We start from the raw sequence: 56,506 nt of genomic DNA, 5'->3' as shown, positions 1-56,506 counted from the left end.
GTAGAACCACATCCAGTCATACGGCACATCGTCCGGCGAGCCATCCGGCACCGGCAGCGGGCCGCCGGCGTCGGACACCGGAATCAGGTCGCGCAGCTGCAGCGTATCGCTGTCACCGCTGCCGGCCTTGACCCGGTAGGTCGAATAACGGCCATCCGGGAAGCGGATGCCGACCCAACCGCTGGCGCCCAGCGGCACGGCGCGGTCCAGCAACAGCTGGCCGCGGCTGCCGCCGAGCAGCCGGCCGGAGTAGGACCAACTGGCAAGGTCGTGGCTGAGCAGAACCACGTCGCCGCGGGTGGCCACCAGACCCTCGAAATCGGTCTCCCAGGACACCCGCCGGCGGTGGAACAGCTGCGAGGCGGCGATCAGGTTCGCCTCGCGGCCGGCCATGCCGGCGTCGCAGCAGCCGACAAAGTCCAGCGTCACCGGATTGGTCGGCGCAATGGTGCCCGGCACGGCCACCCGCACCTGGTCGAGTTCGAAGCCCTTGGCCGGGTTGCTGAAATTGACCACCACCTCGTCGGCGGTCTGTTCGTTGGTGTACTCGATCCGGAACGAACCGGCGCGGATATTGGCCGGGCCGAACACCGCCACCGTCGGCAGCTCTGCCGCGTCCCAGATCACGCCCAGGCGACCGGTCTGCCAGGTGTAGCGCGCGCGGCCGGTGCGGGCGATCATCGTCAGCACGTCGGCGATGCTGTAGGCGCGGTCCAGCACCAGGCCGATGCTCAACTTTTTGGCGTCGCACCACGCCGCCCACACCTTGATGGCGTCGATGTCGATGCGCGCGTCCGGCAGGCCGGCGCCGTACCGCCGCCGGCCCTGGCCATCGAAGCCGCCGCGGGCGAACCACAGATACCACCAGGCGGGGTTGGTCGTCGGCTGCGTCGCCCAGCCGTTGCCGGTCCACACCGGGCAGCTGGCCACCGCCATCGCCGACAGCTCGTCGACCGCGCCGTTCAGCTGGCTGGACGCTTTGATCTTGAGCCCGACGCGGCGCTGGCCGGCGTAGTTGGTGCTGTCCTGGCGGTAGGCGCGCAGGCCGGCCAGCGCGAAATCGTTGCGCTCGCGCGAGCTGCTGACGTCGCCGCTGGTCTTGCGGACGCGGATCTCGTACTGCGCCGCCGGCAGATCCTGCCGCAGCGTCTGGCGGACCGGCGTGATGCTGTTGCCGGCCAAGCGGTATTTGCCGTACTGGTCGCCGCCATAGGGCTGCCAGGCGCCATCCGGCAGGCGCCGGAACTGGATTTCGGTATCGACGTTGCGCCAGTCCATGCCGCCCTTGTCGTTGGCGTAGTAGGCGACGCCCTGCAGGTCCAGGCCGATGCCGACCGTATCGCGCGCCACCTGGCGCACCACCCAGCCGTCCGAGTTTTTGACCTCGCGGCCGGCGTCGGTGTCGACGTTGGCAAACACGCCCGGCAGTCGCCCGGCGCCATCGGCGGCGATCAACTCGACGCCCTGGTAGGCGCCGATCGGCGTATTGCCGATGCGGTAGTCGGACAGCTGCAGGTCAGGCTGCAGGCCGAAATGGTAGACCTGATACAGGTACTGGTCCTGGCCGACAAACTCGGTGAACGGGTTGCCGCCGGCATCCGGCACGAAACGGCGCTGGCCGATCACCAGCGGCATCGGCGCATAGGTTCGGGCGCGGTTGCGCGCGCCGGACAGCGCGTAGTTCTGGCTGATGTTGGCATCGCCGCGGCCACCGACGCCGGCGATGTCCGGCATCGGCGGCGGCAGCAGCGCATTGACCAGCATCGAGCCGCCTATCATCACGGCCGCGCCGGCGGCGGTGGCCATGCCGGACGAGCCGAAAAGCGCCGCCCCGGCGGGGCCGGCCACGTAGGCCGCCGCCACCATCACTGCCACCATGGCCACGGTCCGCAGCACTTTGCCGGCGCCGCCGCCGGCCACTACCGCGCGCACCTCGATGAAATCGCCACGGCGCAGCCGGTAGCGGCGCCAGTCCGGCAGCGGGCGGCCGTTGACGCATACCGCCAGCGGTCCGCGGTCCACTTCAATCTGCAGCCGGCGCAGGTAACCGCCCAGCGTTTCGTTGCGGCGGTGCGGCTCGTAGATCACCTGGCGGCCGGCGGCGGTCAGCGGGTGCGGCGAATGCACCAGATTCGGTTGCGTCACAGCCATTCGTAAAATCCCTCCACGGTGTAACCCTGGCGCGGCAGCTCGCGCAGCCGTTGCCGCAGCACGAATCCGGCGGCCTCGTCGGCGTGCAGCACCCACCACTCGCCAGCCAGGCGGCACATCACGCCGATGTGCTGGGCGCGGCCGCGCGCGAGCAGCAGCACCGGCTGGGCGTCCAGCGGCGCATCGACGCGGCGGGCGAATGCATCCTGGTATTGCCGGATTTGCGCGTTGCGGCCAAATGGCCCCGGCCGGCGCTCGCCGGGCAGCTGGATGTCGCTGCCCAGCACCTCGCGCGCGACATCGCAGGCCAGGACGGCGCAGTCGGCCGTGTCGGCGATGTAGTCCTGGCCGACATAGCGATCGGACCAATGCATGGGGAAACCTCGAAAATCAGAACAGCGCCGGCGCGGTGCTTGGCGTGTAGTAGACGGTAACGGCGGGCTGATTGAGCAGGTCGGCGTAGCCGAGCGTGGCGGCAACCTTTTGCCGGTCCATCGCCAGCCCGCTCATGTCCAGCGTGATGTCGAACTCGACCAGATCCGGCGTCGAACGCATCACTTGCAAGATGCGGCAGGTGGCGCCCACGCCGCCGCCCGACTGCTCCAGCCATTGCGTCAGCTCGCGGCCGATGTTGTCGATTTCCAGCCGCGCCTGCGGCAGTTGGTTGTCGGAGTCATCGGGCAAGGTGATGTCGAAGGCGCAGGCCAGGAACTCGTCACCGGCGGCGACGATGTTCTGCGTGTCGCCGACGATCCGGACCGGCACCGCCAGCAACGGGTGGCGGATTTCAAGCAGCGTCAGCAGGATGTCGGCGGCGCTGGTGGCGTTGAGCTGTTCGCGGGCGTGCTGGGAATAACTGCGGGGCATTGTATCCTCCAGAAATGCAAAAACCCCGCCGGAGCGGGGTTTTTCAATCTATTTATTCATTTTTTGACACACCCGGTGTCGCTTTTGCTTCCCGAGCCTGACCAATCAATTAAAGTTGGGAACTTAATTAGCTGGGTCTGCGCAGCACTCATAAATAATGCCAAAAATGCAATTACCACAAGCAATTCTTGAATTATTAAATTTGACCTGTGCTTTCTCTCCTGCTCTTCATAATCCTCAATAATGCCGATGCCTTTTCCAGTTATCGCATAATGCGCCCCACTGGCTTTTAAATCACCATTCTCGCAAAGTGCAGACATGGACAATCCAATTCTATCCAATATCATCCCTTTATCCGACTGAACATCCCACCATTGTCCATACATGGCTTCTGCAACCAACTCAACAGTAATGCAATACCCTCTCCTCATTGAAAGTGAAAATATAGTATCAAGGATTTTAATTTGCCTTTCAGAAACAATCTTTTTCTTATTAAACATAACACTGCCAACTCTCACACAGCACTTGCTAAAAGCATTTGTCCAGCACGGATAATTAGTGATATCGGCAAGAAAATATCTCCACCAAACGTAAATCGAATTATAGCCATTGAAATTTCTTGAAAATACAACCTTACTTAGCCTAACGCATGACAAATCAACATAATCCTCCTCAGTGAAAGCCGTATCTTTTAACTTTGCAACAAGAAGTCGCATTCCAGAAACGCCTTTAACCACACAGGGCTTATCATAAACACCACGCAAAAACACCCCCAAATTTGGCCTTGCAACTTCAGCCCCACAGGTCAAAATATATGGCTTTTTATTATGTTCCCGAAGAACAAATCTGAAAAATAACATTTTCAACAAGTCGCTTAATAGCTCCATACAGCCTCCTTGGCAACATGCTTATATAGGATATAACTGTATTTCTTTTCTGTTCAGATAGGTAGAATAGCACTTCACCCAATACTCTCAATCTGCAACTGAGCACTCCACCTTTGCCGCCCATCCCACTGCCAGCGATACGGTGGCGCGCCGCTGATACGGCCGGTCTTTTGCGTACCAGCCATCGGGTCAAGGAATATGAACCAGCCGACGCCACCGTCAATGTCGTAGCGGAACCAGTTGTCGAACTTCGCCCGTTCCAGATCGCTGCGCACCTTGATGGTGATGGTGCGAGTAATGATCGGCTGTGAAAAACGGCGGCGCTGCTTGGGCAGGCCGCCGTCCATCTCAGTACGCAGCAGGCCGTAGTTGGCCTCCTCGGTATATCCATCGGCCAGCATCAGCGCATAGGCCGGAAATTCAGGCATCGCCATCGTCAAATCCTCTTGATTGCGTCGCGGATCGGCCCGCCGCGCTTGATGTCCTCCAGCACCACGCTCACCACCAGTTCGCGGCCATCGAAACGCGGCTGCGCGCTGGTGGCCTGCAGCTGCTGGCCTGATTTGTTGATCAACTCCACCCGGATAGACTCCGGCGCAGACGGCTGTTGCTGGCGGGCGGCCTCCGGCACGCGGTAGCTGGCGGCGGTGCTCGATGCCCGCCCCACTCCACCGCCAGCGGCCAGCTTCTTGGCATTGAGCGCGTGCAGCGTGCCGAGGCCGTAGTGATCCACCGCTGCCGCGCGCACCACAAACTCGCCGTTCGACAGCATTGCCGGGATGCTGTCGCTGGTCGGCGTGCCTGGACCGGTCACCGCCCCGCCCGTCGAAAACCCAGCCGTCCCGTTCACAATGGGCGCCGCCGGTCCGCTGCTCTTGAACATGCCGGACATCAGGCTGTTCATCCCCCCGCCAAACATGCTGACCATGCTCTGGCGGATCTGGATGCGGATCAGATCCTCGATGATACTGTTCGCCAGGTCGCCGAACGACAATTTCCCGGTCATCACGAACTTGGTCAGCGAATCCTCCATCCCACCGAACGCCCTGGCAAACATCTCCTCGGTCTGCCCGGCGACATCGCGGGCGTGATCGATGTAGTTCTCCAGTGCCCGGCTGGCGCCCAGCGACCAATCGCCAGCCGCCTGCTGCATGGCGGCGAAATGCATCTGCTGATTTGCCACCATCTGGCCGGTGCTGGCGTCGATCGCATCCAGCGCCCGCTGGTAGGCGACCGGATCAATCAGGTTCAGGTCCAGATCCTCGGCCAGCCGGCGCTTGGCTTCCACGGCCCGCTTGCCGAGCTGGTCCAACGCCGCGCTTTCCTGCCGGTATCGGTCACCTCGCCCCAGGCCGGTACTCTCCCGCGCATTGGCCTCGGCCTGCTCCTGCGCCTGTGCGCTCATGCCGGACAGCACCTCGCGCTGGCGTTTGACCAGCTTGTCGGCCTCTTTGCCGAGGTCGGTCGCGGTGGCGATCAACTTTTCCACCGCGGCGCGGTACTGGTCCAGCGAGATATTGCCCTGGCCGAACACCTTCTGCAGCACGGCCAATTTGTTGTTGTAGGTGGGGCTGATGCCGGCGCTTTTGTTGATCAGGTCGCTGACCTGCTCCATATCCTTGGCGGCCTCACGCGCGGCCTTCTTCGCGGCGGCGTCGGAGCTCTTGTTATGCTCCTCCCGCATTTCCGCCACGCGCGCGTTGTGGGCGGCCAGCGCTTTCTGGTACTCGGCGCTGCCCTGCTCCAGCCCGTCCACCGCTCCGCGGAAGGCGGCGTTTTCCTGGCGGTACTTCTCGTCCTTGGTCTGGTGCTTGCCCTCTTCCAGGTAGTTCTGCAGGGCGTTGTTGAATTTGGGCTTGACTACCTGCTGGCCGGCGGCTGAATCCCGGCGCTCGCCTGAATACTTCTCAACAGACTTCAGCGCCTCATCCGCCTGCTTTTCCTTAGCCTGATCCAGCGCCTTCTTCGCCTCGTCTCGCAGCTTGGTCGCCTCGCTGATGCGCTTCAGATGCTCTGCCGTAGCCTGAGGATTCACCTTCCCTTTGTGGATATAGGCGTCGTATTTCTTGCCGTATTCATCCACCAATTTCTGAGCAGCAACGATCTCATCCTTGATCGCCGGGATGCTGGCCTTGATTGCCGCGTTTTGAATTCGCTGGGCAGCTAATTCGTGCTTGGCTGCGGCATTACCGGCAGCTGCCGCCACATCGTTCCAGTAAATGATCAAGCCGCCGATAGCCAGAGTTGCAATACCGATCGGCCCGCCCAGCATCGCCATTGCGCCGCGGGCCACATTCAAGCCCACTGCCGCAGCCTGCGACGCCACGCTGGCTTCCTGACTAGCCACCGCCAGCTGACGCTGAGCCATCCCGGCAGCTTCCGCCGCGACAGCCGCCCGCCCCGTCGCCGCGGTCTGCACCGTAGCAGCCTCCGCGGCCGCCGCTTCTGCTGCCGTCAGGCGCGCATCCGCCTCCGTCAATGCATTGCTCATGGCCAGCGCCCGGCTCTGCGCCTGGGCTAACCTCTCCTGCTCGGCGGCCTCGATGGCGGTAGCCGCCGCCAGATCCGCCGCCGCGCTGACGTTGGCCACCTTGGCCGCCGCCAACCTTTCATAGCTGGCGACGCTACGCACCGTCTCGGCATTGCGCGCCTGCTCGGCGGCGGCCAGTTCAGCGGCAGCAGCGCGCGCCGCCACGTCGGCCTCGGCCACCATCGCCTTGGCGGTAGCCAGGCTGGCGGACTGCTCGATCTGCCGCACTGCGCCCTGTGCCAGCGCGGCGTCCAGCGCCAACTTCTCGCGGTCGGCCTGTATCGCCAGCGCCGTCTGCGCCGTCCTCGTTGCCGTGGCGCGCGCCACATCCAGCTCGGCCAGCGCCATGGTTCTATCGGCCTGCGCGCGGCGAGCAGCAGCCTCGCTGGCGCTCTTATCCGATTCCGATGTCGTCCACCAGTCAGTTGCCTTCTGTACCGGCTTCCACACTTGCTTGCCTACAACGCCGCCAAGCTGCGCCACCTTCAGCGCCGCATACGCGCCCACCACGCCCTCAATCACGCCGCGGTACTCATACAGCGCCTGGCCGGCACTGCCGGCAAACCGAGCCACGCTCACCAGCCCGTCGCTGATTTCTCGCATGCCGCCGACAAATTGCTGACGGCTGGCATCGTCGCTCAGCGAGTTGTTGAACTCGGTCAACCACTGCTTGGTGGCATCCCGCAGCGGCTGCACGCCATCGGCAGCGGCCTTGGACACCAACTCCTTCGACGAGTCGATCAATCCAGACATGGTCTTGGAGTAGTAGTCGCTACTTTCGGCGAAACCGGACAGCCGCTGCATCAGGTAGTCAAACAAGCTGCCGCCGTCCTGCTTGATCTTGGCGACGTCCTTGTTGGTGATACCCAGCGCCACCGCCAGCTGCGAGTCGGCAGAAATGTTGCCGGTCAGAATGGACCGCATCTCCTGCACCACCTGCGTGCCTTCCAGCCCCAGGCTCTTGACCGCATTGATACCCACCGTCGACAGCTGGCGGATCTGGTCGATAGTCATTTTGGCCTGCAGGCCTGGGCCGAGCATGGCGTTGAAACCACCGACCAACTCCTGCGTGCTGGCGGCGGTCTTCGCTGCATCGTCGGCCAGCTTGGCGGTCAACTGGCTGGATAGCGCCAGTGCGTCCTTCATTGACAGCGCTTTGCCGTCCAACGTCGCCATGCTGGCCAGCGTACCGGCCATGCCGACTTGCATGGTTTCCATCTGGTTGGCGAATTCGAAGCCCATCGCTGGGATCTTGCCCAACGACTCGGCCACCACGCTGATGGCGCGTTCGGCCAGCAGGAAACCGCCAACGGCGCCGAGTACGCTGTTCAGGCGGGAAAACGACTTGCCCACCTGCTCGATGCTTTCCACGCCGGCGCGCGCCCGGCTCTCGATCCGCGAAAACCCGCTGTCCACCGTGGACTGCAGCTGGCTCATGTCCCGGCGGACGCTAGCGGTGTCCGCCCGGATATCGATCACGATCGAGCTGATTGGCTGCCCCATTGCCTACCTCTTCCCCATGGCCTCGACCATGGCCATCTCGATTATCTGCAGATCCTGCAGCAGCTCGGCGCGCTGTTCCTGCGGCACGCCGCGCATGTTCATCACGGCCTCGACGCCCTCATAGCGCAGGCCCAGCATGCCGCCCATCGGCGCCACCAGCAGCTGACTGCGGCAGGCCTGAGCCAGCTCCAGCGCCGGCACGCAGTCCGGCCACACCTCGACATCGGATGCGGCGCCGGCCAGGGCGCGCCCGATGGCGATCAGTTTTTTTCGCGGGCGCCGTAGGTCAGCTCGTTGATGGCCTCCCAGATGCCGCGGCTGAACGCGGCGCCGTCCGGACCGGTCACCAGTTGACGCAACAGGTCCAGGCTGAACGGCAACGGTTTATCGTCGGCATCCGTCACGCCCTCCCAGCCCACCAGCAGCCGGGAGAATTTGCCCACATTGGCCTGCAGCATGTCCGGGAACGCCGCCTGCTCATCTATCCCCTCCTGTGCCAGCGCGATGATGTCCGCCGGCGGCAGACGGTTGAATACGCCCAGGAACTCATGCGACGCGGTCAGTCCGCCATCGGCCGGCAGCAGAACCTTGATTGGCCAGCGGATGGTGGTTTTCGTTTTTACCGTGAATGCCATTTCGTCTTCCCTTTATTGAACCTGCTGTACCGTAAAAAACTGGCTGACACCGACTCCCACGCGGCTCGGGTCCATCAGCAGCTTGCCGGAGAGCTCCGACTTGCTGAAGTCATCGCCGATCAGGTCCAAGCCGCCGGCGCCGAGGCGCACGCGGAAAGCGCGGACGATCACCGGGCTGCCACCGTCGGCAGCGTTAAGGCCCTCGAACTGCAGCTCCAGCTCGACGTTGGGTGCCGTCAGCGCGTCCACCTGAGTGATGGCCAACGAGGTGTAGTTGATGTCCACCGGGTCGCCATCAATCAGCGCCGCCACGTCCAGCACACGAATGCCGGCGCCGCTGCGCATCCAGTGCGTGGCCTCGGTCAGCTCTTTGACCGTGCCCTTGGCGTTGGCGCTGGCCTTGACCGTCACCGGCTTGGTCCAGTCGATCGGCTTGGACACCGGAGACAGGCAGTTGCGGTTGATCCGGACCGTCTCGGTGGCCGTGCCTGCAGCGATGATGCTGGCCGTTCCTTTCAGCAACAGAGCCAGGTTGTCCGGGCTGTACTGGCTGATGCCGCCGATGGAAACATCCACGCCGGTCACCTCGCTCAGCACGTCCAGCTGGCCGCCGCCGACGGTCTGGGTATTCAGCAGCTCGCTATCTTTCGTCTGCGGGGTGAACTGCAGCTTTTCGATGTTGCACAGCGGGACAAAGCGGCCGCTACCGCGCACGGCCGCATGCAGCTGGCCCTTGCCCTTGTAGGTGTAGAGTTTGGCCATGTCGGCTCCTCAGAAAGTGATGGTGTAATCGATGGTGATGGGGATGCGGCTGGCGCAGACCACCGCGATCAGCGTTTCCTGGTCAAACACGGCCTCGCCCATGCTGATGGTTTCCGCGCCGCCTAGGCCAAGCGGCTCCCGCGTCAGCAGCGCCTGCGTAATGCCCTGCTCAATGTCGTCCAGCAGGGCGTAGCGCGCGTCGCCTTCGGCGTAGAGGTCCAGGCTCAGCACCAGTTGGCGCCGCATTTGCAGCGCCGCATCGTGGTTGACCGCTTCGACCGGCTTGTCGCTCAGCCGGCAGAGGTTGACCGCCGGCAGGTGGTCCGCCTCATAGCCCTCCTCGCGATCCAGGCTGAATAACACGTCAGGACTGAGCAGCGGGCGGATCACGTCGGCAATGGCCTGCTGGATTTGCGTGCGGCGTTTCACGGTTTGACCTCCTTCAGATCCAGCCGCCAGTCTCCGGCGCTGGTGCGCAACGGCTTGCCGCGCACCTCGAACAGCAGGCCGCCAGCCTCCGCCCGTCTGCCTGCCAGCTTCCCGGCGGGCAGGTGCTCAGGCTGGATGATCAGCCAGGCGCTGGACTGCTCGTCCAGCACCATGCCGCCGAGCGCGCTGGCGTTTTGCGGCGCGCGATGAAAAACGGCCGGGATGTCCCGGCCGTCCAGCTTGATCATCTCGCCCTGCTGGCTCAGCGAGCCCAGCCGCCGCGCCGCGCTGGCCAGGCGTTCACGCGCCGAGCGCACTACGCGGCCACCATGGTGGTGGTGGCGTTGAGACGCACCGCAACCGTGCCGGCGCCATTGCCAGTCGGCGCGATGGCGGCACCGATCAGGTGCTTGCCAGCTGCCTTGGCAACGCACACGCGCGTGGCCGGGTCGAGGTAGATCAAATCGCCGACGGCGACCACCAGCGCCGGGTCCTTGGGCAGGTTGAACGCGCCCTCGGCCTCGCCGCTGAACGGCTCGCCCTTCTTCGCGCCCACCGAGGCCACCAGGAACAGGTTGCCGATCAGCACCGGATCGCCGGACAGCACGTCGTAGGGCGCCGGCAGGGTCAGCGTGTCGCCGTTGTAAATTTTGTTTCGCATCTTGCTCTCCTGTTTGCGGAATCAGCCGGCGCATGCCGGCGTGGCTTACTTCTTGACACCCGGATTGCCGGCTATCCAGCGGTAATCCATCAGGCCGACGCCGACGTCCAGCCGCGCCTTCACCTGCACGCCATCCACTTCGAAGCCTTCCTGATAGGCGGTGTAGATGCCCTCTTGGCCGTCCAGGTAGGCGATTTCGATGGTCGGCGCGGACTCCGGCCCAGCCGCCAGATACCAGGCCCGCGGATCGGCGCGCTGCAGCCGCGGTTCGGCAATGATTTCGTACTGGCCGGCCAGCGGGTTCAGGTCGTCCACCTTGGTGGCGGAGACAAAGCCGATGGCGCGCTGCGCCTTGAGCCGCTGGGTGCGCGGCACCAGCACGTATTTGCCGTACAGGTTGAGATCGGAGTCCGTGCCCGGCTCGGTCTGCGCGCCGATCAGCTGGTCCATCTGGTCGATCGCATCGATGCTGATCTCCGCGCCCGGGCAAATATTGCCGTGGTCTGCATGGAACAGCGGCTTGCCATCGGCCAGTTTCGGCGCGCCGATGATCAATGCCCACACCAGATTGCTCTCCAGGTTGGCGGCGGAGCGGCCGAAGTTGGACGACAGGTCGTTGAACACGCTCAGGTCGTCGTTGATGATCACCTGGCGGCTGATGTTGATGATGCGGCCGTAGGTGCGCAGCTTCATGCGTTCGGCGCCGGCGTCGTTCAGCACGCCGATTTCGAACTCGCCGGCCTCGCCCACTTCCTTCAAGTCCACGCGGTTGCCCAGTTGCAGGAAGGTTTTTTCCTTGAAGTCGGCCAGCGTGCCGCGGCGCACCAGCGGCCAGAATGTCTGCCCCGCCAGCTGATAGCCCTGCATCATGGCGCGGTTGGCCACGTTGGCCAGGATCACTGGGAAGTCGCTGGTGGTTTGCATGCCGGCGCCGCGATTGTTGTTCAGCGCCAACTCCACGATTTCCGAACGGGTCAGGCTGCGCGTGCTGCCGCCCGCGCGCTCCACGCACTCGCGCGCCATGTCGGTCAGGTTCATGCCGCGGAACTGGCGGGCCAGCTCGCGGTTTTCCGCGCTGTGCTGGCTGGCGGTGAACGAGCGCTGGTAGATGGCCTCGCCCATGGCGCGGCGGCGGGTCTCGGTCTCGTCCTGCACCGTCTGCACGCTCGCCTGGCTGCGCGTGGGGTTCTGGCCGCTCTGCTCGGCCAGCCGCTCCAGCACCAGTTCGCGGGCGCGGTGGATGGTGCAGGCCGGATCGTCCAGCAGCGAGCGGGCGAAGTCGGCGCCGAACTGCGGGTACACATCGGTCAGCTTGCGGATCTGTGCCTGGCGCTCGTTTTCCTGGCGAATGGCGGCAGCGCGGATTTCGGCCTCGTTGACCGGCTGGGTCGTGTTGTCTACGGTTTGCGGCATGGGGGTGTCCTCGGGTTGATTGCGGGTTTCCGGCTCGGGTGCCGGCTCGGCGGCGGGTTCGGGTTGCGGCGCAGACTCGGTCTGCTGGTAGCGCACCGGGTAGGCCGGCGCGTTGTCCGGCCGGCAGGCGCCGCGCACTCCGGCATCGGCGTCTGCCGGCACTGGCACCAGGCTGATTTCGTAGGGCTCCCAGTCGATGGCCAGATAGCGGGCCACGCCGCCATCCGGTGCTTCGGTGATCTGGTAGGCGTGGACGATGTAGCCCACGCTGACATTGCGGATGATGCAGTCCACCACGTCCTGCCAATAAGGCTCCACATCAGCGCGCCGGCTGAATCGCACGCGCGCCCAGCCTTCGCCGGGCTGCAGCCTGGCCTCCTCGACCACGCCGAGTTGTCCAGCCAGGCTCAGCTGAAAATGGGTGTCCAACAACGCTGCGCCGTTGTTGAGGCGATCCATGCGCACCGCGCCCGGCTCCATCGACAATTCCTCATCGAATGGCTGCCAGCGGTTCCAGTCGAAGCGGCGCACCGCGGCGCCGGTCGACCAGACCAGCTCAACAGTACGGGCCTCGACATCTACCGACGTCACCGCCGCCCGGGCGCTGACCAGCGGCAGGCTATTGCGGGTGATCACCTCCGGCGACGCCGGGGTGCGGGTATCAGGCATGCTGTTTCCTCCTGGAATGCGAAGCCCCGCGTTTGCGGGGCTTGGTTTTCTTGCTGTCTGCCGGGTCGGGCGGATCGTCCTCGGCGCTGAGGGCTTCGGCGCCGTTGGTGATCAGGTTGTTCAGGTTGATCGGGATGCCGAGCGCCTCCAGCTCCGCGTAGTCCTTCGCCAGCTCCTGCCACATGGTTTGCGGGTCGACGCCGCGGCGGCGCGCCAGCTCGGACAGACTCTTGACGCCGCTCGCTACCTCCAGCAGTTCGCCGATCATGTCCTTGACCGGGTCCACCCAATCCCAGCGCGGCGTGGTGAAGTCGAGCTCGTAATCGTCCTCCAGTTCGCCCAAGCCTTTCAGCGCGGCGGCCTTCAGGAATAGCTCCACCATCGGCTCGCACAAGCCAGGGATGAACGTCAGCCACTGCCAGCCCTCGGCATTGCGGCGGAACTCCAGCAGGCCGGCGCGTGAGCTGCTGTAGTTCACCTGGCTGTAATCGCCGGTCAGCATTTCGTAGGTGACCATGCCACCGGCAGCCAGCGCGCGGCGCTGGTCGCGGGTGTAGTCCGGATAACCGCCGGCAGGCGTGGGCTGGCCGAATGTCACGCTCTCGCCCATCCCCAGCCGCTTGATCAGGCCCGGCGCGATCTTCTCCACCATGCGGCCGCCTGGCTTCTCCTCGCGCTCAACGCTGCCGACGCCGCTGGAACCGTTATCACCACTGGTGATGAACACGCTGAAGCAAGCCTCGACTTTTTTCCGCGTCAGCTCGGCGTCTTCGTAGTCGTCCAGATCGCGTGCCCGCATGATCACCGGTGCCAGTTCCGGCACGCCGCGCACCTGGCCGGGCCTGGTTTTGCGGAAACAGTGGATCACCTCCTCCGCGGGGATCAGTTTCGACTGCAGCGAGCGCGACAGCCGGCCTACCTCGCCCGGGTGGCGGTCAAACAGCCAGTAGCCGTCCACTTGGCCGATGGCATTGAACTGCACGCCGGCGACGATGAAACCGCCACCGGCGAGGTCCTCCATTTTGTTGCTGTCCAGGTAGTCCGGCTCCAGCACCTGGAACTGCAGCGGGATGACCAGCTTGTCCTGCGGCCGCCGCCAGCGCACGCGCACCAGCACCTCGCCGCTTTCCCACATCGTCCGCGCGGCCAATGCCTGCAAGCCGTACAGGTTCAGGTGGCCGTCGGCGTCGCACTTGCGGCTGTTCGCCCAGCGCTTGTACGCCTTGCCCAACCGCTTGTGGCTGGCGAGATTGCAACGGATGCCGGAGCCGACCACATTGCCGGTCCAACTCTCCAGCGCCTTCTTGCACCAGGGGTTGTTGCGCACCAGATCGCGGCTGCGGTTGCGCAGCGTCGGCAGCGCCATCTGGTTCTCGGCGTTGGCCGAGCTGCCAGTCGTGATCCAGCCGGATGTCCGGCGGCCGCGCTTGGCGCCCTCGTAAGCCCGAATCTCGCCCAGGGCCTGGCGGGCCTGCCAGCGGCGCACCGCGCGCTCCGGCATAAATGTGCCGATCAGGTTGTCGAGCCAGTTCATGGTTCAGTCCCGGATGAATGCTGCATAGGTGACGGAGGGGAGCGCCGCCGCGGCGGGCTGCAGCTGCCCCGTGCGCTCCAGCTGATTGCGCACCATTTCGTAGGCCCGCTGCAGCTCGGTAATGGAGCGGTATTGCACACGCATGCCGTCGCGGTAGATTTCCAGCTCGCCGCTGGCGATGGCCTCCTCCAGCGCGCGGAGGTGTTCAATGGTCAACGAGGTCATAGCAACTCCCCGCCCCGTGGCTGGGCATCATCTGCCCAAAGCGCCTGCCACCTGGCCGACCCCTGCGGCAAAGGTCGAGACTGCAACGCCTCAAGCGGGTAGCTGGTGATGCCGTTTGGCGTCGTCACCACGATCACTCGGCCGCCACGCTGGGTTCTATCGGTAAACTGAACGCCAGTCAGCGGCAACTCACCAGCCAGCGACAGCTCATCCCTCGTCGTCATAGATAATCCTCCCTCACATCGTCCAGCCAGCCTTTCCCGGCATCCTGGAATGAAGAAGCCCCGCGTGGGGCGGGGCTGGTTTCGGTTGCCGATTGGCCTGCCGGTGTTGGAGCGGCCGGCACCGGACTGGCGCTGAACATGTCCTGCACTCGCGGCTGCAATATCGCCTCGCGCTGGTCCCAGTCCGCCGGCTGGGCGTTCTGGATGCGCAACGGCGGAGCGCAGGCGGCGAAAAACGCATAGTTCCAGCAGTCCAGCGCCTCGTTGCGGGGCTGGTTGGTGCGTTTTTTCCATTTCTTGTTGACCGGGTCGTAGACCTCGGCCGTCAGCTGCTGGAAAAAATCCTCGTCCAGGTCGTCCGGGAAGTTGACGAACAGCTCGCCGCCCTCTTCGAACGCCCGCCGGTCCGCCATCAGCCAGCTGTACAGCGTGGATTTGGCGTGGTCGACGCCGACGTGCCAGAGTTTCAACCCATTTTTCATGGTTTCGCCCCCCTCCTTCACATCTACTGACGATGGACGGCTGACCAATGGTTTTTCTGACTTACCGATAATGGCAAATAGGCGTGTGCGCCCTTTCCAGTTGCGGACGAACCGGTACGCGTGCTGCGTCCGGTGGCCGGCGGTGTCCAGCGCGGCAGCCTCGATGCGCATGTCCACGCCGAACAGGTTCCGGTAGCTGCCGTTCAGCACCTCTTCCAGCCGCTGCCAGACGTTGGGCTGCTCCGAAGTGCCGATTTCGGCCGGATCGCCGTACAGGATCACCCGATCGATCAGGTGGCAGCGCTGATTGCGGCCCCAGCCCCACACATAGCACTCCAGCCGGTCGTCCTGAGTATCGATGCCTGCGGTCAGCAGCAGCACGCCGCCAGGAATCACCCGCTGCTGGTACGGTTTCACCCGTTGCATCAGCTCGCTGAATTTGATGCTGGCGGTGCGGTCCTCCCAGGTCTCGGCCAGGGCGGTATTGATGAAACGCTTCAGCTCGATCGGGTCTTTCACCGCACGCAGAAACTGCTCCGCGCGTTCTTTCCACGTCCGCCCGAGCCCGACCGGCGAGTAGTAACTGTTGAGGTGATAGCCGCGGATCTTGCGATCCGGATAGGCGGCGATCCATTCGCCGTTTTCGAGCATCCAGGTTTTGTGGTGCTCCGGAATTTCATCCTCGCAGGACTCGCACACGTAGACCGCATCAATCAGGCCATCCGGATCTCCATCGCGCCCCTCCGCGAATTTGTAGCGGAACTGCTGGTGACGCAGGTGCTGCTTGTGCTGGCAGTGCGGGCACGGCAGGTAGTAGCGCCGCTGGTCGCTGCGCTCGAACCATTTCTCGATGTTGCTCGCCCCGCGCACCGTCGGCGTGGAGCAGATGAAGATTTTCCGGCGCGGGAAGTTGTTGGTCCGCTCCAGCACGATGCCGATCGGATCGCCCTCGCCGTCAACGTCGTCCGGGTAGGCGTCCACCTCGTCCAGGCCCAGCTTGCCCACCGGCATCGAGCGCAGGCTGGTCGCGGAATTGGCTCCGCTCATCCGCAGCACGCCGCCGGGGTACTCCTTCAGCAGCGTGGTGTTGCCGCCGTCGCGGCTGCGGGCGGGTGGGATCTTGGCTCGCAGCGCGTCGCTGCCGGCGATCATGTTTGACAGCCGCTGCTTCGACCACAGCTCGGCCAGCTCGATGGTCGGTTGCACCACCATCATCGGCCCGGGCGACTGGTCGATGCTATAGCCGGACCAATTGATCAACGACTCGGTGCCAGCGACCTGCGTCGGCTTCATGAACACCGTCGTCTCGACGCCGCTGCCGGCGCTGAGGCAGTCCATGATCTCGCGAATGAACGGCACCACGCTGGTTCGCCACTCGCCGGGCATGGACGACTCTGCACTGGTCAGAACCCGGTGCGCATCCGCCCACTCGCTCACCAACATCCGCACGCGCGGTGCGAAGGCGTCGGACCACGCGGACGTGACCGCATCGAGCGCCTGACGCTCATAGATGCTCATATCCATGCGGGCACCTCACATCAGAGTTTGCCGGCCAGCTTTGCGGCCTGTTTGCTCAGCATCACGCAGCACTCGTCTATGGCCTCCTCCAGCAAGGCGTAGACGACATGTGGATCAGATTCGGCCGCCAGCTTCGTCGCGATGCGGTCCGGGATGCGTTCGAACGACGCACGAGTCGTCGCAGCCAGGTCAGCGATCAACTTCACCGAGACTTCCTGCGAGATCAGCTCGCGGCGGGATTTGGCCAGATCGATGTCGATCTGCTCACCGCGCTTGAATTCGTTGGCAGCGCGCGCCGCGTTGTAGGCGGCGATCGGGTTGCGCAGATCGACGCCCTCGAACCCGCCAGGCACCGTCGGCGCGGGTGGCGTGGAGTCTGGTCCGGGCTGCAAGGCCTGGGCCGCCTCTTGCACCGTCAGGCCGGCGCCGCCCTTTTTCCAGCGCTCCAGCGCATGGCGGGCGGATAAGCCCATTTTTTCGGCGGAGCCGGTACTCGCCAGCAGCTCCAGGGATGTCTGAACCTGGACTTTTTTCCCATCGCCCGATAGCACCAGCCTATTGGCCGTGCAGAGCTGGGATATATAGCCGCGCGAGACCCCGAGAAGCTCGGCGAACGCGCTTTTCGTGATCTCGTCGCTCATGGTCTTTTTTAAAGCGAATATTGAAAGTTAAGGACTAAACCGGCTAAACAGTTTAGTTAGCCAGAACGCCCAGAGCCTGCCGCGGTGGCGGGGATCGAACACCCGTAGGCCACCCCCACCCGGGAAGAACCTATCTCCCACCCCACGCCCGCCGCATGTGGGCGGGGAAACGGTCGGCCACCACCCGCTCCCCCACTGCATAGAATCGGTAGCGCACCGTGTAGTGCGGCTGGCGGATGAAGATCAGCACTGGCCGCAACACCACCTTGCCATGCCCGTAGTCCAGGCGCTTGTACACGCCCGGCGGCAGTTTGTTCTTGCGCTGGTGCAGGGCGAAGTAGCTGAATCCTTGCTTCCGGCCACCACGCGCCAGCGCCTTGCGCCGGCGATCGCTCATCCATTGCGTGTTGTCCTGCAGCCCGTTGAACCAGCTGAGGATCTGCACTATCTGCGCGCGCGACATGTTGCCGTTGGCGTCCCGATCCGCGTCGCGGCCGGGCACGGCGTACATGCCAGCCGGCAACACGCCGGCACGTTGGAGGGCGCGCTCGAATCGCTTCAGCGGGCGCCCTCCGCCCTCAATCTGCGGCTTCAGGTACACCGCAGCCGCGCCGCCCTTGCCGCCGAAGTCCTTCAGCCACACCTCGGCATAGTCGCGGCCCTTGTCCACCGACGCCCCGCGCATGTAGACGCCGCGCAGGGTATAGGCCGTCGGCCGATCGAACACCCGGCGCATCTCGGCAACCTGGGCCGCCTTCACATCGGCCGCCGTCCAGGTCAGCGCCTTGGCCGTCGGCCGCAGGATGCGCTCCTGTACGGCCAGCCCGATCCAACCGGTGCCGGTCACACACGCTGTCGCCATGGATCAATCCTCTACCAGCAGCACCGCCGCCTCTCGCGGCGACACCGCATCACACCGGCCCAGCTCAAGGAAACCACTGCGCAGGTGATCGTCGATCAGCTGCTGCCGACCATCCGACTGCCAATACCACGTATGCAGGACCGGCTGCGCGCGAGCCCACGGTTCCAGCAGCACCAGGTCCAGCGCATTGAGGACTTCTCCCATCCGCCGCCTCCAATGAGAAACCCCGGCATGGAGCCGGGGTCAGTTAAGCAACAACCTATACTGCATCTGGTTTTCCAGGCCGACCCGCTCGGTCTCAAGCCTCGGCTTCTCTCTCTTTCGCACCAGCATCAAATGCGATCCGAAAGACGCCCTCACCTTTGAATTCGCCTCGCGCATCGACCAGTCTTGCAATTGCTTCCACAGGGTCAAGTCTCGCCGGTTTAGCTGCTCCGCCATGGCATTGAACGCATTGATGAATGCCACTTTGACTCTTGCCGCCTGCTTGCCGGTGAAGCCCATCACCAAGAACATGAAACCATCCTTAGTCATCTCCACCAGCCTCCAGCACTTGCCTCGCATGTCCGTATATTCTCGTGACGCAAAATTGCGTCGCCAGAAATCATCCCCACAATCGAGCCTGTCCACGGCCCGCAAAACATCGCCATGACGCTTGCCGAACTTTTCCGCAACCCGTAGCGAATCGGTTAGAACATGACCGCCCGACAGCATCACAAAACCGTCGAAGTTCGAAATCTTCACTTCCATATCGCCTCCTGCCTGCACAAAGGGTTGAGGAGTCCACGGCAGCCAGCGTTGTGCAGGAGTCTTGGCGCCAGAAATTCGGGAGCTACCCTAGCCGTGGACGTAAAAAACCCCGCGCATTGGCGGGGCCGATAAAACAAGGAACTTCGCCTAATTGCCATTCCGATCGTCTTCTTCATGAACTAGCCAAGTGGCAGTTCCACTTTGGAAACGCGAATCTTGGAATTCAAGACGTAGAACGCAAAAAGCCCGAGGCGTTAACCTCGGGCTTTCTCAAGACGCCATAACAAACAGCGTAGCCGAAATGTACATACTGTGTGTCACAGCTGTCAAGCGATCCTACAATCCATCGTTCGCCGCCTGCGGCATATCCGCCACTTGGAACGCAAACCCCTCCTGCCGAACCCCGCGCGCCGCCGCCAGCAGCTTGGCCTTCAGGCTCGCCTGGGCCAACTCCACCCAGCGGTACAGCGTCCGCCGCGTCGTTCCCAGTCCCCTCGCCTTCTGGTCCACCGTCCCCGGCTGCAGGTAGAACGCCAACAGCGCGCTGCGCGATCCTCCATCCAGCACCCTCATCACCAGATGCTCCACCAGCGCCAGCTTCCGGACATCGTCCGCGTCCATCACACCGCGCGGCACACCGGCAAACATCCTCGATCCCTCCGCCCCCACCGCGGCCTCCTCGCCCGGCTCCATCTGGCGGTAAATGCTTTGGCTGGCGTATCCCAGCCCTCCGTCCTCACGCCTTAGCACATGCTCTGCCCAAAACCGCAGCGTGCCATCGATATCATTCAAATCAATCACGGATCAGCCTCCCATTTATTGCACCTGGAGACTCCCTAGTCCGGTCAAGAGCCGGGCTTTATTTGTCCTGCCATTCTACCATTTATGATTAGCTTTTGTACCAAGCGGTGAAACCCTTTATAACACCAAGGTACTGCCTTATTACGTCCCGAACCTTCTCGACATCCGTGTCATGGCAAGTAACTTGTATTTCTTCACCATGCGTATTTTTGAATTGGCCAATCTTACCAAGTTCAACCCCGCCTTCTTGACGCAAACCAACACCGCCGCGAAACACTATCATCAAAACACCAAGCCATCTCCCACCCTCTCTTGCCCCGCCCTCCGCATAAAAAAACCAAACCAAACACTTGGCTCATTACCCACATTGCGAACAGCAGCCCAGAACTCATCAATTTGATCGTGCCGGAACAGCTCGACATCATCAGCAAAATTCACATCTAAATCATCGTTTCGCAATATCATGCCAGCCCTCTGCCATATCTAATCAACTAAGAATTAACCAGAATTTTCAAGCTTACGGCTCCGCTCCGAAACTCGATAATCCTCCCAGCAGCATTGTAGCACCAGAGCATTCTCCATCATCCTGCTGACGGCCCGCGCTCCCACTCGCTCAGTCAAAACTCCCAACGTCTGATTGCTGATGAATATTGTCGGCAGACCCTCAGCCGAACGGCGGTCAATCACCGCATTCAATTGCCGAAGCGCCGGACCTTGCTCAAAACAATCCACCTCATCGATGATCAAAAGCGGGTAGCTGGCAAACCTGCGCAGCTCAGTCGACTCATCACGCCCCATCGCATTCCAAGCCGAGCATGCCTCATCTTTGATCTGCCCTGTAGTCGTGTAGTGAACGCGCAGCCCACGGCGGGCAATCAAGTTCAGCGCTGCAGCACACGCCATATGCGTTTTGCCCGTCCCCGTCGTCCCCAGCACCACGACATTGCCAGAGCCACTGTCGCGGCCGGCGCGCGCCACCCAGCCCTTGAATGCGGCCATCACTTCACGCTGCTCATCGCACACAGGCCGCAAATCAGAAAACCGGGCATGATGATATTTTCTTGGCACGCCGCAACCAAGCAGCGCAGCTCGTAGCCGCTCGGAGACAACTTCCGCCTTTTCGCGCTCTGCCATACACACCATGCATACCGGCTCACGGCCAGGCAAAACAACCGCCTCAAAATCGCCATGTTCATCGCAATGCCCGGCAACCATGGCCAGCCCGCGCCGGCCAACCATCGATGGCAGATAGCTCAATACATTATTCAACCCAGTCATCGCCGCCTCGGTTGCTGAAATCGCCATTCATCACAGCCCCCCCCTGGAACGCCTCCGCCTCCGGCACATCCTTCCACCCCGGCACCCTGCCGCCGCGAATCACCTTCAGCCCCCGAGACTTAGCAGCATCCTCCTCTCGCATCGAATCCAAAACTCGACTCAAGTACTTTGACGGAATCCACTCCGGAGAGGCGATCTGCACCCTTGCCCGACCAACCGCCTGACGCAGGCGCTCAGGAGTCACCCCGTCCGCCACCCAGCAAATCACATCAGGATGTTGCGCTCCGCCAATCTTCACTCCTGCAGACCTCCCCACCTTTGCCAGCAACACTGCCATACGGCGAGTTGCGTCAGCGGCCTCTCCGTCGCGCGCGCATGCGGTATGTGTATATATATTATTATTTACAGATATGTCCGGTTCAGGCTGCCGGCTCATGTCCGGCTCATCGTTTTCAGAACCAGCATTAACCCCTTTATTTTCAATGCTCTCGCTATCCTGATCATGTCCCGCTCTAGGTGTCCCGTTCATGTCCCGTTCCTCCTGTGGACGCAATGAAACAAGCGGCAGCTTCAGCACCAATTTCTTCACGTCCTGCACCAACGACACGCGCCTGGCCAAACCAAGCCGTTCCAGCTCGTCCAATAGGGAATCAATCTGCTTGAGAGTGGGTTTCCATGCCGGGCGCTTACTACCCCGTGGCGGCGAATACTGGCAGTTGATTGCCAGCACGGCCCGGCTTACAGAAGACCCTCGGCCAATCACCCCTGAGCGCAGATCAACACAAGGGCGCAGCCCAACAACGTACAAGCGGAACGCCTCCAGGCTGCACTCAAGCAGAACCTCCTGCTCTTGCTCAGACAAAAACACATTCATACGCCCCCTTTCCCCCGCGCCGAGCGGGGAATTGCCACATCGAATTCTCCATCAGCCTTGAACTGCCGGGACCAAATGCCCAACTCATCGGGCATGGGCAATTGCGCTCAATGCAGCCGCTCTTGGATCGGCATGGCGCTCAAACTCCAGCGGCGCCAGTCGTTCATCCTCTGCACTGCCATCCAACGCGCGCCGGACATCCCATGCATAGCCATCGCCATGCACCCGACCCAGCCGCTTCAGCTCCGCCTTGCGCATGGCCAGGGTCGGCAGCTGGCGGATATAGGCCACGTCCGCCTCAACGGCCCCGCTCTCCTGCATCCACAGCCCGTCCCACACGGCTCGCCTCCTTGTCTTCAAGCATCTCCAGCAGCGCGCGCAGCAAGGCGCGCCCTTCCCGCTGCTTGTTCCACGGCAGCGCGTACTTGGCGCGGGTCGCCTTTTGAATCAGTAAGTGCTGGCGGAAATTCATCATGCCCCTCCCTAGTCATCACCCAGCGCCACCTGGCGCGGATGGAACATGCATCGGGCCGCCCGGACGGCGGCTGCGCTCACAGCGCTTGCAACGGCCCACCGGCCCTTCTTCCATCAGGCCGACCGCGCGAGATTCAGCGTGCGTCATCCCACAGGCGGATGTGATGATCCAGTCCTCGCCCTGCCCCTCGACTCGGGTCCAGAAATGCGCCAGGCCAAACTTGCCGACAAACGGCATGAACGCCCAGACAGACCGCTTGTCAGCCCGGACCCGGCCGCGAATCCAACCTTGCTTCATACCGGCATCGCCTCCCCATGCTCGGCGTTCACCTCGTCCACCACCTCCGGCGTGCCGTACACCCGATATGTCAGGGACAGGAATCGCAGGATCTGCGCGTACACCTCATGCCCCTGCTGGTCCAGTGCCCACTTCTCGTTGCCGTCGATCACGCCATCGTTGCGGACAAACTCATTCATGCTTTCCAGCAATCGGCCCAGCTCCGCATGCATGTGGTTCACCTGCAGCAACAAATCCTGGTTATCCAACTCCACCGCGGCCGGCGGCATCATCAGAAACACCCCGCCCAGCTGCCGCGCCAGCTCGGAAACGAAATGGCGCCCGCCAGTCGCCAGCTGCAACAACATGATTTCGTGTGGCCGGAGGAACTGGCCTTTGAAGTGGCTGAGTTTGTGGCGCAGCCCCTGGCCGCTGCCGCACACGGCGCGGCTCAGCTCCTCATGACCACTCCGCCATTGCTCGGCATCTTTCTGCAGTGCCGCGTCCAAGCTATTTGTTTCCACCTACAACCTCCCGGCCGTCAGTAGGCCTGTTCCGGTTTCGAAACCACCGCCAGCGCGCTACGCTGACAGCACACATAAAAATGCCGGCGCATAGCCGGCAAACCGCCGAGTCAGGTCGCACTCTCAGCGGGGGAGAAAACCTCAGCGCCACTGGCGCGCAGCACAGACCACTCCACAGCCGAATCCATCTCCTCGCATCGCCTCCGCCCGGCGGTCAGTCGCTCTACCGTCGGGCACCAACGCAATGGAATCCGCCCACGCGAGATCCAGTTCGACACTGTGCTGGCGGAAACACCGCCACAGGCCTCTGCTACCGCGCCGGTGCCGCCAGCGTCCTCGATGATTGATTTGATGATGGTAGGGTTCATGCGCTCATGATATTCACAAAACGCGACGATGCCAAGCCAATGTCGAAACAATTAGTCGCAAAACGCAAGTGGAGGAAGACAAACACAGCGCGAACAATGAGGGCAGGAGGTAAGCCATGATCAACATCGGCGGCAGGATCAGCACTATACGGACAGCCCAAGGCCTCTCCCTGAGAGAGGTCTGCAATCGGCTTGGCTGGGAACATACTCCACGATTGAGCCAGTATGAAAATAACAACAGGGAGCCGACTTTGGCGGTCCTGGAAAGCATTGCGGACGTTCTAGGCGTGTCGCTTCAGGAGTTGCTATTTGGACAAGAGAATACAACCACCGCCACTCACATCGATGAGAGCGGCACGGTTCATATTGAACTTCACAGGCCAACTAGCAGCGGAATCTGGCAGGCATATGGAAAAATAATCACATTAAACAAAGACATGCTGGATAGCGGGACGCAGATCAACGCATTGCGCGCAATGCAGATAGAGAATGATCAGATGGAGCCCTATTTGAGCAAGGGCGATTTCGCACTAATAGACACCAGGTGCCACGAAATTATCGATGGTGCGGTTTACCTGATCGCGTTCGGCAATAGCTGCGTGATTCGCCGCGCCTACTCAATGCCGGCCGATTCCCTGCTACTCAATCCAGACAATCAACGTCACCCACCGATGAACACCTCCACGCACGCCATTCAAGTACTGGGCCGCGTGATCTGGCGCGGCGGATAGCCCCCTCACCGACTCAGCGACAAACCGGCCTCGGCCGGTTTTTTTGCGCCCTATGTTGCTAAAATTTCACACTTTGAAAACGATGTTCACACTTTAAGCTTGCCTGACGTTTCCAAAAAGTTAATACTTCCGTTCACAAAACGCGACGGGAGTGCAACAGTGTTTATCACCATCACAAACCTGACAGACCAGCTAGCGCGCTCCCTGCGCGCAAACGGCTGGATCATCAAATCCCCTCATTTCGTTCGTGGCCAAGCCGTGTTCACCGCCGTGTGGAGGGGCTGATCATGCGCCACTACCCAGCCCCGGATTACCACGAACGCCGCGCAGCCGCCGTCAGCAACGAGCTGGCCGGCCGCACGCTGCAGCCCAAGATCACCGACGCCGATCGGCGCCGCGCCGCCGCCCGCCGCATCAACGAGGACCGGCGCATCGAGCGGGAGGCAAACCGCCTATGACCGCCCGCGAAACCCTCCTTGCCATCGGCACAGGATTCCTGCGCGGCATCGGCGGCGGCGCCATCGTCCTGGCGCTCATGATCGCCGCGGAAATCATCACCAACGGCCTGAAGTGGGGCCACCTCTAGGAGCTAAAGCATGCAACAGGACATGAAGCAGGACGCCCAAGCCGTTCAAGACCGGGAAGAGGCATACAAGAAGGGAGTGGAGGCGCAGCTGAGCGGGCTACGGCTCCAACTAACGGCATTGACCGATCAAGTCAACGCCTCGATCGCGCAGATCGCTCAGCAGATTCCGCCCCTAAACACCTTTTGCATGCAGATATCCCGCGAACACGACCGCCTGAAACATCGAATGGACGATCTGGAAGGACGCAGCCATGAGCCTATTCGCGTCGCAGAAGAAATAGACAAAAAGACATTAATGGATCTTGTCGCCCAATGGGAAAACAGCGCGCGAAATAGATTATTTACCGCCAAGAGGACGAAAGAAGAAATGGGCGCAGGCAAGGATATTCAGAAAACTGAATTTGAAATCCGCGCCCTTGAAAGCACAGCCATGATTTATATCAATTGCGCTTCTGAAGTTAGATCGATCCTAGGTACTTCGCTGATTCAGCTTTCAGCCATTCCTTCAACAAATCAAACGTAAAGGACAAGCCAGGTTTTAGCACCTTCTCCTTGGCTGCAGCCCAAACCGTGTCATTTTTTGAGGCATCAATAAAATCATGTCCGCCCCACGTTAAGCCATCAACCAGAAATTGCGCCACCACGCCTTGGTGACGAAGTACGTGTCCCTTTATTAAATTGGCCTCAAGCATCAAGTCCAAATGACTATCAACGATGCCTTGATCATATCCCTCCATTGAAAGGGAATATCCACAAGCATCATGCGGCTGATTTTCAATACGAAGAAGGATTTTACGAATCAAATCTAAATCACGCTTCATGACTTAGCCCTTAGTAGTGAATTGGAAAAGTCAGCATATCACAACGACATATCAATACTGCGCAAGAACGGAGCATCAATATGAAAACCCTACTGATCCGAGGCGGCACCCTGCAGCAGCGCCGCGCCGCCGCCCGCGTGGCCAGCCAGATTGCCACCCAGCACTATGGCGCAGAGCTGAGCGAGGTAGACGGCGCCCACGCAGGATTTTGCGATGGCCGCTTCCACCTCATCGCCATTCGCGCCATGCCCAACAGCGGCCGCGCGCCCTCCGGTTCCGACGACATCTCGCTGGACCTGGACCGTTTCCCCAGCCCCACCTGCCGCGCCCTCGTGTTCGCCCTGCGCCGCGCCGTCTACCACCTCGTCATCAACACGCCGGGCTGGATGCTGCGCCGCGCCGCCCGCCAACAACAGCCGATCCCGGACGAGCACGAACAGCTGAAGGGCCGCCAGCGGCTCAGCCACCACGCCACCCAGCGGACCCAACAACGCCGCCGCGCGGCATAGCCCACCACCGGCCCACCGGGCCGGCCTCCTCCAACCCTCGCCTGGCACTACTGAATCACGCTTCGCATTTTGATCCGCAGGCCGGCTCGCCGGCCCACACTTCCGGAGATGAACATGCACCACGCTCAAGAAAATGAAACCACCCCGCTGTTTGCCCGCACCGCGGAGCGGCTGACCAAGGAATTTCTGTGCGGCCTCAGCGCGCTGCAGCGCATGAAGTCCGAGATTGACCGCTGCGAGCGCATCGCTTCGGACATCGCCAGCCACGGCCTCAACGTCACGCCGCTGTACTCCTCGCAAACCGGGCTGGAAATCTACGTGCGCGACGCGGACGACGAACAAGCCCACCGCGCCATCGTGCAAGCTGCGCAAAGCGCCGAGCTCAGCGTGCTGCCGCAGCCTGGATCGGCCAGCTACCTGCTGCTGCCTAGCCTGGCCACGCCGGGCAACCCGCGCGCCATCACTGTGTGGAGAGCCTGATGCGACCAAGCCTTCACGTCGTCAGCGTCAGTGGCGGCAAGGACAGCCTTGCCACCCTCAAGCTGGCCATCAACCGAGTAGGCAAGAAGAGCGTGCGAGCCATCTTCTGCGACACCGGCAATGAACATACGCTGGTGCACCAGCACTTGGCCTATCTGGAGAGGACGCTGGACATACAAATCGACCGCCTGGTGGCGAACTTTGATGAGCAGATCGCTAACAAGCGCCGATTCATCGCCAGCGACAAGCGCACGCGCCGCGAGTACGACATCCGCCCTGTCTTCAATGCTGAAGGGAACCCAGTCCCAAAGCGGGATGGCCACGGCAACATTGTCACCCGGCAAGTGAAGCGCGGCGCCGTCACCGTCCTGGAACCGGTACAGAAAACCGTCAAGATTGGCGGCGGCCGTCGCGTACGCTGGACCAACAAGGCCAAACGTCGCGCGCTCTCAGTGCTTTACCCAACCGGCAATCCCTTCCTCGACCTGTGTCTGTGGAAGGGACGATTCCCAAGCCGCAAGGCCCAGTTCTGCACCGAGGAGTTGAAGCGGAACATGGCCGTCGCCTACCAAATCGACCTGATTGATGCAGGGTATCGAGTCATCAGCTGGCAAGGTATTCGTCGTGACGAGAGTCCGAATAGACGCGATGCCAAGAAAGCAGAGCGACTAGGCCCTGGGCTCTACGCTTTCCGGCCGCTAGTCGATTGGACCGCCCGCGACGTTTTCAACTACTGCCGCAATGAGGCGCTGGAACCCAACCCACTGTATCTGCAGGGCTGCAGCCGCGTTGGATGCATGCCATGCATCAATGCCGGCAAGGACGAACTCAATCAGATCGCCGCCCGCTGGCCTGAACACCTGGAAGAAAAGTCACGCTGGGAGCGACTGGTCAGCCAGGCCGCCAAGCGCGGGTTCAGCACATTCTTCAACAAAGAGCTACACGAGGACAAAGGTCAAGATCGGCGTGTACACGAGGCAAACCGGATAGAGGCCGTCATTCAGTGGGCGCGCACCAGCCGCGGCGGCCGTCAATTCGACATGCTGGTCGATCTGGTTGAGCCAACCGCCTGCGTTAGTTCGTATGGCCTGTGCGCATAGGAGATCGCCATGCATCAACCATTCAAACCCGCCTATAAACCGCCTCTCATCTCCCTCAACGTTGCCAAGGAGGGAGCCTGATGCTGCAAAGCCTGGAGGAATGGTCTGCCTGCCAATTTGGGCGACACGCGCCAGGCTTGGCAACGCTGCGCCGCTGGGCCCGGGACGGCCTCATCTTCCCGCCCGCCCAGAAAGTGGGCCGCAAGTGGCTTGTTGAGCCAAGCGCGGCCTACTTGCCGGCCGGCAACCTGGTTCCTGTTCGCCCCACCGCGGCGATGCTCCAACGCAACCCGCTCATCAAACGCATCATGGAGAGGCACAATGGCCCGGCGCCGCACCTTTCAAAATCGAAACCTCCCCGTTAACCTTTACAACCGAAACGGCTATTTCGCCTGGCGCGATCCGCGCGACGGAAAAGAGTACGGACTGGGGAGAGATAGAAACGCCGCGGTGGAACAGGCGCTGGAAGCGAACCTGCTCATAGCCAGCCTACACAGCCCGGCCCGCCTGGTAGACCGCCTCACCGGCGCCGCCAATCGCACATGCTATGACTGGTATCTTCGCTATCTGGAAGTCTTGGAGAAACGCGGGGTCAAGCCCAACAGCCTGATCTCCGCCAAAGACCAGCTGCGCGCGGCGATGCGCGCCTGGGGTGATCGCACCCTGGAAAGCATTTCCGTTCTGGATGTAGCCGACTTGCTAAAGACATGGACAGAGGCCGGCAAGGAACGCATGGCCAGCATGGCGCGCAGCCGCCTGGTCGACTACTTCCGCGAAGCCATCGCCGCCGGCTGGCTTCAATACAATCCAGGCGAAGCCACCAAGGTGCACGGCCTCCGCACCAAGCGCCAGCGCCTCACCAAGGAAATGTTCCTGGCCATCCTGGCGCACGCGGAACAAGACAAACAACGCACCTGGGCCGCCAGCGCGCTGAAGCTGGCGCTCATCACCGGCCAGCGCAGAGAAGACGTGGCGCGCATGGCGCCCAAAGACGTGCAGGATGGCCACTTGCACGTAATCCAGGAAAAAACTGGCATGAAGCTGCGCCTACCGCTCTCCCTGAAAATAGACCTGCTGCCGCAAACCCTGAGCGAAGTGATCGACGAATGCCTGGCCAGCAACGCCACCAACCCGCAAACCTTCATTCACGCGCGCAAGGTTGCGCATCGCGTTCAGCCAGGCCAAGGCATACGCCCCGTCCTCCTCACCCGAGTCTTCGCCGACGCCCGTGACAAGGCCGGCTTCGGCGGCGAGGACCACCCCACCACCTTCCACGAGATCCGCTCGCTATCCAGCCGCCTTTACGAAGCCACCCATGGCAAGGTCTTTGCCCAGCGGCTGCTGGGCCACAAGAACGCCAGCACGACCGATCTGTACCTGGATGCACGCGGGGCGGAGTGGGTGACGATTAACTACGGCCTCCTCAACAACGACAAGTGCAAATACTAGGCCAGTGGTGCGGATTGGCGCTGGCGATAAAGATATTGCTATGAGGCTTTGCCGCCAGTGCACAACTCAATCAATAGTATTGAAAGCCTTCGCCTGAAACTGGCCGTTGGGCGTATGTATAGGGGGAGGTACGCCTAGCGCCTTGTTAAACTCCTGGGGCTGCTTGCTGCAAAGTTCTTGGAAATCGCATTTCCCACACTTTGTTGGATTTGGGCGCACGGGGAAGTGCCGAGCCAGAATCCCTCGAACCGCCCACTCGACATTCGACACGGCTGCTTGTACAGCATTCGAATCAACTGGCACTAGAATTCGACGATTATCCTTGAGTAAGTGGACCGATCCTGCGACTGCATTCTCCTGCAACACTTCGCGCGCGGCCTTCGCATACAGTTGAACCTGTAGCGACAGAGCCAACCAATCCAGGTCCGGGTCTGCGAACGGATCGCTGCCTGCTTCCATAGTCTTGAAATCGATGACTTCGGCATCACGGATTGTGCCGTCCTGGCTCTCGTTCACGAGCAGGTCAATAGAACCTGTTATCAGGCAGTCGGCTGCAGGGATTTCGAACCTAGCCTCCACTTGCCGGCGACTAGTGAAGTCCTCAGCAAACTCGGTGACGTATTGCTGGGCGATTTCGACTGCCTTGTTCTTGGCTCGCTCATATGCACCAGGCCTGTTTACCGGGTCGCCGCTGGGTGCAATGTGCTTCAGGTGGAACGACTCCATCGCCACCGCTGCCGCTTCATCACTCGTAGGTGGGTGCACCGGGTGAAGCTCATGCAATTTCTCGATCGCAACATGGACGGCACGCCCATACCCGAACAGCTCCGGTACGGCTGGGCTAAACCCCCACTCGCGCCGAAACCTGTAGTCCATCGGACAATGCAGGTAGTACCTGATATCACTGAAGCTGGTCGGAAGGATCGTTTGGTCTACTCGGGGCTGCCTAGGTTCGGTAGGGAAACTGGTGGCTACATCGGTGGCAGGGATCAGCTCAGTGTCGGTCATCCGCAGGGAGAACGGCGATGCCTTGTTCGCACGCTTTCCACCGGGGAGGTTGGCAGCCCCGGTAACGTATAGAAATGCCTCCGCACGGGTCAACGCGGTATAGAAAAGCCTCGCTTCTGCCTCACGAGTACCGATATAGGCACCTCGCTGGACCGCAGCCTGTACGAGTTGTTTCGGGATAAGGCCACGATAGCTGGAGTTCTTACCGGGAAATCTGCCGGCTTGGCAGTCCACGACAAACACAACAGGAAACTCAAGTCCTTTTGCGCTATGGACTGTTGCTACCGAGACTGCATCGGGTCGCTGCGTTACATCGTCTGTGCTGACGTTGTACCCACCGTCTGCGACGAACTCAAGGAAGTGAGATACCTGACGGAATCGATCTGAAGAATCGACGCTTAGGTAGACACCTTCGACGTCCTGGATCATTCGGCTGAAAAGTCCGATCTCTCTCATCACCTCGGGTGCTGGAGGGTATGTTGAAATCTGCAAAGCGGAAAGCAGATCGAATACAAGGTTTTGAGGGAGCAGGCGCTGGCGAGCACCTCCCGTCGGCGCATGAATCCTCCTGCCCCAGTCGGACAGGACGCGAGTAAATCGTGCAAAGTCCGCCTTTGGATAACCAGGGAGGATCGCCTGGTCAAAGACCTCTTTTGCTTCCGCCCTATCGGGGTTACCATTTGCCAGCAAGCGGAAGACTTCCCGCAGGGCCGCCACCTGCGGGCGGTCGAACGGATTTCCTCCTGCCTCCAAGGAAAATGGGATGCCCTTAGCTGCCAGTCGGGATGTGAAGGGGTTATGACGCGCTTCTCCGCTCTGTTCGCTTCCTCGAGTCGATCTCATCAGAATGGCGATGTCACCGGGAGTGAGTCCGCGCACCTTACCGTTCTTTTCCGTGAACAGTGTACCGAGTAGTTGTTCGATCCGGTTGGTGACCCAATCGGCTTCTTCACTCCGATCGTCGAATAGATAGTTGGCCAATTCACGTGGCGCGATGTCGCGATGATTGCTCGGGTCTTTCCGCAATCTGGCGGCGCCCAGCTCCTGTGCGATGAAGTCGGAGGAGACGTCCACAATGGCACGGGTGCTTCGAAAGTTCGTATCAAGATTATGTATCGCTTGGACCTGGTAGCGATCACGGAACGTTAGGATATTGCTTACGTCAGCACCGCGCCAGGAATAGATTGCCTGGTCATCATCGCCGACGACGAAGAGTGACGCTCCTTGCGCATGGATGGCCTGGATCAGTGCCTCTTGGGAAGGCGAAACGTCCTGATACTCATCAACAAGGAGGTGGGATATCTCCGAGAGTGCGCGATTCACCGCAGCATTGCCACCGATCGAATGCTCGACGACCAGTCTGATCATCGAACCGAAGTCAATATATTGGTCTCTGTCGAGTAGATCTTTGAGGAGCTGAAGGACAGTCCCAACCTCCGGGTCGTTCGTCGCCACGCTCGTAACGTCTAGGCCTTCATCTTGGCAGAGCTTCCAAGCAGCAGCCACCTCTTTGATCGTCTCGAAATAGCGGTCTCCGAATCTTATCCTAAGCGGCTTGATCTGCAAGGCAGGATAACGGGACATGAGAAAGAGCGTAAGCCGATTGTCGTCTAGAACATCGTATTGGCGATACTTCGCGTCGGCCTTTCCTAGCACGTTCTGGCAGAAGGAATGAATCGTCCCGATATACATCTGTCCGATCAGGTTTGTGCTGAATCCTGCTAGTGAAAGCGTTTGCGCAATGCGTCGTTTGATGGATTCGGCGGCCTTCTCCGTGAACGTAAATGCCACGATCGAGGTTGGCGATACGCCTTCGGATATGAGACGAGCGACCCGGAACGCCAAGGTCTGTGACTTTCCTGACCCAGCGCAGGCCAAACACAGCACTTCCCTGCTTGCATCCAGCGCAGCATCAGCCTGATCCGGAGTTAGTTTGCTCCGAATTAGAACCTCCATCTTGTCCATGGAAACCCCTTCTGCTGTTTGTTTTACTTGTGTTTGCGAATCGATTTAATGAGCGCCGTCGCATGTGCGCTGATGAAGGGTGGAGGTAAAGCGTTGCCGATCATCAGTGCGATCGCTTCTTTGCCATGTTCTGCATTGAATCTGTATGAAGCCGGGAAGCCTTGTAGGAGAGCGGCTTCCCGAAGCGTAATCGCGCGATCATGGACAGGGTGAAGAAACCTACCCTTCGAAGGGTTATGGCAGCCGCCGGTGATAGTTGGGGCCGGCAGCCCCCAACTCATCCGGCCGTACACGTCCCTGAACCCGTCGGTTGTCTCATGGCAGGCAAGCCGAAATTGTTCGGGCAGGTCCGTGCGACTGCCTCCGTCGTGCGGAACTGCCCTAATCAGCGCCAACGTCTTCGATTCACGATTTTCGGGGATGTCGTGTATAGGATCGCCAGATGTGCCAGCTGGGGCGAGAGCCCCAATCACATCCTGGACGGTCTTTAACTCGCCGGTAGCATCGAGCTCGGGCAGCGGGTATCTGCCACGGACGGCCAAGTAGATGAGGCGTCTCCTGCGCTGCGGAACCCCAAATTTTGCTGCATCCTGGATTTCCGGCTGGCCGCGGTACCCAAGACGCTGCATTTCCGCCCAGAAGGTTTCGAAGCGAGGGTCGTCTTTCAGCGCCGGTACGTTTTCTAACATGACTGTCTTGGGGCGGAAACCGCGCACAAATCTCAGGAACTCGAAGATCAGGTCATTTCGGGCGTCAGCGTCCGAGCTGCTCTTGTTCCTGGTTCTGATCCGGGAGAAGCCTTGGCAGGGTGGGCACCCGGCCAACAGGTCGAGTTGACCTGCTTTCATGCCTAGCTCACGCATCAGCGTCCGAACTCGGACCTTTCGTATGTCGGAAGGGACCAACCGGACATCCGTATGGTTTAGACGGTAAGTTTCCTGCGCTTTGGGGTCGATCTCGACCGCGCAGGCTACCTGGAATCCTGCCTGCTTAAGGCCAAGAGATAATCCACCACAGCCGGAGAACAGGTCTATGGCTGTCGGTGCGTGTTGCTTGATCAATGTTTTTTTCATGCTATCCAAAACCAGGCAAAATCCTCCCACTCGAGTATAACCTTTCTCTAGGGTTGCCATACAGAAGAGGTTGCATCACCCCGCAGACAGGGAGATCAGCTGCTTACTCATTGAAAGCAGACTTCCTGAATCTTGCTTAGAAAGTCAGCTTTGGAGAGCTCTCACTAGCTTACCAAGCCTCGCTATATGGATTAATTTGTGCAGAGCCCCGAACAACGGTTTTGTATTGTTTTTGGAGTCATCGTGGCGGGGGTAAGTTTTCTCATTACATATCAATTAGTTACAGAGGCACACCCCTTTGGATGTTGTAAGTCACCACCGAAATCGATTTCATCGCAAAATCCGACAGTTGCTCAAACCTTTTCTGGGTCTTGGCTGTATTGTACCTCTTGGATGGCGTCCGCACCGGAAGCCTGCCCCAGACAGCCTGCCTTGCCGCTCCGCATCGCTGCCGCCTATTCTGCATGCATGACTACCGAGGTGACTCTCATGCCGCAAATTCGCAAAGCCTTGCTGGTGGCGGCGCTGTTCCTGGCGCTGGCCATCCTGTCCCGCTCACTGGCCAACGCCGCCACCCTGACCACCCCGGTCTGGCTCGGCAGCGGCGTCACTTTCGCCGCCTTGCTGGTTTCATCGCGCTGGTGGTGGCCGGCGATTCTGGCCGGCGCTGCCGGCGCTTCCCTTGTCTGGGCCTGGGCAGCGCATGGACTGGGGTTGGGCGGCGGGCTGGCTTTCGCAGGGTTGGAGGTGGTCTGTATGGCATCCGGCGCCTGGATCGCCCGTCTGGGCGGCCACGATCCGGACAGCCGCGCCGGAGCGATGCTGCTGATCGCCGGCGCGCTGTTCGCCGCCGCGCTGGGGGGCTTGCTGGCCATGCCGATGTGGCAATGGCTGCGGCCCGGCGCCAATCTGCTGGAAGAAGGCCGCGCCTGGACCTTTTCCACCGCGATAGGCCTGCTGCTGCTGGCCCCCGTCGCCACGGCCTTCCGCGGCTTCCGCATCCGCCGCTCCGGCGGCATGCCGATGCCGCAGTTTCTGGCCGGCGGGCTGGCTTTCCTGGCGTTTCTGCTGGCGACCGCCCTGGTGTTCGCCGACAACATCGAACAGCGCTACGGCCATGTCGCCGCCACCCTGGCCTATCTGCCCATGCCCTTTCTGCTGGCGTCCGCCGCGCTGTGGGGCGCGCGCGGCGGCGCGCTGGCCATGCTGCTGGGTTCGTTATTGATCATTGGCCGCAGCGCGCATGGCGGTGGGCCTTTCGCGGTGGCGGAAGGCTTTCCCGGCGAAGCCGTGGTCGAGGCGCAGGCCTTTGTGGCGATTTGGACCGGCGTCATGATCATGGTGCGGGCTCTCGCCCGCGACCGCTGGCTGGCGCTGGACCAGGCCCGCGACTGGAGGCTGCGCTACGAACGCACCATGCGGGCGCTGAGGGTGGCCAGCGTGGAGTACGACGCGGTGACCGGCCAGGCGGTATGGGGAGAAGGCGTCCAGCTGGGCACCGGCATCGGCAGCCTGGAGGAATGGCTGGAGCGGATAGACCCGGCTGAGCGAGGGCTGGCGCAGGCAGTCTGGAGCGACGTAGCCCAAGGCATTGCGCCGGAAAGCGAGCAAAGCTATACCCTGCGGCTGGACGATGGCCGGCGGCTGCGGGTGCGCGAGCATCTGGCAGGCATCCGCGGCGCCGACGGCAAGGTGGAACAGGTGGTGGCCATGCTGCGCGCGGAGGCTATCGATGACTGAGCCGGGCGTCTTTTTGATCCATGGTTTGGGCGGAACCCAGTACGACCTGGGTTCCATGCACAAGCGGCTGAAGAATGCCGGTTTCGTCACCCACTCGCTCACCCTGCCCGGCCACGGCACCCGCCCCGAAGACCTGGTTGGCGTGCGCATGGAGGACTGGCTGGAGGCGGTGCGGCTGAAATACCGCGAGATTGCGGACCAGCACGAGGTGCTGCATGTGATGGGCATGTGCATGGGCGCGTTGTTGGCGGTGGAAACCGTCAAGCGCGAGCGCCACGGCAAGGGGCGGCTGGTGGCGCTCGCGCCGCCGGTCTTCATCGATGGCTGGGCCACGCCCTGGTATCGCGGCTTGCGGCCGCTGCTGTACCGCATACCCGGCGTCCCGGCGTGGATGAAGGTGGCGGAAGAGGACCCTTACGGCATCAAGAACGAGCAACTGCGCGAAATCGTCAAAGCCAAGTTCCGCCGCGGCGAAAACTTCCATTATGGCTGGGTGCCGCTGGCCTGCATCCGCGAAGTGGACCGCCTGCGCGCTCAGGTAGCCAAGGGGCTGGAACGCATAAACTGCCCCACGCTGGTGGTGCATGCGCGTCAGGACGAACTGACCAGCCTGCGCTCCGCCCACTATTTGGTGGAGCGCATCGGCGGCGGCAAGCGCGCCGGCCTGGCGCGCATGGTAGTGCTGGAAGACAGCTATCACATGATCTGCGTGGACAACGACCGCGAGATCGTCGGCAAAAACGTGCTGGAGTTCTTCGAAGCCGCCACACCTGCCGCCGCGATGACGGACCCCGGCATGAGCGCGCAACAGATGCGCGAGCTGTTGGACCTGGCGCGGCAAGACCTGGAACACGGCGACTTCGCGGCGCTGTTCCACCGCGGCATCCCCGACTTCGCCTGGCTGCAGCCCGGCGGCAACCGCTGCAGCGGCGCGTTTCGCGGCGGCAAGGGGCTGTCCCGGCTGCTGGGTGCGGCGCAGAGCGACGTTTCCTTCACCGCTTTCGGCGCCGCGGTACTCAACGCCGACATGGCAGTGCTGCCCGCAGTCTTGCGCGCCGGGACGCTCGCCTCGCCGGGCGCGCTGTCGCTACGGATGCGCCAGGGCCGCCTGCTGGAGGCGCGCTGGTTTCCGGACGACGTCGAGGCGGAAGACCGCCATTTTGGCGGCGCGCCGCTGCCGGACGGCCCGTCCGAGGCGGAGAAATCGTTCGAAGCCGCCGCCGCGCTGTCGCGCACGCTGCGCAAGGCGCCGGACAACGCTACCCTGCTGGCGTTGTATGCGCTCTACAAACAGGGCAGCAGTGGCGACGCAAGCGGCGAGCGTCCCAGCGTGATGGATGTGGTGGGGCGCGCCAAGCATGACGCCTGGGCAAGCCGCCGCGGTATGCCGCGCGAGCAAGCGATGCGGGAGTACGTGGCGCTAGTGGGAGAACTGAAGGCCGCGGACACCCAGGCGGTTTGAATTGCCGTCTTATCGAGTTGCCGACGGAACGGCATAAACCACACGCAGGCACCTCCGGGGTCAATGGCTTCTGCCGATCTCGTCCTGGCGGTGCAGCATGGCGCGCATCCTGCCCAGACCCAGCGCGATCGCCAGCGCTAGAACCGGCACCATGGCGGCAGTGGCGATCTCGACATTGAGCGGCAGGCCAGCGGCCTTGGCGCCTTTGAACAGGTAGCCGGCCAAGCCTGCCGCATAGTAAGTGATGGCGGCGATGGACAGCCCCTCCACGGTTTGCTGCAAACGCAGCTGCATCGCCGCCCGCCGTTCCATCGAGGAGAGAAGCGCCTGGTTTTGCCGTTCGCGGCGGATGTCCACGCGGGTGCGCAGCAAGGCCGTGGCCCGGTTGACCCGCTCCGCCAGCTCGCGCTGCCTGGCCGCCACTGCGCGGCAAGTGTCCATGGCCGGCGCCAGTCGGCGCTCCATGAATTGCTGAAACGGCTGCAGGCCCTGGATGCGCTTCTCGCGCAGCTCGACGATGCGGTTGCGCGCGATTTCGTAATAGGCCTGCGAGGCCGTGAAGCGATGGTCCGTGCGCGACAGGGCATTTTCGGTCGCGCCGGCCAGTTCGGTGAGCCGGTGCAGCAGCTGCGGTTCGTTTTCCCCGCAGGCCATGGACATCGCGCCGGTCAGTTCCGCCAGTTCCTCGTCCACCTTGGCTAGCTCCGGCGCGATGGTTTTGGCCACCGGCAAGGCCAGCAGCGCCAGCATGCGGTAGGTTTCCAGCTCCAGCAGCCGGAACAGCATGCGCGCCGCCTGGCGGCGACCCATGTAGAAGTCCGCCAACACATACCGGGAAAAGCCATCCGCATGAATGTGGAAATCGGTATAGGCGCGGCCGGCGCCGTCGCCGATCTCCGCGCCAACCAGCTCGTGCCCGCTGAAATATTGCGCGGCGATGTCCTCCACCCGCAGCGGCAAGGCTCCGGGGCCCAGCAGCACGGCATGCGCCGCCACCAGCACATTGCCCGGCAGCAACTCGAGCCAGGTTGCTGGCAGCGCCAGCAAGGCCGGCTTGGCGAAGGGACGGGACTCCCCTTCGCGAGCCATGATGGCCAACGAGGAGAATTCGCCATGTCTTTCCCACTTGATGCGGCCGATGGAGGTTTCCAGCAGGAATTGCCCATCGTCTTGCGGCGGACAGGGAATGTCCAATTGTATCGCCAGCTCCCGGTACAGCCAGTTTTCCTGCTCCCGGCTGAGGTGGCGATGCAGATAGGCGAGATAACTGACTCGGGCGCCGACGGCGATTTGCAACGATGGCCGCAAATGAGCCTCGCGGTTCAGTTGGCGGCGTTGCGAGTGTTCGTTCAGCCGAATGGCGTCTGCATCAAGGGGAATGGTCATGGCGCGGCTTCCGGTGGGTGGCCTGCTTCAGCATAGTATCTCGTATGCTGCATTGCAGCATTTGTGGTCTGAAATGCCTCGCCGACACCTCCCGCCCGACTCCGCGCCGACAACGGCGATAAGCGCAGAGCGCATCCGCCGCCATTTTCGGCCAAGCCGCCTGCGAAGACGGCCTTGCGGGCCTGGGATCCAGGCGGAAAGCGGTGTCGATCCCATCTGGAAAATGGTTCCCCGCGGATCGCCCCTCTTTAAGGACAGATGAAAATAGCAATCACTGCTTATATGGTCGCAAGGCCAACAGCTTGTCTGCTGGCCAAGTCGCAGAACCCTATAAGGAGCCCGTGATGATGAAAACCGCCCTTTCATATCTGTCCATCTTGTCGACCGGACTTGGCGCAACCGCCGCCCACGCCGCCATGGAGACATCCGATGCCGCGTTGCGCCAGACGGCAATCGCCGCCTTCTCGCCGCAATTGCCATTGGCCAAAGGTGCGCAGGAGAGGCCGCTGGTGGAAGTAAACCGGGAAAGCCCCGATGGCGATTGGACGCTGGGGGCGGTTACCCAGCCCCTGCCCGTGTTGGCCGGCGTCACGGCGGAAGACCGCATTCCGCTATCCCGCCTGTTCCTGGCGCGCAAAACCGGCCAGGGGTGGCAACTGGCGCTGGAGGGCGGCAAGGACTTCGCCGCGCTGCTGTCCGCCGCGCCAGGCGGCTGGCTGAGCCAGGACGAGAAACGCGCCTGGCAAAGTCAGGAGATCCGCAGCAAGAGACTGGCCCCGGAAGCCACCGGCCTGGGGCTGCCATGGAAGGAAGGCGCGGCCTGGAACATGACCGGCGGCGCGCATGGCTACAGCGGCGAAAGCCAGCCTTATGATTCGGTAGACTTCGCCGGCGGCGATGGCCGGGTGCTGGCGCCGCAGGCCGGCGTCATTTACAAGAGCTGCATGCGCAATGGCAGCGCGCTGGTTAAGCTGGTGCACGACAACGGCTACTCGTCCACCTACTACCACATGATCAACCTCAACACCGTCGCGGACGGACAAAAGGTGGCCAAAGGAGCGTATCTGGGCACGATAGGCAACGGCCTGCCTTGCGGCGGCAGCACCACCGGGCCGCATGTGCACTTTTCGCTGATCCATCAGGGCCAGGCCGAGCCGGTCAACCGCAAATGGCTGGGCGGCTGGCAATTCTTCGCCGGCAGCCGCGCTTACCAGGGCTATGCGGCGCGCAATGGCAGCCGGGTGAATGTGGGCGGCCGGCTGGTCAATTATGGCAGCGGCGATGCGCCGACGCCGGGCGGCGCCGTCGGCACAGCCAGGCCCAGAGACGGCGACGCCCGCGTCAACCTGCGAGGCGCGCCCAGCCTGAGCGCCGACATAAGCGGCAGCGCCGCCCGCGGCGAACGGTTGGCGCTGCAATGCCATGTGCGCGGCGAGGCGGTGGACGGAGTATGGGGCCGCACCGACATCTGGAACCGCACCGATGCAGGGCATTGGATCAGCGACGGCTTCCTCGACACCGGCAGCAACGCGCCGGTGGTGCCACTGTGCCCATCGGCCAATCGCTTGTGGTGACATAAGGCCGGGCCGTCGGGAGCGGATGGTACCGGCGGCCCGGCCGGCATCAGGAAGACTTCGACGCGGCAGGTTCCAGAGTCCGCTGCCTGGCCAGCAGCCAGTACAGCGCCGCCGACGCCAACCAGCCCACCAGCCAGGAAATGTCGACTCCGCCCAAGGCCTTCGCCATGGAACCGGTGAAGAAGACGCAATCGATGAAGGGCAGCTGCGACAAGATGCCCGCCAGATACACGGCCAACCCGGTCCAGGCATAGCCGGCATACCGGCCTTGACTATCGCCCAGCGCCGCCGGGTCCGCCTTGCCGCCGGAAATCAGATAGAAATCCACCAGATTGATGGCGCTCCACGGCGTGAAGAAGGCCAGCAAAAATAGCAGGAAGGATTTGAACAGCGGCAGGAAGCTGTGTTGCGCCACGATGGCGATGCACACCGACACCAGCAGCATCGCGGCCACCGTGGCCCAGCGCCGCAGCGGGCCGATGTTTGCGGACCGCCCGCCAAGCGACGATGCGATGGCGCTGAAGCACATGAAGCTGCCGTAGGCGTTGAGCGTGGAAATGGTGACCTTGCCGAAAGCCACGCAAAAGAACAGCGCGGCGGCGATGGCGCCGCTGGCCCCCAGGCCTACGAAGTAAGCCACCTCATGCCCGCGGAAGGCCGCGCCGCCTATCGCCGCTACCAGCACGCCCAGCGACATGGCGATCTGCGCGCCCAGCCCCGAACCCAGACCGATGGCCAGTGCGGTGCGCACCGGCGAAGTGGCGCCAGGCAGGTAGCGGGAATAGTCCGACACATAAGGCGCAAAGGCGATCTGCCAGGACGCGGACAGCGACACCGCGGTGAGGAAGGCTGCCGGATCGAAATGCTTTTTCGCCAGCGCCAGGGCCGCCAGATCCGTCCCCTCCACCAGCCGGACAAACAGGTAGAGGAAGGCCAGCAGGCCCAGCATGCTGGCGAAGCGGCCCAGCTTGTGAATGGCCTGGTAGCCCAGGGTGGCCGCCACCATCACCGTCAAGGCGAACAACGCGATGCCGGCGCGGTCGCTCGCCCCCAGCAGCTGGCCCAGCGCCTGGCCGGACAGCACCATGCCGGTGGCGTTGAAGCCCAGATACATCACGCAGGCCAGCGCCAGCGGCAGCATCGCCCCTTTTACGCCAAACTGGGCGCGGCTGGCTATCATCTGCGGCAAGCCCAGCCTCGGTCCCTGCGCGCCGTGCAGCGCCATCACCGTTCCGCCCAGGATCTGCCCCAGCAGCAAACCGATGATGGACCAGAAGACGTCGCCGCCCAGCACTACCGCCAGCGCGCCGGTAATGACGGCGGTGATCTGCAGATTGGCCGCCAGCCACAGCGTGAATTGGCTGAAGACGCGTCCGTGGCGCTCGTCCTCCGGAATGAAATCTATCGAACGGCGCTCAATCAGCGCCGGGTTCTTCTGTCGGGATGCTGGCATGATGGTCTCTCTCTTCCTTTATCGGGTGTCGTGTCCGTCTTGAGCGCGGATCTCGCCGGCCGCTGCGCGCGACAGCCGGCCGGGACAATGTATACCTTTGGAATGTTTGACCGCAAATCAGTAGCCATTCACATGGCCTGGGCGCTGGCAAGTAATTACACGTATCCGACACCCTCCCAGATCGGATATTTGTCCTAACATTCCGAGTAGGACCCTTCACTATCGGCCTGCGGGATAGATGCGGTGCAAAGAATCAGCCTGTCGACTACCGACCTCAAGCGCCAGTTGCTCCATGGCAGATATCGACTGCTGATCTGCGCGGCGGTCCTGGCGCTGACTCTGCTGGGCACCAGCGTCATCGCCGGCCTGTTTGCGCATTCAGACTCCCCCGTTCCGGAAAACGTCCATATGGTAATCTCAACCGCCGCCTGTCTGATCCTGTACGGGCTGGGGCTGCTGCTGGCGCTGTGGCGACCGAACTGGCAAGCCCACCGGCTGCTGGCGGCGCTGGTGCTGGCGGCCTCCACGCTGGCGTTGCTCGAACATGCCAGCGGCCACACCTGGTGGATAGACTTTCCGCAACTGCACGCCTGGCAACATGATCTGGCGCCCCACCCTGGACGGATGGCGCCCACCACCGCGCTGGCTCTGATCGCCTTGGCCGGCGGCCTGGGCCTGCTGCCCGCCGCCAACGCTCGCCTCAACGGGGTGCGGGCCTGCGCTGGCGGCGCGCTGTTGCTGGGCGTGCTGGGCGCGGTAGCCTATCTGATCAATCTGGAATTGCTGTACAGCTGGGGCGCGTCGGTACGGATGGCGCTGCTTACCGCGGCCGGCGTCATCCTCGCCAGCCTCGGACTGTACGCGCTGACCCGGCTGGAGCAGCAGCGGCACCTGCGTTCGCAGGATTTGGCCAACTCGGTCTCCCTGACCGCCACCGCACTGCTGATCGCCATTTCGCTTGCCACCGGCTTGCTGGTTTACCGCTTTGCCAGCGATGCGCACGAACAGAGCCTGCGCACTGTGATGTCCTACAGCGTGCGGCAGCGCGCCGCCTTGTTGAACGCCCAGTTCGAGCTCAGCAACGACATCGCCCGCCGGTTGTACCAGCGCGCCGATATTCAGGAAATTCTGGAAGCCGCCAGCCACGGCCAATCGGGCCAGAACGCCGCCGCCCGGTTGACCGCGCTGAACCACATGAGCCTCAACGGCATCGCCATCCAGGATGGCGCTGGCCGCACACTGGTGCAGGTCGGCTACTTCGAAACCAAGCCGCGCCAGATAGTGGCGATGCGTTCGCCGAACGGAGCCTGGCTGCTGTGGAACGGCCATTATCTGTACCGAACCGTGGCCAGCTACCGCACCTCCGCCGGCATGGCCAAGCTGGTGTTGGAGCAGCGGCTGGACATGTTCGACCGCATTGTCGTGGACACCGCCCCCAGCCAGGATCTGAGCGGCATCTACTCCCTGTGCGGACACGATAGCCGCTACCTGCGCTGTTTTCCCCAATTGCCGCGGGACCAGGTCATCACCATCCCGCTGGCAGGCAATATTCAGCATTTCACCATGTGGCCGGCCTTTTTCGGCAAGCATGGCGCATTGCGCACCGTCGATTACTCCGGCCGCCACGTGATCGGCGCCTACGAACCGGTCAACGATACCGGCCTGGCCTTCAGCTACAAGATCAAGATTGCCGATTTGATGGCACCTATCCGGCGCGATCTGGAGCGCAGCGCGCTGATCATGCTGGCGATGGTGACGCTGGGCGCGCTGATACTGCGCTGGCGCACCCACCCCCTGCTGCGCGAAGTGCTGCAGTCCAACCTCATGGCCGAACTGGCGGCGGAGCGCTTCCGCAATGCCGCCGAGGCTAATATGGACGCCTTCATCATCATGGAGGCCCTGCGCGACGCCAACGGCGCGGTGGTGGATTTTCGCGTGGTCTATATCAATGCCGAAGCGGAGCGGATGTGGCACCTGCGGCGCGACGAGGCGATAGGCAAGAAATTCAAGGACCTGATGTCCTGGTACCGGATACCCAATTACTTCGAAAGCTATAAGGGGGTGATCGAGACCGGCAAGGCCATCTCCGAGGAAGTGCCCAAGGTGTTCGACGCCTCGCACCCGGCCTGGATCCATCACGAGATCGTCCGCGCTGGCGACAGCATCAGCGTGAGCGTGCGCGACATCACGCAAAGAAAGCTGGCGGAGCTGGACCTGGTGCTGCGCGAAGCCCTGCTCAAGACGGTCACCGACTCGATTCCGGCGCTGGTGGCCTTCGTCGACAAGGAAGAGTGCTACCGCTATTGCAACAAGGCCTATATGCGGCTGTTCGGCATCTCGCCGGAACAAATCATAGGCATGCAGATGCGCGATTTTCTGGGCGACGAGGCCTATGAGGCGATCCGGCCCCACGTCGCCAAGGCGTTGGAAGGCCAAGCCACCTCGTTCGAGCGCGACATGAAGGTGCGGGGAGAAAGCCGTTACGTCGAAGGACGCTACATCCCGCAGCAGCACGCCGATGGCTCGGTATCGGGCTTTTACGTGATGATCTGGGACATCACCCAGGCGCGGGCGCGCGAGATGCAGCTGCGCAGCCAGGTCACGCTGGACGCCATGACCGGACTGCTCAACCGCACGGCCTTCATGGAGTTGCTGGGCGACGAGATCAAGCACCACTACATTAAGCGCCAGGCGCTGGCGCTGCTGTTCCTGGACATCGACCACTTCAAGCTGGTCAACGACACCCTGGGCCATGCGGCCGGCGACGAATTGATCCGGGAGTTCGCCCGCCGCCTGCGCGGCAATGTGCGCGCCACCGACCACGTGGCGCGGCTGGGCGGCGACGAGTTCGTCATCCTGCTGATCGGGCTGGATTCGGAACGCACCGTGATCAACGTGGTGGAGAAACTGCTGGCGGTGGTACGCCAGAGCGCCGAGCTGCACGGACACACCTACAATATGACCACCAGCGTCGGCGTCGCCTACGCCTTCACCCCGGACATCACCCCCGAACGCTTGCTGGAGATTGCCGACGAGGGGCTGTACCGCGCCAAGGATGCGGGGCGCAACACCTATCGGCTGCAGCGGGTGGGCTGAACTGCGCCATCGCAGACCATTTTCCCGTGCGGAAATGGCGAAATTTGAATTTGTGCGATTTCAAAATCGCCACACCGTTTCCCTGCGTTGTTTCTGACTTCCGATCACTCCCTATCGCCTGCCGCGGCGTACTGGATGGCTCGATATCAACATTGGCCAGCAGGCCTATCGAAGACGGTCCAATGGCAGAGAGGGGCACTGTCAGCCGCGAGTTTCCGGCGCTACTCGATCATGACACACGCCATTCCATCCACTCTTTGAAAATCAGGCATACATGACAGCAGCAGTAGCAGAAAACACTTCGCCGATCAGCCAGTGGTACAACATGATGACCCGGATGTTTCCGGATAGCCGCCTGACCTTCCTGAACTACGGCTATCTGGAGAAAGATGGCGACCTGGCCTGGCTCCGCGACGAGGATAGAGAGCAGCAATGCTCGGCCAACCTGATCCGGACGCTGCTGGGCGACGCTGACCTGAGTGGCAAGAACGTGCTCAAGATCGGCTCCGGGCGCGGCGGCAACTGCTCCTATCTGGCGCGCTACGCCGGTGCGGCGTCGGTGACCGGCCTGGACTTCTGCCCCGCCCACATCGAGTTCTGCGACCGGGTTCATCGTCTGGACGGGCTCTCCTTAATCGGCGGCGACGCGACGAATCTGCCGTTCGACGACGGCGAATTCGACGCGGTAGTGAATATCGAATCCTCGCACTGCTATCCGGATCTGAACAGGTTTGGGGAGGAAGTCCACCGGGTGCTGAGGCCGGGCGGCCTGTTTTTCTACGCAGACACCATGCGCGGCGACAATCGCAGCGAAATGTCCGAGCAGGACAAGATCGGCGTGGACTTCTTCGCCAATGTGCTGGAACAGCATCAGGCGATGATCCACCAAGCCGGTTTCACGGTGGAGAATCATGTCGACATCTCAGAAGGCGTGATCAGGGCGTTCGAGAGCGAGCGCGGCCATCTGAAACATGTGCTCAAGACGCTGGTGAACGAGAAAAAGCAGCAGAACAGCTCGCTGTCGCCTGAAGTGTGGCACGCGTTCGACACCATGTTCCACTTCTTCGACGATAGCGGCGTCAAGGCCTACAAGAACGGCCGCCTGGCGTACAAGCTCTGGCAGCTGCGGAAAACCGTCTAGCCGCAGCGGGCAAGGCGCCCTGACTCGCGCGCCTTGCCCGGCTTCATCCGCGCCGTCGCGGAACCTCTCAAACCGCCTCGTCCGCCACCAGACTCTCCATGTACAACTCGCCGCAGAAGCCCGTGATGGTTTCGAACGGCTCGGGCTCGCTCAGCAGGGTCATGTGGTTGGAAGAGACCACATCCCGCATCTCGAACCTGGGAAGCTGCCGGCGCCACTCGCGCCAATAATCGGCGTGATTGAACGCGGCGAATTCCCGGCTATCGGTGGAGAAATACGGTTCCAACGCACCCATCCACAAACCGCCGGCATTGCGGAAGTAATGGCATGCCACCTCCTCCGCCCTGGGCAGCGGCAGGGTACGGTATTGCTCCACCTGATACGCCTGCTGGATCCGGGCGGATCGTTCGATCATCTGCCGCAGTCGCTCGTCCTCCAGTTTCAGCCCCCGCCGCCGGGCCAGCGCCGTCAGCTTTTGCCGGTATTCCGGCAGCGGCAATGAGAGGTCGATCTCATCCCGGTGGATCAACACCTCGGCGAAACGCTCCGGAGTCTCGCTTATCGTCAGTTGCAGCGCCATATTGACCGCTTGCAGCACGCGCGTCTGTTCGGCCACAGCATAGGCGAATACAGCGCGCTGTTCGCCGCCGGCGCCTTTTCATTCGAAACCGGACTCAAGCTGGTCAAGAAACGAGGCGAATTGATGGCGCGCGCCAGCGGCGGCGGCATGGCCGCGGTCATCGATCGCAGCCCGGACGAGGTTCATGCGCTGCTGTCTCAATATGGGTTGGATGCGCTGGACGTCGCCAATTACAACTCACACGCTCAGGTCGTCCTCTCCGGACCGATAGCGGCTCTCAGCGATGCCAAGGAAATCTTCCTGCAACAGGGGATCACCTTCATTTCTCTTGCGGTCAGCGCGCCTTTCCACTCCCGAGGGTTACCGGCTGTTGCTGCTAGTCGAACAGGGAACCCTGGCTTGGGACATCCGGAACTTCCGCCACCGCGGCCATGCCCGCCACAGGCCAGGCCGTTAGGAAGGCGCGCGCCATTTCCGGATTGCGGCAATTCAGCCAGGCGTCGTACTGCGGCGGTGAAATGATCACCAGCGTGCGCTTCTCGTCGCCGGGCTTGTGCATGCGGCCCATCAGCGCGTGATGATCGGCATTGATGGTGATCTGCGTGAAGGCGACGCTGATCGAACCATCGGCTTCACGCCATTTGCGCCACAGCCCGGCCACCGCGAACGGCGCGCCGTCGGCCAGGCCTATGCGAGTGCGCACCGCGCGGCCGCTTTCATAACATGGCTCGAAGAAGGCCTGCATCGGCACCAGACACAACTGGCCACGCTGCCATGCCTCGCGGTAGCTGCGCAGTTCGCCTATGGTTTCGGCCCGCGCGTTCATGGTGGACAGCCGTACGCCCAGCGGCTGATGACGCTTGGGAATGAAGCCATACGACGCCAGCCGGAGGCCATGCCGAGTGAGAATGGGCGCCTGATAATCCTGCCAGGCCTGGTCCGGCCACTGCCAGTCGCCGGCATCCATGCCGAAATGCTCCAGCAACTGGCGGCGGGACGCGGAAATGAAGTTCACGCACATGGCCAGCCCTCCAGCCGCCACGCCGCGCTTTGCGCTCCCGCTGCATGCAAAATTCTGGAGTGGAAATACGGCGTCTCGCTCATCGATGGCTCACCTGTAACGCATAGCGCTGATTGTATACGGCCAGCATCATACCACTGCTGCGGCAAGAGCTTGGCGGCCATGCCCCGCTGGGCGCCGCCAGCTGAGCGGGAGCGCGGGATCAGGCGGCTGGCTTTCTTCCGCATTGACCAGCGGCCTCGATAAAGCGGAAAGCCGCTGTCGATGCGGCAGGACAAAATACCCGCGGCGCCTCTTTGAAAACCCACCGCCGCCCCCATGTCATTGCTCCAACCACCAAACAGCAGGAAGGCATGCCATGATCGACCTGTATTACTGGACCACGCCCAACGGCCACAAGATCACCATTTTCCTGGAAGAAGCTGGCCTGCCCTATCGCCTGATCCCGGTCAACATCTCGCAGGGCGAGCAATTCCAGCCGGACTTCCTGCGCATCGCGCCCAACAACCGCATCCCGGCCATGGTCGATCACGCGCCAGCGGACGGCGGCGAAGCCGTCAGCCTGTTCGAGTCCGGCGCCATCCTGCTTTATCTGGCCGACAAGGCCGGTCGCTTCATTGCCGACAGCCTCCGCGGCCGCAACGAAACATTGCAGTGGCTGTTCTGGCAAATGGCCGGGCTGGGGCCGATGGCCGGGCAAAATCACCACTTCACCCAATACGCGCCGGAGAAGCTACCGTATGCGGTGGACCGCTACGTGCGCGAAACCGCTCGCCTGTACCGTGTGCTGGACACCCAACTGGCCGATGGCCGCGATTACATCGCCGGCGAATACTCGATCGCCGACATGGCCTGCTACCCGTGGATTGTTCCGCATGAAAAACAGCGGCAGGATCTGCACGACTTCCCCGCGCTGAAGCGCTGGTTCGAACGCATCGCGGCGCGGCCCGCGGTGCAAAAAGCCTACAAGCTGGCCGAAGGCATCAACACCACCCCCACCCTGACTGATGCCTCGCGCGCCATCCTGTTCGGCCAGGATGGAAAGCCGCGCGGCGGATAGGCATAAAAAAAGCCCCGGCCAGAAGGTCGGGGCAGATTCAACCGACCGCCCTGAGGCCGATTGAAACTCTTGCTCTATTCAGCATAGCCGGTCCGTAGATGCCTGCACCGGCTTTTGCTTAATCGGCGCCGAATTGGCGGCGCAACTCGGCGATATCGTGGCGATGAACGCGCACCGGCAGCAATGCCCGGCGGACAGGTATCGCCTTGCCCAGCACCACTTCTTCCAACGTCAAATCCGTAGCCTCGTCGTCGCGGCCCACCTTGATGCCCATTCGGTTAAGCCTCAGCGTCACCGTCTGCAGGCTGAAATAGTCGGCTGGCTGCTCCAACACTTCGCGCACGGTCCGCAGCAGACCATCCAGGCTGGCCTGCCCGCGCAACTCGTCCAGTTGCGGGCCGATTTCTGCCAGCCGGGCATCCACGCCGGCGGCGGTTTCCGGCAGGCACGCATCTCCAGCCTGGGAGTCCACCACCACGCAGCGGTCTGACTGCAGGGACAGACGTCGCAACTGCAGCCGCGCCTGCTCGGCCTCCAGCTGCTGGCGCGCCTGTTCCAGCAGGCTGAGCCGCCGCGCGATCACCGAGGTCATCACCTCCAGCGCATGGGCGCCGGAATTGCGCCGAAATTGCTCCTGGCTTGGGCTGGGCATCACCAGCCTATGGCCGTCGAAACTCACCACCACCTGCGCCACATCATTGCGCAGCTCGCCGTTCTCCATCGCCACGCCGAAGCGGCTGGTCTCGCTGCGCTGCATCGTCAATAACGCCCAGGCCTCGTCACCGTTGCCGGCGGAGAGGAAGAACTCGTGCAGCGGCCCGCTGCCGTCCAGCAGTTCCAACAGGCTGGACGGTCCGGCAAACAGCAGGCCCAGGCGCGGATCGCGCGAGAAACTCGGCAACGACAAGGTCAGCACCGGCGGCAGCTGGGCCATCAGCGTGGACAAATAGGCTTGCGAGGCGCGCATGCCGGGCGTCAGCGCGTCCAGATAGCCCGGCACCAGCCTCAGACGCTTGTCGCACGCGTCGATCAGTTGCTCGATCTGGCCTGCCAGCATCCTGGTCCGCTGCCGGCTTTGTCCGTCCAGACCCAACCTGCGCAGCAATCGCTCGAACATGCCGCCCCCTTGGAAAGATCAGATCAGAATTGCTCGTCGTCGCGCAGATAGCGCCACTGGCCGGTAGGCAGATTGCCCAGCTTGACCTTGCCGATGGAGATGCGCTTGAGGCCGACCACCCGCAAACCCACCATTTCGCACATGCGGCGGATCTGGCGCTTCTTGCCTTCGCGCAGCACAAAACGCAACTGGTCCTCATTCTGCCAGCTCACCTTGGCGGGCAGCAGCTTCTTGCCGTCCAGCTCCAGGCCGTGGTTGAGCAACGCCAGGCCATTTGCGCTCAGCTCGCCCTCCACCCGCACCAGATACTCCTTCTCCACCGACGAATTTTCGCCTATCAGGTGCTTGGCCACGCGACCATCCTGGGTCAACACCAAGAGGCCCACCGAATCGATGTCCAGTCGGCCCGCCGGAGCCAGGCCGCGCAGGTGCGAAGCCTGGAAGCGTTTGCGGCTGCCATCCTCGGACCAGTGGTTTTCCGGCGTGACCAACACCACCGCCGGCTCATAACCATCTTCAGCCTGGCCGGAAACATAGCCCATCGGCTTGTTCAGCAGAATGGTGACCCGGGCGGATTGGGCATCCTGGGCCTTCTTGTCGACTTCGATCAGGTTGTGCGGCAGCACTTTCTGCCCCAGCACCGCCACTTCGCCATCCACCTTGACCCAACCTTGCTCGATATAGCTGTCAGCCTCCCGGCGCGAACACAGCCCCAGCTCGGCCATGCGTTTTGACAGGCGTACAGGTTCCATTTGTTTTTCCGTAATGAAAAAGCGGACTCCGGTCGCATTGCACGCAGAGGCCGCTTATTGAATTGACCGTTATTGTAGGGGATTGTGCCAGTACTGGCCATGGGCCGCATCAAAATGCCGCATGGGAGGGCCAACTGACAAAGGCCGCCAACGGCGACCTTTGTCCGGTTCTGGATGAACCGCTTGCCGGCGTCGGCTCAGGCGGAAAGCGCGGGAGACGTCCCGCCGGCGCTGACAGCCGGCGACTGAGGCGCGGCCACCGGCACCGGGCCTGCGCCGACCACGCCGCCTTCGCGCGACTTCATGCCGACATACAACACGCTGCTGATGCCGAGCACGCCTAGCCACATCGGGTCTATCGCATAGAAAGCCCCTTGCTCGACCGACTTATAGATGAAGGCAAGGCCGATTCCGATATTGGCCAGCAAGGACTGGTAGCGATGCACGGAAATCCCCTGGCCATCATCCAGTATGTCCTGCAGCCAGCCCCGGGAGCGCCCCAGCGGCGTCGCGCTTGTGCCAGAGGGCTGATCCACCAGGCTGGCCAGCCCGGTGGTGCCCGCGCTGATGCCCAGCAAAGCCAGCACCTGCGGCGTGGGCGACAACAGATTGCCCGTAACGATCAGCAGGCTGCCGGCCACCACGGCGACAGCCAGCGTCCACCACAACAACTGGCTGCGCGCCAGGCTGAAAGTCTGCTGCCCGTCGGCCACACCGGGCAGCAGCGGCCCCCGGTCGCGCAAGATGGGGGTTTTCCAGACAATTGCGGCAAACAATACGACGATGAACGCCATATATAGAACGGCATACCCTTGTGCTGTCATATCGGCTCCTTGCTGGGATGGGTTGAAACTCATTCAGCATAGCCGAAGCCGTGCAAGCCGCCGGGAAACCGCATTGTCCAGCAGGACAGGTACCCCGGAGGGAGCCGCCATCCGATGGATTTTATTGAGCGGTCTCGGTCAGCAGCGCCGCAAGCCAGGACTGGACGGCCTCTGGCCCGGCCGGCAGGCCGCCCGCGCGCAAGGCCGCGCCCAAGCGGTCGAGCCACTGCTCGCGCCGCATCGATTGCAAAGCCTGCAGCCTGGCGTTCTCCGCCGTCAGCGCCAGCAACTGCGCCTCCGCCGACTCTTTTTGCAGGCGCGACTCCTGCCTGACGGCTTCGCCCTGCTGTTGCAGCAAATCCAGCCGCGCCTGCAGACCGCCATTTTCCCGCTCCCGCTCCAGCATCCTCTCCCGCCACAGATTCTCCACCTTGGCGCCATCCTGCCGCGCCTGCTGCAGCGCGCCCTCCAGCTTTTGCTGCTGCAGCTTCATTTCCTGCCGCTCGCTCTCCACCTGCTGGTAAAGCCGCACGCGCAGCCCCTCCAGCCGCTCATAAGCCAGAGACTCCTTGCGGCTTGCCTCCTCCTGCGCTTCCCGCAGCTGCTGCTCATGCCGGTCCGCCAGCTCCAGCAGCCGGGATTCCGCCTCCTGGCGCGCCAAATCCTGCGCCTCCCGTTGTAACTCTGCCGCCTGCTGCAGTTCCTGCCGCTCCCGCAGTAGCGACTCCACATGCAATCGCTCCCGCTGCAGACTGCTGTCCAGCTCCACCTGCCGCGCGGCGCGCAGCTCCAGTTCGTGGCGCAGCGACTGCAGCTCGGCAAGCGACTTTTGCTCCCGCTCGTGCAGGCCCTCCACCTGCTGGCGCAGAACCGCCACTTCCGCCTCCACCTCCTGACGGACAGCGCTCAGTTGCTGCTCGGCCTCATCGCAAGCCTTCTGCCATACCTGCTCGAAAGCCTCGGCAAGGCTGGGCGGCCAATCCGGCCTCCGCGACGAGGCGGCCACCCGTCCCAGAAACTCCTGCCGCCATTCTTTGAGCGTATTGTTGATGGTGGTGTTGGAACCGCTTCCCAGCCGGGACCGCACATCCACCACAGTGGGCCACACGCCTTCCCCCACCAGCTCAAACGCCGTCTGGCGGATTCTTGCGTAAATATCTGCAGCCATATTCTTCTCCATGCCCAAATAAGCAACTTTTCATCAGTGTAGCAAAAACAAATAGGTAAATATATTACGTATTACATTAATAATTTACAAAATAATGTTTATTTTTCCGATAATTATACTTATCGGAATTTTTAAGCGGAAAAGCGGCACTGAAAGTAGAACACTCAAAGCTTCAGAGCGAGAATCAGGGCACAAAACAGATCGCCACTCCATATCACAGCGCGAGGTCCGCAAAGCCTGCCGAACCTCCCCCGACCTTCGCGCAGACAAGGCCCGGCCAGTTCACCCCCTCTCTCGCCCCCGCCCATTCCGCCGCAGAAAATCGACATCTAGCGCCACCGGCGCGCCCAGCCACATCGCATAGTCGGTGTGGTCCTCCACATCATCTCCGCTCAGCGGGTGTACCAAAATGTCCAACCCTTCCCGGTGCAACATCAGCCAAGGCACCAATTCGCCAAACAGCGCGGCGCTGAAGTCCACCTGGTAAGCCCCGGAGGGATGGGGGCCAAACGCGGCCTCGCGCCAGTACCGCGCAGTCACGTCGAAACGCGACTGGATGGCATCCCATAAGCGCTTCGCCTGAGTCTGATGGCTGGCGTCAAAATACACATGTGCGTGAAAGCCCGAAATTTCCCTATCTTGCTGCGACATTTTTCTTGCCCCCTAAAGTTGAACCATGGCCGCGTTTTACCAGCCAGGCAAAGCCGCCTTCTCCTCATCGGCAGATAGCGGCGACAGCGCCGCGCATGCGACGATTACTATCTTAAAATATATCTTAAGATATAAAATCATCATGTGCAAGCGAAATGATGTCGCCTGAATCCGCAAGCAGCGCGGGGGGCGCCATCTCCCTCTGCCTGGATGTCTGCCCGAGCTCAAGCGGAGAGGTCGCCGCCGATGGCGGGAAAACAAAAACGCGCCGCCGCTCATGCGGTGACGCGCTTGCGAGAACTACACGAACACTGCTCTCGCCTCGGCATTCAGCCGTCGCCGTAGCCAAAAGCGCGCCAGACCTTGCGCGCCTGCGGACTCAGCAAGTAGTCAAACAGCTGCCTGGCTTGCGGATTGCCCGCCGCCGGCTTGAGCAGAATCATCGATTGCCGGATCGGCGGATAGCTGGCGGCTGGAATCTCCACCCACCGCCCCTTGTCGCGGAAGTCGGGCCGCATCACCTCGGACTTGGACACGAAACCGCCCGCCACCTTGCCGCTGATCACCAACTCTGCCGTGCGCCCCACATCGCGGACCTTGACGAAGCGCGGCCGCAGCAGCTCCGCAAGCTGATAGTGGTTCAGGATGTATAGAATCGTCTGGCCGTATATCGTGGTTTCCGGATTCGGCAGCGCGATCTTGCCGCTGCCGTTCCGCAACCAGTCCAGCCAGCCATCGCGATGAAAACCGCTATCCATCGTCCACAGCACCACCGCGCCGATGGCGTAGACGCGCGGCTCTCCCAGGCAATAGCCCTGCGCCTTCAGCCGCCTGGGGTACTCTTCATTGGCGGAAAGATACAATTCGAACGGCGCGCCGCCCGCCACCTGGGCCGCCAGCGTGATCGCCGGGCCATAGCTCACCTTGACCTCGGCGCCGGTCTCCTCGGCAAACCTGGCGACAATCTGGCTCAGCGCCGGCTCCACATTGCTGGCCGCCGCCACCAGCACCGGCGCAGCGTGACAAGCCGCGGAGATGGCGGCGAGCAGCCCGATCGACAACCATTTCATCAATACACGCCCCCCAAGAGTCTCGCGCCGCTCTCGACGTCAATCGCAATCGCTTCAGGTTCGCTCCACCGCCCGCTCATGCAGATGAGCTGAGTATAGCGTCGCCACCGCCCTCCGCTTGTCGGCTGGCGCCAACAGCGCGCCGCCTTGTTAGGCGATGCCTCGCGCGATAGCCGGCAAACTCGCACGCTTGCAATCCGGACGATGGCCGTGGCCGCAAATAGGCAACCTGCAATGCGCTCCTCGCCTTTGCCAACGACGCGGAATGAAAAAAGCGCGCCGCCCTCTCGGGCGACGCGCCTTGCATGATGACGCCCACGCGCTTTGCCGCGCGCCAGGCCCGTCATACCCGCGCAATATTCAGTGCCAAAGGCCGCTCCGGTCGCTGGGACACATGAAACACCGGCCGCGGTGGAGCCGCGCCATCCGGCACGGACAACCTGTAACGCCGCAGCAGCTCGGCCGCGACTATCGTCATCTCCGCTAAAGCCAGATGCTGGCCCAGACAAACGCGCGGCCCGCCGCCGAATGGCAGGTAAGCGCCCTGCGGCGGTCTGGCCTCATCTGGATCGAAGCGCTCAGGCCGATACGCGAGCGGCTCGGGAAACCAACGCGCGTCATGCTGCATCAGCTGCATCGGCACCATGAACACCGTCCTCGCCGGAAAAGTCCAGCCGCCCAGCGTCACTGGCCGCAGCGCGCGCCGGCTCATCAGCAGCGGCACGGCGGGATAGAGCCGCATGGTTTCCTGCAGTGTCTGGCTCACGTAATGCAGCGCGGACACATCCGGCTCGCCGCTCTCTTCTCCTGGCCACGCGGCCGTCGCGTCTGCGCGAGCCTTCTCCTGGATATCAGGATGGGAGGCCATGCACCACGCCCACCAGCCCAACGAAGCCGCAATCGTTTCATGCCCCGCCAGAAAGGCCGTCTTGCACTCATCCCGCACCGCCTGCAACGGCCAGTCACGCGGCTGCCGCGAATGCAGCCGCAACAGCCGGGCAAGCAGATCATCAGGCCAGTCCTCTTGCGGCATGCCCAACCGAGCTTGCAGATGCCGTTCGATCAAATCGTTCAACAGCAGCCGCGCCCGGCGCCGTTTACGCTGCCACGGCATCCAATCGGGCAGGCTGGCGGGCCGCCACAGCTCCGCGGTGGAGGCCACCATCAAGGTGTGCACAGCCTCTTCCGCCTGCTGAGCCTCGCCGCCCACTCCGCTGGAAAACATCATGCGCAGAATCACCTCCATTGTCAGCGAGGTGAGTTCGTTCTCTATCGGCCAGGCATCCTTCCGGCCCGGCCACTGCGCGAATGCCTGGCGGGCGGCCTCGACAATGGATGGCGAGAAGGCCTGCACGGATTTGCGCGTGAAATCTGGCTGCAGGGCCTGCCGCTTTTCGCGCCAGGCTTGGCCTTCGGCGATCAGCACGCTATGGCCATGCACCCGGCGATACACCGTCAGCGCGCGCTCCCAACGCTGCAAGGCATCAGCCTGGCCTACCAGCAACTCGCGCGCCAAATGTGGATCGGACACGATGATCTGATGCTCGGGCCAGGTTCGCACATGCACCAAATCGCCGAACTCTCGCTTCCAGTCGGCCAAAGTGCCCATCAAATCGCGCGACATCCGTCCCAGCAACCCCCAGCCGGTCAAACCAGCTTTGGGGCCTGGCGGCCAGCTGCCGGCTGGTTGATTGGTCGGAGCCGGAGGTTGGCTGCCGGCGTGGAAGGGACAAGAGGAGTGGGGGGACGTTTTCATGCGGAAAATCATACCATTCCTCCGATAAGCAGTGCTAAATGGAAACGACAAACACTTATTCCATATCAATAAATAATGCCATTTGAAAAATTTCGTCCACGCACGGACCGATCTGCCGCAGTACACGCCCGGCCCGTCCCGCATCTTCCTGCCGCCGCCAAGACCAATCTGCTTCCCATGTCAAAACAATCCCGACAGCCCATTTCATTTGTTGTATAGATTTGGAATGAGGGTTGGCGCCGCCATGCATCGAACTTGATGTCCGCGCGGAACATCAGGCCTGGCGGCATGGCATTCTCAGGGAGCGTGTCTGGTGAATTTCAACTTCTATGGGCTTCCGGAGTTTGTCTCTTACAGCATCCTGTTGGGGATCGCGCTTGCCCTGATCAGGCAAAAGCGCGAGATCCGGCTGCGCTATTGGCTGGCCGGGTGGTTGCTCATCCTTCTGCATGCCGGCATCTTCATGCTGTTGCCGCAAAGCTTTCCCTTCGACGTGCTTGCCCGGGGAAACCTCGTCTTGGCCGGACAGCTGTTCATCCTGGCCGCCTACTACCAAGGACCGGCAACCATCCACTCATCACGGCTCATATCGCGAGTAGGTGTGGCGGGCGCGCTTAACCTGACCTTTGCCGTTGCCAGCGCCGCCTATGCCGAATTGCATCCTGGCAGCCAACAAATGGCGCCGTTCTATCTGCTGACTGCGCTGGGCGCGGCCGGCACCATCTGGCTCGCCGCAGCCGACAGCGTGGAAGCCCCCTGGCATTCCCGGCTCTCCATCGCGCTGGCTGGGGCGGCCTACGCGCTGCAGGCCTGGGCCTTGCATGCCTATGGCCTGCCCAGTGGCGTATTTCTTCCTGCGCCAGACGCCGAAGCTGACCATGGGCGTCGTGTTCATCCTCTGGGGCCTGGTTTTCCCGGTCTACTCGCTGCTGATCCTGCATGCTCCGGCGATTTCCGCCCACATCGGGGCGGAAATCTGGAATCTGCCGAAATTCCTCGCCGCCGCCAGCATGATGTTGGTGCTGCTGGAAGAGCGGATAAGCCTGGCCACCCACTTGGCGGGCCATGACACGCTTACCGGCCTGCCCAACCGCCGCCTGTACGCCGACCGTTTCGAACAGGCAGTGGCTCAAGCCATCCGCGACAACGGCGGATTCGGCTTTCTGGTGATAGACCTCAACCGCTTCAAACAGGTGAACGACGCGCTGGGCCAATCGCTGGAAGCCCCGATCCTTATCGCGGAGGGGCCATATCATGTCAGCGCCAGCGTCGGCGCGGCGGTCTATCCCGCCGATGGACTAAGCGAAAGCCAGCTGCATGCCGTCGCCGACGAACGCATGTATGCCGGCAAGGAGCAACACCGTATCGAATCGGCGCGCCACGAACAAGCCATCAACCATTCAAACCGCGCTTAGGGCTGCGCGGGAAGATTGATCCAAGCCTGCAAACGGGCAAACCTAGACACAAGCAATTGATTTAAAATAAAAAATCACCGCCATGCAGCGCTACCAGCTACCGCCACAGCCTCAGATGGTTTGCCCCCCGAAAGCTCATGAACGATACAACCAAGCAAGCGCCCGAACGCGCCGGA

Annotated in this window: 59 protein-coding genes and 1 pseudogene (1 of these 60 only partly in view); 18 read left to right on the top strand and 42 right to left on the bottom strand. The window is 62.2% G+C overall.

The genetic code is table 11. The features are described from left to right. The 28 genes from BI347_RS22285 to BI347_RS25080 form a co-directional block, all read right to left on the bottom strand. On the bottom strand, positions 1–2,151 hold the 5' portion of the coding sequence (locus tag BI347_RS22285; protein ID WP_071117160.1) for a TipJ family phage tail tip protein. The gene continues 1,920 nt to the left of window position 1, outside the view; only the first 2,151 of its 4,071 coding nucleotides appear in the window; the start codon lies at positions 2,149–2,151; its stop codon lies off the left edge, out of view. Continuing rightward, positions 2,142–2,525, bottom strand: coding sequence for a hypothetical protein (locus BI347_RS22280; RefSeq protein ID WP_071117159.1), 384 nt, complete (start codon positions 2,523–2,525; stop codon positions 2,142–2,144). Before BI347_RS22280 ends, BI347_RS22285 begins: the two co-directional genes overlap by 10 nt. 16 nt (positions 2,526–2,541) lie before the next feature. Then, positions 2,542–3,018: a DUF1833 family protein gene (locus BI347_RS22275; RefSeq protein WP_071117158.1), complete on the bottom strand. Its 477-nt coding sequence runs from the start codon at positions 3,016–3,018 to the stop codon at positions 2,542–2,544. A gap of 56 nt (positions 3,019–3,074) precedes the next feature. Continuing rightward, a complete protein-coding gene (locus BI347_RS23865) occupies positions 3,075–3,905 on the bottom strand; it encodes a hypothetical protein (RefSeq protein ID WP_139167305.1) in 831 nt (276 codons plus the stop codon). A gap of 74 nt (positions 3,906–3,979) precedes the next feature. Beyond that, positions 3,980–4,339 carry a hypothetical protein gene (locus BI347_RS22270; RefSeq protein ID WP_083339131.1) on the bottom strand — a complete coding sequence of 120 codons (360 nt, stop codon included), beginning with the start codon at positions 4,337–4,339 and terminating at the stop codon, positions 3,980–3,982. A 2-nt stretch (positions 4,340–4,341) separates the two neighbouring features. Then, positions 4,342–7,938 (bottom strand): phage tail tape measure protein, encoded by a 3,597-nt coding sequence (locus tag BI347_RS22265; RefSeq protein ID WP_071117157.1) that lies wholly within the window; start codon positions 7,936–7,938, stop codon positions 4,342–4,344. Positions 7,939–7,941: 3 nt separating this feature from the next. Further along, positions 7,942–8,181, bottom strand: a complete 240-nt coding sequence (locus tag BI347_RS22260; protein WP_275639008.1) for a DUF1799 domain-containing protein — start codon at positions 8,179–8,181, stop codon at positions 7,942–7,944. A gap of 17 nt (positions 8,182–8,198) precedes the next feature. Beyond that, positions 8,199–8,573 carry a hypothetical protein gene (locus BI347_RS22255; RefSeq protein WP_071117155.1) on the bottom strand — a complete coding sequence of 125 codons (375 nt, stop codon included), beginning with the start codon at positions 8,571–8,573 and terminating at the stop codon, positions 8,199–8,201. 12 nt (positions 8,574–8,585) lie between these two features. After that, entirely contained in the window at positions 8,586–9,335 is a 750-nt protein-coding gene (locus BI347_RS22250) for a phage tail tube protein (protein ID WP_071117154.1), read from the bottom strand. 9 nt (positions 9,336–9,344) lie between these two features. Next, positions 9,345–9,764 carry a hypothetical protein gene (locus BI347_RS22245; RefSeq protein ID WP_071117153.1) on the bottom strand — a complete coding sequence of 140 codons (420 nt, stop codon included), beginning with the start codon at positions 9,762–9,764 and terminating at the stop codon, positions 9,345–9,347. Continuing rightward, on the bottom strand, positions 9,761–10,081 hold the full coding sequence (locus tag BI347_RS22240; protein WP_071117152.1) for a hypothetical protein: 321 nt from the start codon (positions 10,079–10,081) through the stop codon (positions 9,761–9,763). Before BI347_RS22240 ends, BI347_RS22245 begins: the two co-directional genes overlap by 4 nt. After that, positions 10,081–10,425 (bottom strand): DUF2190 family protein, encoded by a 345-nt coding sequence (locus tag BI347_RS22235; protein WP_071117151.1) that lies wholly within the window; start codon positions 10,423–10,425, stop codon positions 10,081–10,083. The genes BI347_RS22240 and BI347_RS22235 overlap by 1 nt, the downstream gene beginning before the upstream one ends. A 45-nt stretch (positions 10,426–10,470) precedes the next feature. Next, the gene (locus BI347_RS22230; protein ID WP_071117150.1) at positions 10,471–12,507 is read right to left on the bottom strand and encodes a prohead protease/major capsid protein fusion protein; all 2,037 of its coding nucleotides are present in this window, start codon (positions 12,505–12,507) and stop codon (positions 10,471–10,473) included. Beyond that, on the bottom strand, positions 12,500–14,041 hold the full coding sequence (locus BI347_RS22225) for a phage portal protein (RefSeq protein ID WP_071117149.1): 1,542 nt from the start codon (positions 14,039–14,041) through the stop codon (positions 12,500–12,502). Before BI347_RS22225 ends, BI347_RS22230 begins: the two co-directional genes overlap by 8 nt. A 3-nt stretch (positions 14,042–14,044) precedes the next feature. Continuing rightward, positions 14,045–14,266, bottom strand: a complete 222-nt coding sequence (locus tag BI347_RS22220) for a phage head-tail joining protein (protein ID WP_071117148.1) — start codon at positions 14,264–14,266, stop codon at positions 14,045–14,047. 220 nt (positions 14,267–14,486) lie between these two features. Beyond that, positions 14,487–16,496, bottom strand: a complete 2,010-nt coding sequence (locus BI347_RS22210; RefSeq protein ID WP_071117146.1) for a phage terminase large subunit family protein — start codon at positions 16,494–16,496, stop codon at positions 14,487–14,489. A gap of 14 nt (positions 16,497–16,510) precedes the next feature. Next, entirely contained in the window at positions 16,511–17,131 is a 621-nt protein-coding gene (locus BI347_RS22205) for a hypothetical protein (protein WP_071117145.1), read from the bottom strand. Between the two features lie 130 nt (positions 17,132–17,261). After that, the gene (locus BI347_RS22200) at positions 17,262–17,993 is read right to left on the bottom strand and encodes a hypothetical protein (RefSeq protein WP_139167304.1); all 732 of its coding nucleotides are present in this window, start codon (positions 17,991–17,993) and stop codon (positions 17,262–17,264) included. A 3-nt stretch (positions 17,994–17,996) separates the two neighbouring features. After that, positions 17,997–18,197, bottom strand: a complete 201-nt coding sequence (locus tag BI347_RS22195) for a hypothetical protein (RefSeq protein ID WP_071117143.1) — start codon at positions 18,195–18,197, stop codon at positions 17,997–17,999. 39 nt (positions 18,198–18,236) lie between these two features. After that, on the bottom strand, positions 18,237–18,743 hold the full coding sequence (locus tag BI347_RS22190; RefSeq protein ID WP_071117142.1) for a Rha family transcriptional regulator: 507 nt from the start codon (positions 18,741–18,743) through the stop codon (positions 18,237–18,239). Between the two features lie 336 nt (positions 18,744–19,079). Then, a complete protein-coding gene (locus BI347_RS22185) occupies positions 19,080–19,544 on the bottom strand; it encodes a hypothetical protein (protein WP_139167303.1) in 465 nt (154 codons plus the stop codon). A gap of 282 nt (positions 19,545–19,826) precedes the next feature. Continuing rightward, entirely contained in the window at positions 19,827–20,009 is a 183-nt protein-coding gene (locus tag BI347_RS23860) for a hypothetical protein (RefSeq protein ID WP_139167302.1), read from the bottom strand. Positions 20,010–20,042: 33 nt separating this feature from the next. Next, positions 20,043–20,849, bottom strand: a complete 807-nt coding sequence (locus tag BI347_RS23175) for an ATP-binding protein (RefSeq protein WP_083339129.1) — start codon at positions 20,847–20,849, stop codon at positions 20,043–20,045. Further along, positions 20,806–21,696 (bottom strand): hypothetical protein, encoded by an 891-nt coding sequence (locus BI347_RS23855; RefSeq protein WP_071117138.1) that lies wholly within the window; start codon positions 21,694–21,696, stop codon positions 20,806–20,808. Before BI347_RS23855 ends, BI347_RS23175 begins: the two co-directional genes overlap by 44 nt. 84 nt (positions 21,697–21,780) lie before the next feature. Further along, the gene (locus tag BI347_RS22165; protein ID WP_139167301.1) at positions 21,781–22,035 is read right to left on the bottom strand and encodes a hypothetical protein; all 255 of its coding nucleotides are present in this window, start codon (positions 22,033–22,035) and stop codon (positions 21,781–21,783) included. Continuing rightward, a complete protein-coding gene (locus tag BI347_RS24080) occupies positions 21,995–22,171 on the bottom strand; it encodes a hypothetical protein (RefSeq protein ID WP_158020844.1) in 177 nt (58 codons plus the stop codon). Before BI347_RS24080 ends, BI347_RS22165 begins: the two co-directional genes overlap by 41 nt. 293 nt (positions 22,172–22,464) lie before the next feature. Then, complete coding sequence (locus tag BI347_RS22155) at positions 22,465–22,956, bottom strand: phage regulatory CII family protein (protein ID WP_071117135.1); 492 nt, start codon at positions 22,954–22,956, stop codon at positions 22,465–22,467. A 125-nt stretch (positions 22,957–23,081) separates the two neighbouring features. After that, positions 23,082–23,339 (bottom strand): carph-isopro domain-containing protein, encoded by a 258-nt coding sequence (locus tag BI347_RS25080; protein ID WP_083339128.1) that lies wholly within the window; start codon positions 23,337–23,339, stop codon positions 23,082–23,084. A gap of 116 nt (positions 23,340–23,455) precedes the next feature. Between BI347_RS25080 and BI347_RS22150 the strand changes: the two genes are divergently transcribed. The 4 genes from BI347_RS22150 (at position 23,456) to BI347_RS23850 (ending at position 25,179) form a co-directional block, all read left to right on the top strand. Continuing rightward, positions 23,456–24,070: an XRE family transcriptional regulator gene (locus BI347_RS22150; protein ID WP_071117134.1), complete on the top strand. Its 615-nt coding sequence runs from the start codon at positions 23,456–23,458 to the stop codon at positions 24,068–24,070. Positions 24,071–24,357: 287 nt separating this feature from the next. Further along, positions 24,358–24,528 carry a hypothetical protein gene (locus BI347_RS24230; protein ID WP_167359424.1) on the top strand — a complete coding sequence of 57 codons (171 nt, stop codon included), beginning with the start codon at positions 24,358–24,360 and terminating at the stop codon, positions 24,526–24,528. Beyond that, positions 24,525–24,656: a hypothetical protein gene (locus tag BI347_RS24890; RefSeq protein WP_275638989.1), complete on the top strand. Its 132-nt coding sequence runs from the start codon at positions 24,525–24,527 to the stop codon at positions 24,654–24,656. The genes BI347_RS24230 and BI347_RS24890 overlap by 4 nt, the downstream gene beginning before the upstream one ends. Before the next feature lie 10 nt (positions 24,657–24,666). After that, positions 24,667–25,179, top strand: coding sequence for a hypothetical protein (locus BI347_RS23850; protein WP_071117132.1), 513 nt, complete (start codon positions 24,667–24,669; stop codon positions 25,177–25,179). On the opposite strand, the gene BI347_RS23165 is transcribed toward BI347_RS23850, so the two are convergent. Beyond that, entirely contained in the window at positions 25,115–25,477 is a 363-nt protein-coding gene (locus BI347_RS23165; protein WP_083339127.1) for a DUF2513 domain-containing protein, read from the bottom strand. The genes BI347_RS23850 and BI347_RS23165 overlap by 65 nt on opposite strands. Before the next feature lie 80 nt (positions 25,478–25,557). On the opposite strand from BI347_RS23165, the gene BI347_RS22135 reads away from it, so the two are divergent. The 5 genes from BI347_RS22135 (at position 25,558) to BI347_RS22115 (ending at position 29,015) form a co-directional block, all read left to right on the top strand. After that, on the top strand, positions 25,558–25,986 hold the full coding sequence (locus BI347_RS22135) for a hypothetical protein (protein ID WP_071117131.1): 429 nt from the start codon (positions 25,558–25,560) through the stop codon (positions 25,984–25,986). Positions 25,987–26,100: 114 nt separating this feature from the next. After that, on the top strand, positions 26,101–26,466 hold the full coding sequence (locus tag BI347_RS22130; protein WP_071117130.1) for a hypothetical protein: 366 nt from the start codon (positions 26,101–26,103) through the stop codon (positions 26,464–26,466). Further along, entirely contained in the window at positions 26,466–27,566 is a 1,101-nt protein-coding gene (locus BI347_RS22125) for a phosphoadenosine phosphosulfate reductase domain-containing protein (RefSeq protein ID WP_071117129.1), read from the top strand. Before BI347_RS22130 ends, BI347_RS22125 begins: the two co-directional genes overlap by 1 nt. An 80-nt stretch (positions 27,567–27,646) precedes the next feature. Next, positions 27,647–27,931 (top strand): excisionase, encoded by a 285-nt coding sequence (locus BI347_RS22120; RefSeq protein WP_071117128.1) that lies wholly within the window; start codon positions 27,647–27,649, stop codon positions 27,929–27,931. After that, positions 27,888–29,015 carry a tyrosine-type recombinase/integrase gene (locus tag BI347_RS22115; protein ID WP_071117127.1) on the top strand — a complete coding sequence of 376 codons (1,128 nt, stop codon included), beginning with the start codon at positions 27,888–27,890 and terminating at the stop codon, positions 29,013–29,015. The genes BI347_RS22120 and BI347_RS22115 overlap by 44 nt, the downstream gene beginning before the upstream one ends. A 66-nt stretch (positions 29,016–29,081) precedes the next feature. Here the strand turns inward: BI347_RS22115 and BI347_RS22110 are convergent, their stop codons facing one another. Both BI347_RS22110 and BI347_RS22105 read right to left on the bottom strand, forming a co-directional pair. Continuing rightward, positions 29,082–31,988, bottom strand: coding sequence for an ATP-dependent helicase (locus BI347_RS22110; protein ID WP_071117126.1), 2,907 nt, complete (start codon positions 31,986–31,988; stop codon positions 29,082–29,084). A gap of 23 nt (positions 31,989–32,011) precedes the next feature. Further along, positions 32,012–33,061 carry a DNA cytosine methyltransferase gene (locus tag BI347_RS22105; RefSeq protein ID WP_071117125.1) on the bottom strand — a complete coding sequence of 350 codons (1,050 nt, stop codon included), beginning with the start codon at positions 33,059–33,061 and terminating at the stop codon, positions 32,012–32,014. A gap of 489 nt (positions 33,062–33,550) precedes the next feature. Here BI347_RS22105 and BI347_RS22100 point away from each other — a divergent pair, with 489 nt between their 5' ends. Then, the gene (locus BI347_RS22100) at positions 33,551–34,801 is read left to right on the top strand and encodes an MASE1 domain-containing protein (protein WP_071117124.1); all 1,251 of its coding nucleotides are present in this window, start codon (positions 33,551–33,553) and stop codon (positions 34,799–34,801) included. Then, the gene (locus BI347_RS22095) at positions 34,794–36,263 is read left to right on the top strand and encodes an acyl-CoA-binding protein (RefSeq protein ID WP_071117123.1); all 1,470 of its coding nucleotides are present in this window, start codon (positions 34,794–34,796) and stop codon (positions 36,261–36,263) included. The genes BI347_RS22100 and BI347_RS22095 overlap by 8 nt, the downstream gene beginning before the upstream one ends. A gap of 60 nt (positions 36,264–36,323) precedes the next feature. Here BI347_RS22095 and BI347_RS22090 read toward each other — a convergent pair whose 3' ends face one another. Further along, positions 36,324–37,649 (bottom strand): DUF3422 family protein, encoded by a 1,326-nt coding sequence (locus BI347_RS22090; protein WP_071117122.1) that lies wholly within the window; start codon positions 37,647–37,649, stop codon positions 36,324–36,326. A 344-nt stretch (positions 37,650–37,993) separates the two neighbouring features. On the opposite strand from BI347_RS22090, the gene BI347_RS22085 reads away from it, so the two are divergent. Then, positions 37,994–39,223 carry a M23 family metallopeptidase gene (locus tag BI347_RS22085; RefSeq protein ID WP_071117121.1) on the top strand — a complete coding sequence of 410 codons (1,230 nt, stop codon included), beginning with the start codon at positions 37,994–37,996 and terminating at the stop codon, positions 39,221–39,223. A gap of 49 nt (positions 39,224–39,272) precedes the next feature. Here BI347_RS22085 and BI347_RS22080 read toward each other — a convergent pair whose 3' ends face one another. Next, positions 39,273–40,679 carry a purine-cytosine permease family protein gene (locus BI347_RS22080; protein ID WP_071117120.1) on the bottom strand — a complete coding sequence of 469 codons (1,407 nt, stop codon included), beginning with the start codon at positions 40,677–40,679 and terminating at the stop codon, positions 39,273–39,275. A gap of 243 nt (positions 40,680–40,922) precedes the next feature. On the opposite strand from BI347_RS22080, the gene BI347_RS22075 reads away from it, so the two are divergent. Beyond that, on the top strand, positions 40,923–43,775 hold the full coding sequence (locus BI347_RS22075; protein WP_071117119.1) for a GGDEF domain-containing protein: 2,853 nt from the start codon (positions 40,923–40,925) through the stop codon (positions 43,773–43,775). A 274-nt stretch (positions 43,776–44,049) separates the two neighbouring features. After that, positions 44,050–44,916 carry a class I SAM-dependent methyltransferase gene (locus BI347_RS22070; protein WP_071117118.1) on the top strand — a complete coding sequence of 289 codons (867 nt, stop codon included), beginning with the start codon at positions 44,050–44,052 and terminating at the stop codon, positions 44,914–44,916. A gap of 67 nt (positions 44,917–44,983) precedes the next feature. Here BI347_RS22070 and BI347_RS22065 read toward each other — a convergent pair whose 3' ends face one another. Next, positions 44,984–45,514: a hypothetical protein gene (locus BI347_RS22065; protein WP_204378135.1), complete on the bottom strand. Its 531-nt coding sequence runs from the start codon at positions 45,512–45,514 to the stop codon at positions 44,984–44,986. Here BI347_RS22065 and BI347_RS25075 point away from each other — a divergent pair. Beyond that, a pseudogene (locus tag BI347_RS25075) lies at positions 45,437–45,817 on the top strand (ACP S-malonyltransferase); the annotation flags it as partial. The gene BI347_RS22065 and the pseudogene BI347_RS25075 overlap by 78 nt on opposite strands. A 55-nt stretch (positions 45,818–45,872) precedes the next feature. Here BI347_RS25075 and BI347_RS22060 read toward each other — a convergent pair. Beyond that, positions 45,873–46,517 carry an SOS response-associated peptidase gene (locus BI347_RS22060; protein WP_071117116.1) on the bottom strand — a complete coding sequence of 215 codons (645 nt, stop codon included), beginning with the start codon at positions 46,515–46,517 and terminating at the stop codon, positions 45,873–45,875. Between the two features lie 358 nt (positions 46,518–46,875). Here BI347_RS22060 and BI347_RS22055 point away from each other — a divergent pair, with 358 nt between their 5' ends. Next, positions 46,876–47,577 carry a glutathione binding-like protein gene (locus BI347_RS22055; protein ID WP_071117115.1) on the top strand — a complete coding sequence of 234 codons (702 nt, stop codon included), beginning with the start codon at positions 46,876–46,878 and terminating at the stop codon, positions 47,575–47,577. Positions 47,578–47,695: 118 nt separating this feature from the next. Here BI347_RS22055 and BI347_RS22050 read toward each other — a convergent pair whose 3' ends face one another. From BI347_RS22050 to BI347_RS22020, 7 genes are all read right to left on the bottom strand, one after another. After that, positions 47,696–48,694: a hypothetical protein gene (locus tag BI347_RS22050; protein ID WP_071117114.1), complete on the bottom strand. Its 999-nt coding sequence runs from the start codon at positions 48,692–48,694 to the stop codon at positions 47,696–47,698. 23 nt (positions 48,695–48,717) lie between these two features. Beyond that, a complete protein-coding gene (locus BI347_RS22045) occupies positions 48,718–49,446 on the bottom strand; it encodes a pseudouridine synthase (RefSeq protein WP_071114981.1) in 729 nt (242 codons plus the stop codon). A 197-nt stretch (positions 49,447–49,643) separates the two neighbouring features. Further along, a complete protein-coding gene (locus BI347_RS22040; RefSeq protein ID WP_139167300.1) occupies positions 49,644–50,270 on the bottom strand; it encodes a hypothetical protein in 627 nt (208 codons plus the stop codon). Positions 50,271–50,391: 121 nt separating this feature from the next. Beyond that, positions 50,392–51,438 (bottom strand): DNA-binding protein, encoded by a 1,047-nt coding sequence (locus BI347_RS22035; RefSeq protein ID WP_158020843.1) that lies wholly within the window; start codon positions 51,436–51,438, stop codon positions 50,392–50,394. A 282-nt stretch (positions 51,439–51,720) separates the two neighbouring features. Beyond that, complete coding sequence (locus BI347_RS22030) at positions 51,721–52,089, bottom strand: DOPA 4,5-dioxygenase family protein (RefSeq protein ID WP_071117111.1); 369 nt, start codon at positions 52,087–52,089, stop codon at positions 51,721–51,723. 329 nt (positions 52,090–52,418) lie between these two features. After that, entirely contained in the window at positions 52,419–53,159 is a 741-nt protein-coding gene (gene modA / locus BI347_RS22025) for a molybdate ABC transporter substrate-binding protein (RefSeq protein WP_083339124.1), read from the bottom strand. 343 nt (positions 53,160–53,502) lie between these two features. Beyond that, a complete protein-coding gene (locus tag BI347_RS22020) occupies positions 53,503–54,915 on the bottom strand; it encodes a cytochrome P450 (protein ID WP_071117185.1) in 1,413 nt (470 codons plus the stop codon). Between the two features lie 313 nt (positions 54,916–55,228). Between BI347_RS22020 and BI347_RS24445 the strand changes: the two genes are divergently transcribed. Next, complete coding sequence (locus BI347_RS24445; RefSeq protein WP_204378129.1) at positions 55,229–55,984, top strand: hypothetical protein; 756 nt, start codon at positions 55,229–55,231, stop codon at positions 55,982–55,984. Further along, positions 55,926–56,330 (top strand): diguanylate cyclase domain-containing protein, encoded by a 405-nt coding sequence (locus BI347_RS22005; RefSeq protein ID WP_204378128.1) that lies wholly within the window; start codon positions 55,926–55,928, stop codon positions 56,328–56,330. Before BI347_RS24445 ends, BI347_RS22005 begins: the two co-directional genes overlap by 59 nt. Positions 56,331–56,506: the final 176 nt, after the last annotated feature.

It is taken from the genome of Chromobacterium sphagni (assembly GCF_001855575.1).
Lineage (GTDB): Bacteria > Pseudomonadota > Gammaproteobacteria > Burkholderiales > Chromobacteriaceae > Chromobacterium > Chromobacterium sphagni.
This window is presented reverse-complemented; position numbering and strand designations above follow the sequence as displayed.

Coding starts and splice junctions, on each gene's coding strand:
- BI347_RS22280 (WP_071117159.1), bottom strand. CDS start 2,525: ATGCATTGGTCCGATCGCTATGTCGGCCAGGACTACATCGCCGACACG.
- BI347_RS22275 (WP_071117158.1), bottom strand. CDS start 3,018: ATGCCCCGCAGTTATTCCCAGCACGCCCGCGAACAGCTCAACGCCACC.
- BI347_RS23865 (WP_139167305.1), bottom strand. CDS start 3,905: ATGGAGCTATTAAGCGACTTGTTGAAAATGTTATTTTTCAGATTTGTT.
- BI347_RS22270 (WP_083339131.1), bottom strand. CDS start 4,339: ATGGCGATGCCTGAATTTCCGGCCTATGCGCTGATGCTGGCCGATGGA.
- BI347_RS22265 (WP_071117157.1), bottom strand. CDS start 7,938: ATGGGGCAGCCAATCAGCTCGATCGTGATCGATATCCGGGCGGACACC.
- BI347_RS22255 (WP_071117155.1), bottom strand. CDS start 8,573: ATGGCATTCACGGTAAAAACGAAAACCACCATCCGCTGGCCAATCAAG.
- BI347_RS22250 (WP_071117154.1), bottom strand. CDS start 9,335: ATGGCCAAACTCTACACCTACAAGGGCAAGGGCCAGCTGCATGCGGCC.
- BI347_RS22235 (WP_071117151.1), bottom strand. CDS start 10,425: ATGCGAAACAAAATTTACAACGGCGACACGCTGACCCTGCCGGCGCCC.
- BI347_RS22230 (WP_071117150.1), bottom strand. CDS start 12,507: ATGCCTGATACCCGCACCCCGGCGTCGCCGGAGGTGATCACCCGCAAT.
- BI347_RS22225 (WP_071117149.1), bottom strand. CDS start 14,041: ATGAACTGGCTCGACAACCTGATCGGCACATTTATGCCGGAGCGCGCG.
- BI347_RS22220 (WP_071117148.1), bottom strand. CDS start 14,266: ATGACCTCGTTGACCATTGAACACCTCCGCGCGCTGGAGGAGGCCATC.
- BI347_RS22210 (WP_071117146.1), bottom strand. CDS start 16,496: ATGGATATGAGCATCTATGAGCGTCAGGCGCTCGATGCGGTCACGTCC.
- BI347_RS22205 (WP_071117145.1), bottom strand. CDS start 17,131: ATGAGCGACGAGATCACGAAAAGCGCGTTCGCCGAGCTTCTCGGGGTC.
- BI347_RS22200 (WP_139167304.1), bottom strand. CDS start 17,993: ATGGCGACAGCGTGTGTGACCGGCACCGGTTGGATCGGGCTGGCCGTA.
- BI347_RS22195 (WP_071117143.1), bottom strand. CDS start 18,197: ATGGGAGAAGTCCTCAATGCGCTGGACCTGGTGCTGCTGGAACCGTGG.
- BI347_RS22190 (WP_071117142.1), bottom strand. CDS start 18,743: ATGGAAGTGAAGATTTCGAACTTCGACGGTTTTGTGATGCTGTCGGGC.
- BI347_RS23860 (WP_139167302.1), bottom strand. CDS start 20,009: ATGATATTGCGAAACGATGATTTAGATGTGAATTTTGCTGATGATGTC.
- BI347_RS23175 (WP_083339129.1), bottom strand. CDS start 20,849: ATGGCGATTTCAGCAACCGAGGCGGCGATGACTGGGTTGAATAATGTA.
- BI347_RS23855 (WP_071117138.1), bottom strand. CDS start 21,696: ATGAATGTGTTTTTGTCTGAGCAAGAGCAGGAGGTTCTGCTTGAGTGC.
- BI347_RS24080 (WP_158020844.1), bottom strand. CDS start 22,171: ATGATGAATTTCCGCCAGCACTTACTGATTCAAAAGGCGACCCGCGCC.
- BI347_RS25080 (WP_083339128.1), bottom strand. CDS start 23,339: ATGAACCCTACCATCATCAAATCAATCATCGAGGACGCTGGCGGCACC.
- BI347_RS22150 (WP_071117134.1), top strand. CDS start 23,456: ATGATCAACATCGGCGGCAGGATCAGCACTATACGGACAGCCCAAGGC.
- BI347_RS24230 (WP_167359424.1), top strand. CDS start 24,358: ATGCGCCACTACCCAGCCCCGGATTACCACGAACGCCGCGCAGCCGCC.
- BI347_RS24890 (WP_275638989.1), top strand. CDS start 24,525: ATGACCGCCCGCGAAACCCTCCTTGCCATCGGCACAGGATTCCTGCGC.
- BI347_RS23850 (WP_071117132.1), top strand. CDS start 24,667: ATGCAACAGGACATGAAGCAGGACGCCCAAGCCGTTCAAGACCGGGAA.
- BI347_RS23165 (WP_083339127.1), bottom strand. CDS start 25,477: ATGAAGCGTGATTTAGATTTGATTCGTAAAATCCTTCTTCGTATTGAA.
- BI347_RS22135 (WP_071117131.1), top strand. CDS start 25,558: ATGAAAACCCTACTGATCCGAGGCGGCACCCTGCAGCAGCGCCGCGCC.
- BI347_RS22130 (WP_071117130.1), top strand. CDS start 26,101: ATGCACCACGCTCAAGAAAATGAAACCACCCCGCTGTTTGCCCGCACC.
- BI347_RS22125 (WP_071117129.1), top strand. CDS start 26,466: ATGCGACCAAGCCTTCACGTCGTCAGCGTCAGTGGCGGCAAGGACAGC.
- BI347_RS22120 (WP_071117128.1), top strand. CDS start 27,647: ATGCTGCAAAGCCTGGAGGAATGGTCTGCCTGCCAATTTGGGCGACAC.
- BI347_RS22115 (WP_071117127.1), top strand. CDS start 27,888: ATGGCCCGGCGCCGCACCTTTCAAAATCGAAACCTCCCCGTTAACCTT.
- BI347_RS22110 (WP_071117126.1), bottom strand. CDS start 31,988: ATGGACAAGATGGAGGTTCTAATTCGGAGCAAACTAACTCCGGATCAG.
- BI347_RS22105 (WP_071117125.1), bottom strand. CDS start 33,061: ATGAAAAAAACATTGATCAAGCAACACGCACCGACAGCCATAGACCTG.
- BI347_RS22100 (WP_071117124.1), top strand. CDS start 33,551: ATGCCGCAAATTCGCAAAGCCTTGCTGGTGGCGGCGCTGTTCCTGGCG.
- BI347_RS22095 (WP_071117123.1), top strand. CDS start 34,794: ATGACTGAGCCGGGCGTCTTTTTGATCCATGGTTTGGGCGGAACCCAG.
- BI347_RS22090 (WP_071117122.1), bottom strand. CDS start 37,649: ATGACCATTCCCCTTGATGCAGACGCCATTCGGCTGAACGAACACTCG.
- BI347_RS22085 (WP_071117121.1), top strand. CDS start 37,994: ATGATGAAAACCGCCCTTTCATATCTGTCCATCTTGTCGACCGGACTT.
- BI347_RS22080 (WP_071117120.1), bottom strand. CDS start 40,679: ATGCCAGCATCCCGACAGAAGAACCCGGCGCTGATTGAGCGCCGTTCG.
- BI347_RS22070 (WP_071117118.1), top strand. CDS start 44,050: ATGACAGCAGCAGTAGCAGAAAACACTTCGCCGATCAGCCAGTGGTAC.
- BI347_RS22060 (WP_071117116.1), bottom strand. CDS start 46,517: ATGTGCGTGAACTTCATTTCCGCGTCCCGCCGCCAGTTGCTGGAGCAT.
- BI347_RS22055 (WP_071117115.1), top strand. CDS start 46,876: ATGATCGACCTGTATTACTGGACCACGCCCAACGGCCACAAGATCACC.
- BI347_RS22050 (WP_071117114.1), bottom strand. CDS start 48,694: ATGTTCGAGCGATTGCTGCGCAGGTTGGGTCTGGACGGACAAAGCCGG.
- BI347_RS22045 (WP_071114981.1), bottom strand. CDS start 49,446: ATGGAACCTGTACGCCTGTCAAAACGCATGGCCGAGCTGGGGCTGTGT.
- BI347_RS22040 (WP_139167300.1), bottom strand. CDS start 50,270: ATGACAGCACAAGGGTATGCCGTTCTATATATGGCGTTCATCGTCGTA.
- BI347_RS22035 (WP_158020843.1), bottom strand. CDS start 51,438: ATGGCTGCAGATATTTACGCAAGAATCCGCCAGACGGCGTTTGAGCTG.
- BI347_RS22030 (WP_071117111.1), bottom strand. CDS start 52,089: ATGTCGCAGCAAGATAGGGAAATTTCGGGCTTTCACGCACATGTGTAT.
- modA (WP_083339124.1), bottom strand. CDS start 53,159: ATGAAATGGTTGTCGATCGGGCTGCTCGCCGCCATCTCCGCGGCTTGT.
- BI347_RS22020 (WP_071117185.1), bottom strand. CDS start 54,915: ATGAAAACGTCCCCCCACTCCTCTTGTCCCTTCCACGCCGGCAGCCAA.
- BI347_RS22005 (WP_204378128.1), top strand. CDS start 55,926: ATGATGTTGGTGCTGCTGGAAGAGCGGATAAGCCTGGCCACCCACTTG.